The sequence below is a fragment of the Marinobacter sp. genome, assembly GCF_041687235.1.
Taxonomy (GTDB): Bacteria; Pseudomonadota; Gammaproteobacteria; order Pseudomonadales; family Oleiphilaceae; genus Marinobacter.
On sequence record NZ_JAWLCH010000007.1, the window covers coordinates 56,564 to 113,807 of the forward strand.

At 58.0% G+C, this 57,244-nt stretch carries 56 protein-coding genes (2 of these 56 cut by a window edge); 32 read left to right on the forward strand and 24 right to left on the reverse strand.

What is annotated here, in order from left to right; translation table 11 throughout:
- Positions 1-712: the 3' end of a methyl-accepting chemotaxis protein gene (locus ACESMK_RS11430; protein WP_372998452.1), read on the forward strand. It extends 983 nt beyond the left edge of the window; the window shows 712 of its 1,695 coding nt (coding positions 984-1,695); its start codon lies off the left edge, out of view; its stop codon occupies positions 710-712.
- Positions 713-786: 74 nt separating this feature from the next.
- On the opposite strand, the gene ACESMK_RS11435 is transcribed toward ACESMK_RS11430, so the two are convergent.
- From ACESMK_RS11435 to ACESMK_RS11445, 3 genes are all read right to left on the reverse strand, one after another.
- On the reverse strand, positions 787-2,172 hold the full coding sequence (locus ACESMK_RS11435; protein WP_372998454.1) for a PhoH family protein: 1,386 nt from the start codon (positions 2,170-2,172) through the stop codon (positions 787-789).
- 24 nt (positions 2,173-2,196) lie between these two features.
- Positions 2,197-2,688: an HPP family protein gene (locus tag ACESMK_RS11440; RefSeq protein WP_008176308.1), complete on the reverse strand. Its 492-nt coding sequence runs from the start codon at positions 2,686-2,688 to the stop codon at positions 2,197-2,199.
- 66 nt (positions 2,689-2,754) lie between these two features.
- On the reverse strand, positions 2,755-3,501 hold the full coding sequence (locus tag ACESMK_RS11445) for an START domain-containing protein (protein WP_372998456.1): 747 nt from the start codon (positions 3,499-3,501) through the stop codon (positions 2,755-2,757).
- A 137-nt stretch (positions 3,502-3,638) separates the two neighbouring features.
- Between ACESMK_RS11445 and ACESMK_RS11450 the strand changes: the two genes are divergently transcribed.
- Positions 3,639-4,646: a DUF2804 domain-containing protein gene (locus tag ACESMK_RS11450; RefSeq protein ID WP_372998459.1), complete on the forward strand. Its 1,008-nt coding sequence runs from the start codon at positions 3,639-3,641 to the stop codon at positions 4,644-4,646.
- A 36-nt stretch (positions 4,647-4,682) separates the two neighbouring features.
- Here ACESMK_RS11450 and minE read toward each other — a convergent pair whose 3' ends face one another.
- The 5 genes from minE to ACESMK_RS11475 all read right to left on the reverse strand — a co-directional run bounded on the left by minE (position 4,683) and on the right by ACESMK_RS11475 (position 7,253).
- The gene (gene minE / locus ACESMK_RS11455; RefSeq protein ID WP_372998462.1) at positions 4,683-4,934 is read right to left on the reverse strand and encodes a cell division topological specificity factor MinE; all 252 of its coding nucleotides are present in this window, start codon (positions 4,932-4,934) and stop codon (positions 4,683-4,685) included.
- A gap of 3 nt (positions 4,935-4,937) precedes the next feature.
- Complete coding sequence (minD, locus tag ACESMK_RS11460; protein ID WP_372998465.1) at positions 4,938-5,750, reverse strand: septum site-determining protein MinD; 813 nt, start codon at positions 5,748-5,750, stop codon at positions 4,938-4,940.
- A gap of 77 nt (positions 5,751-5,827) precedes the next feature.
- Complete coding sequence (gene minC, locus ACESMK_RS11465; protein ID WP_372998468.1) at positions 5,828-6,589, reverse strand: septum site-determining protein MinC; 762 nt, start codon at positions 6,587-6,589, stop codon at positions 5,828-5,830.
- Positions 6,586-6,975, reverse strand: a complete 390-nt coding sequence (locus ACESMK_RS11470) for a HopJ type III effector protein (protein WP_372998471.1) — start codon at positions 6,973-6,975, stop codon at positions 6,586-6,588. Before ACESMK_RS11470 ends, minC begins: the two co-directional genes overlap by 4 nt.
- Positions 6,975-7,253: a DUF1244 domain-containing protein gene (locus tag ACESMK_RS11475; protein ID WP_372998474.1), complete on the reverse strand. Its 279-nt coding sequence runs from the start codon at positions 7,251-7,253 to the stop codon at positions 6,975-6,977. The genes ACESMK_RS11470 and ACESMK_RS11475 overlap by 1 nt, the downstream gene beginning before the upstream one ends.
- 115 nt (positions 7,254-7,368) lie before the next feature.
- Here ACESMK_RS11475 and dinB point away from each other — a divergent pair, with 115 nt between their 5' ends.
- The gene (gene dinB, locus ACESMK_RS11480; protein WP_372998477.1) at positions 7,369-8,433 is read left to right on the forward strand and encodes a DNA polymerase IV; all 1,065 of its coding nucleotides are present in this window, start codon (positions 7,369-7,371) and stop codon (positions 8,431-8,433) included.
- Positions 8,434-8,436: 3 nt separating this feature from the next.
- Here the strand turns inward: dinB and ACESMK_RS11485 are convergent, their stop codons facing one another.
- Both ACESMK_RS11485 and ACESMK_RS11490 read right to left on the reverse strand, forming a co-directional pair.
- Positions 8,437-9,015 (reverse strand): phosphatase PAP2 family protein, encoded by a 579-nt coding sequence (locus ACESMK_RS11485; RefSeq protein WP_372998480.1) that lies wholly within the window; start codon positions 9,013-9,015, stop codon positions 8,437-8,439.
- Positions 8,981-10,189, reverse strand: coding sequence for a glycosyltransferase family 4 protein (locus ACESMK_RS11490; protein ID WP_372998948.1), 1,209 nt, complete (start codon positions 10,187-10,189; stop codon positions 8,981-8,983). The genes ACESMK_RS11485 and ACESMK_RS11490 overlap by 35 nt, the downstream gene beginning before the upstream one ends.
- 126 nt (positions 10,190-10,315) lie before the next feature.
- On the opposite strand from ACESMK_RS11490, the gene ACESMK_RS11495 reads away from it, so the two are divergent.
- From ACESMK_RS11495 to ACESMK_RS11510, 4 genes are all read left to right on the forward strand, one after another.
- Positions 10,316-11,353 carry an NADP(H)-dependent aldo-keto reductase gene (locus ACESMK_RS11495; protein ID WP_372998483.1) on the forward strand — a complete coding sequence of 346 codons (1,038 nt, stop codon included), beginning with the start codon at positions 10,316-10,318 and terminating at the stop codon, positions 11,351-11,353.
- 226 nt (positions 11,354-11,579) lie between these two features.
- Positions 11,580-11,903 (forward strand): hypothetical protein, encoded by a 324-nt coding sequence (locus ACESMK_RS11500; RefSeq protein ID WP_372998487.1) that lies wholly within the window; start codon positions 11,580-11,582, stop codon positions 11,901-11,903.
- A gap of 130 nt (positions 11,904-12,033) precedes the next feature.
- On the forward strand, positions 12,034-14,244 hold the full coding sequence (locus ACESMK_RS11505) for an acetyl-CoA hydrolase/transferase C-terminal domain-containing protein (RefSeq protein WP_372998490.1): 2,211 nt from the start codon (positions 12,034-12,036) through the stop codon (positions 14,242-14,244).
- On the forward strand, positions 14,244-14,714 hold the full coding sequence (locus ACESMK_RS11510) for a peptidylprolyl isomerase (protein ID WP_372998493.1): 471 nt from the start codon (positions 14,244-14,246) through the stop codon (positions 14,712-14,714). Before ACESMK_RS11505 ends, ACESMK_RS11510 begins: the two co-directional genes overlap by 1 nt.
- Here ACESMK_RS11510 and ACESMK_RS11515 read toward each other — a convergent pair.
- Positions 14,632-15,492 (reverse strand): lysophospholipid acyltransferase family protein, encoded by an 861-nt coding sequence (locus tag ACESMK_RS11515; protein ID WP_372998496.1) that lies wholly within the window; start codon positions 15,490-15,492, stop codon positions 14,632-14,634. The two genes, ACESMK_RS11510 and ACESMK_RS11515, sit on opposite strands and share 83 nt — an antisense overlap.
- Positions 15,493-15,509: 17 nt before the next feature.
- Entirely contained in the window at positions 15,510-16,271 is a 762-nt protein-coding gene (locus tag ACESMK_RS11520) for a GNAT family N-acetyltransferase (RefSeq protein ID WP_372998498.1), read from the reverse strand.
- A gap of 247 nt (positions 16,272-16,518) precedes the next feature.
- Here ACESMK_RS11520 and ACESMK_RS11525 point away from each other — a divergent pair, with 247 nt between their 5' ends.
- The 3 genes from ACESMK_RS11525 to glpK all read left to right on the forward strand — a co-directional run bounded on the left by ACESMK_RS11525 (position 16,519) and on the right by glpK (position 20,637).
- Positions 16,519-17,256, forward strand: coding sequence for a response regulator (locus tag ACESMK_RS11525; RefSeq protein ID WP_372998500.1), 738 nt, complete (start codon positions 16,519-16,521; stop codon positions 17,254-17,256).
- A 67-nt stretch (positions 17,257-17,323) separates the two neighbouring features.
- A complete protein-coding gene (locus ACESMK_RS11530; protein ID WP_372998503.1) occupies positions 17,324-18,898 on the forward strand; it encodes an ATP-binding protein in 1,575 nt (524 codons plus the stop codon).
- A 257-nt stretch (positions 18,899-19,155) separates the two neighbouring features.
- Positions 19,156-20,637, forward strand: coding sequence for a glycerol kinase GlpK (glpK, locus tag ACESMK_RS11535; RefSeq protein ID WP_372998506.1), 1,482 nt, complete (start codon positions 19,156-19,158; stop codon positions 20,635-20,637).
- Positions 20,638-20,646: 9 nt separating this feature from the next.
- On the opposite strand, the gene ACESMK_RS11540 is transcribed toward glpK, so the two are convergent.
- On the reverse strand, positions 20,647-21,720 hold the full coding sequence (locus ACESMK_RS11540) for an ABC transporter ATP-binding protein (protein WP_372998509.1): 1,074 nt from the start codon (positions 21,718-21,720) through the stop codon (positions 20,647-20,649).
- Positions 21,721-21,724: 4 nt separating this feature from the next.
- Complete coding sequence (gene argF, locus ACESMK_RS11545; protein ID WP_372998512.1) at positions 21,725-22,639, reverse strand: ornithine carbamoyltransferase; 915 nt, start codon at positions 22,637-22,639, stop codon at positions 21,725-21,727.
- A 238-nt stretch (positions 22,640-22,877) separates the two neighbouring features.
- On the opposite strand from argF, the gene grxD reads away from it, so the two are divergent.
- A complete protein-coding gene (gene grxD / locus ACESMK_RS11550; protein WP_372998515.1) occupies positions 22,878-23,204 on the forward strand; it encodes a Grx4 family monothiol glutaredoxin in 327 nt (108 codons plus the stop codon).
- 13 nt (positions 23,205-23,217) lie between these two features.
- On the opposite strand, the gene ACESMK_RS11555 is transcribed toward grxD, so the two are convergent.
- The 5 genes from ACESMK_RS11555 to ACESMK_RS11575 form a co-directional block, all read right to left on the reverse strand.
- Positions 23,218-23,964: a TonB family protein gene (locus tag ACESMK_RS11555; RefSeq protein ID WP_372998518.1), complete on the reverse strand. Its 747-nt coding sequence runs from the start codon at positions 23,962-23,964 to the stop codon at positions 23,218-23,220.
- Between the two features lie 5 nt (positions 23,965-23,969).
- A complete protein-coding gene (locus ACESMK_RS11560) occupies positions 23,970-26,198 on the reverse strand; it encodes a DUF1631 domain-containing protein (RefSeq protein WP_372998521.1) in 2,229 nt (742 codons plus the stop codon).
- 194 nt (positions 26,199-26,392) lie between these two features.
- Positions 26,393-26,995 carry a Yip1 family protein gene (locus ACESMK_RS11565; protein WP_372998524.1) on the reverse strand — a complete coding sequence of 201 codons (603 nt, stop codon included), beginning with the start codon at positions 26,993-26,995 and terminating at the stop codon, positions 26,393-26,395.
- A gap of 163 nt (positions 26,996-27,158) precedes the next feature.
- Positions 27,159-28,442, reverse strand: a complete 1,284-nt coding sequence (locus ACESMK_RS11570) for an HlyC/CorC family transporter (RefSeq protein ID WP_372998527.1) — start codon at positions 28,440-28,442, stop codon at positions 27,159-27,161.
- A gap of 85 nt (positions 28,443-28,527) precedes the next feature.
- Positions 28,528-29,334, reverse strand: a complete 807-nt coding sequence (locus tag ACESMK_RS11575; protein WP_008176250.1) for an inner membrane protein YpjD — start codon at positions 29,332-29,334, stop codon at positions 28,528-28,530.
- Positions 29,335-29,516: 182 nt separating this feature from the next.
- Here ACESMK_RS11575 and ffh point away from each other — a divergent pair, with 182 nt between their 5' ends.
- From ffh to ung, 13 genes are all read left to right on the forward strand, one after another.
- Positions 29,517-30,908 carry a signal recognition particle protein gene (gene ffh, locus ACESMK_RS11580; RefSeq protein WP_372998531.1) on the forward strand — a complete coding sequence of 464 codons (1,392 nt, stop codon included), beginning with the start codon at positions 29,517-29,519 and terminating at the stop codon, positions 30,906-30,908.
- A 163-nt stretch (positions 30,909-31,071) separates the two neighbouring features.
- Positions 31,072-31,311, forward strand: coding sequence for a 30S ribosomal protein S16 (gene rpsP / locus ACESMK_RS11585; protein ID WP_148608082.1), 240 nt, complete (start codon positions 31,072-31,074; stop codon positions 31,309-31,311).
- Between the two features lie 27 nt (positions 31,312-31,338).
- Positions 31,339-31,866 (forward strand): ribosome maturation factor RimM, encoded by a 528-nt coding sequence (gene rimM, locus ACESMK_RS11590; protein WP_372998534.1) that lies wholly within the window; start codon positions 31,339-31,341, stop codon positions 31,864-31,866.
- Positions 31,867-31,869: 3 nt separating this feature from the next.
- Positions 31,870-32,616: a tRNA (guanosine(37)-N1)-methyltransferase TrmD gene (trmD, locus tag ACESMK_RS11595; protein WP_372998537.1), complete on the forward strand. Its 747-nt coding sequence runs from the start codon at positions 31,870-31,872 to the stop codon at positions 32,614-32,616.
- 37 nt (positions 32,617-32,653) lie between these two features.
- Positions 32,654-33,010: a 50S ribosomal protein L19 gene (gene rplS / locus ACESMK_RS11600; protein ID WP_048495327.1), complete on the forward strand. Its 357-nt coding sequence runs from the start codon at positions 32,654-32,656 to the stop codon at positions 33,008-33,010.
- A gap of 110 nt (positions 33,011-33,120) precedes the next feature.
- Complete coding sequence (gene xerD / locus ACESMK_RS11605; protein WP_372998540.1) at positions 33,121-34,023, forward strand: site-specific tyrosine recombinase XerD; 903 nt, start codon at positions 33,121-33,123, stop codon at positions 34,021-34,023.
- A 112-nt stretch (positions 34,024-34,135) separates the two neighbouring features.
- Entirely contained in the window at positions 34,136-34,867 is a 732-nt protein-coding gene (locus tag ACESMK_RS11610) for a DsbC family protein (RefSeq protein WP_372998543.1), read from the forward strand.
- 145 nt (positions 34,868-35,012) lie between these two features.
- Positions 35,013-36,314 (forward strand): homoserine dehydrogenase, encoded by a 1,302-nt coding sequence (locus tag ACESMK_RS11615; RefSeq protein WP_372998547.1) that lies wholly within the window; start codon positions 35,013-35,015, stop codon positions 36,312-36,314.
- Between the two features lie 11 nt (positions 36,315-36,325).
- Positions 36,326-37,726, forward strand: coding sequence for a threonine synthase (thrC, locus tag ACESMK_RS11620; protein ID WP_372998550.1), 1,401 nt, complete (start codon positions 36,326-36,328; stop codon positions 37,724-37,726).
- A gap of 6 nt (positions 37,727-37,732) precedes the next feature.
- Entirely contained in the window at positions 37,733-39,469 is a 1,737-nt protein-coding gene (gene recJ, locus ACESMK_RS11625; RefSeq protein ID WP_372998553.1) for a single-stranded-DNA-specific exonuclease RecJ, read from the forward strand.
- Positions 39,470-39,783: 314 nt separating this feature from the next.
- A protein-coding gene (prfB, locus tag ACESMK_RS11630; protein WP_099045589.1) for a peptide chain release factor 2 occupies positions 39,784-40,879 on the forward strand; the annotation gives its coding sequence in 2 pieces (ribosomal slippage) (positions 39,784-39,855 and positions 39,857-40,879; 1,095 coding nt in all).
- A 51-nt stretch (positions 40,880-40,930) separates the two neighbouring features.
- A complete protein-coding gene (gene lysS, locus ACESMK_RS11635) occupies positions 40,931-42,466 on the forward strand; it encodes a lysine--tRNA ligase (RefSeq protein ID WP_372998556.1) in 1,536 nt (511 codons plus the stop codon).
- 3 nt (positions 42,467-42,469) lie between these two features.
- Positions 42,470-43,204: a uracil-DNA glycosylase gene (gene ung, locus ACESMK_RS11640; RefSeq protein WP_372998559.1), complete on the forward strand. Its 735-nt coding sequence runs from the start codon at positions 42,470-42,472 to the stop codon at positions 43,202-43,204.
- 155 nt (positions 43,205-43,359) lie between these two features.
- Here ung and ACESMK_RS11645 read toward each other — a convergent pair whose 3' ends face one another.
- The 5 genes from ACESMK_RS11645 to nadB all read right to left on the reverse strand — a co-directional run bounded on the left by ACESMK_RS11645 (position 43,360) and on the right by nadB (position 47,699).
- Positions 43,360-44,193 carry an HDOD domain-containing protein gene (locus tag ACESMK_RS11645; protein WP_372998562.1) on the reverse strand — a complete coding sequence of 278 codons (834 nt, stop codon included), beginning with the start codon at positions 44,191-44,193 and terminating at the stop codon, positions 43,360-43,362.
- Between the two features lie 124 nt (positions 44,194-44,317).
- Positions 44,318-45,313 (reverse strand): YgfZ/GcvT domain-containing protein, encoded by a 996-nt coding sequence (locus ACESMK_RS11650; RefSeq protein ID WP_372998565.1) that lies wholly within the window; start codon positions 45,311-45,313, stop codon positions 44,318-44,320.
- Between the two features lie 21 nt (positions 45,314-45,334).
- The gene (locus ACESMK_RS11655) at positions 45,335-45,799 is read right to left on the reverse strand and encodes a hypothetical protein (protein WP_372998568.1); all 465 of its coding nucleotides are present in this window, start codon (positions 45,797-45,799) and stop codon (positions 45,335-45,337) included.
- Complete coding sequence (locus ACESMK_RS11660; RefSeq protein ID WP_372998571.1) at positions 45,783-46,055, reverse strand: succinate dehydrogenase assembly factor 2; 273 nt, start codon at positions 46,053-46,055, stop codon at positions 45,783-45,785. Before ACESMK_RS11660 ends, ACESMK_RS11655 begins: the two co-directional genes overlap by 17 nt.
- Before the next feature lie 39 nt (positions 46,056-46,094).
- Complete coding sequence (nadB, locus tag ACESMK_RS11665; protein ID WP_372998574.1) at positions 46,095-47,699, reverse strand: L-aspartate oxidase; 1,605 nt, start codon at positions 47,697-47,699, stop codon at positions 46,095-46,097.
- Between the two features lie 134 nt (positions 47,700-47,833).
- On the opposite strand from nadB, the gene rpoE reads away from it, so the two are divergent.
- From rpoE to lepB, 8 genes are all read left to right on the forward strand, one after another.
- Positions 47,834-48,520, forward strand: coding sequence for an RNA polymerase sigma factor RpoE (gene rpoE, locus ACESMK_RS11670; RefSeq protein WP_372998577.1), 687 nt, complete (start codon positions 47,834-47,836; stop codon positions 48,518-48,520).
- Positions 48,521-48,535: 15 nt separating this feature from the next.
- Positions 48,536-49,096 carry a sigma-E factor negative regulatory protein gene (locus ACESMK_RS11675; protein ID WP_372998580.1) on the forward strand — a complete coding sequence of 187 codons (561 nt, stop codon included), beginning with the start codon at positions 48,536-48,538 and terminating at the stop codon, positions 49,094-49,096.
- Between the two features lie 21 nt (positions 49,097-49,117).
- Complete coding sequence (locus ACESMK_RS11680; protein WP_372998584.1) at positions 49,118-50,134, forward strand: MucB/RseB C-terminal domain-containing protein; 1,017 nt, start codon at positions 49,118-49,120, stop codon at positions 50,132-50,134.
- Positions 50,131-50,580, forward strand: a complete 450-nt coding sequence (locus tag ACESMK_RS11685; RefSeq protein WP_372998587.1) for a SoxR reducing system RseC family protein — start codon at positions 50,131-50,133, stop codon at positions 50,578-50,580. The genes ACESMK_RS11680 and ACESMK_RS11685 overlap by 4 nt, the downstream gene beginning before the upstream one ends.
- 136 nt (positions 50,581-50,716) lie before the next feature.
- Entirely contained in the window at positions 50,717-52,141 is a 1,425-nt protein-coding gene (locus tag ACESMK_RS11690) for a DegQ family serine endoprotease (RefSeq protein ID WP_372998951.1), read from the forward strand.
- A gap of 127 nt (positions 52,142-52,268) precedes the next feature.
- Complete coding sequence (locus ACESMK_RS11695; protein WP_372998590.1) at positions 52,269-54,995, forward strand: EAL domain-containing protein; 2,727 nt, start codon at positions 52,269-52,271, stop codon at positions 54,993-54,995.
- Positions 54,996-55,099: 104 nt separating this feature from the next.
- Complete coding sequence (gene lepA / locus ACESMK_RS11700) at positions 55,100-56,902, forward strand: translation elongation factor 4 (protein WP_372998593.1); 1,803 nt, start codon at positions 55,100-55,102, stop codon at positions 56,900-56,902.
- A gap of 12 nt (positions 56,903-56,914) precedes the next feature.
- Positions 56,915-57,244, forward strand: the start of a protein-coding gene (gene lepB, locus ACESMK_RS11705; RefSeq protein WP_372998596.1) for a signal peptidase I. 477 nt of this gene lie beyond the right edge of the window; 330 of the gene's 807 nt are visible here — the first part of the coding sequence; its start codon is at positions 56,915-56,917; the stop codon falls past the right edge of the window.

Below are 57,244 nucleotides of genomic sequence, written 5' to 3' on the forward strand. Positions count from 1 at the left end.
GAACGAAATGACTGCCGCGGCCCAGGAGGTTGCCAGCAACGCCAGCGAGGCATCCGGAGCGGCCGACCATGCCAACGGGCAGGTCTGTGACGCCCAGGGACTGGTGCATCAGGCCATTGGCGTTATCGGCGGACTCTCCGAGCAGGTGGAAGAAGGTGTCACGGTCATCCAGCAGCTGGGCGCCGATTCGCGCCGGATCGACAGTGTGCTGGAGGTAATTCGCGACATTGCTGACCAGACCAACCTGCTTGCTCTGAACGCCGCCATTGAGGCCGCCCGCGCCGGCGAAGCTGGTCGTGGTTTTGCAGTGGTTGCCGACGAAGTTCGCACCCTGGCTCGACGCACCCAGCAGAGCACCCAGGAAATCCAGGACATGATTGAACGCCTCCAGTCCGGTGCTGGCAATGCCGTTAAACTGATCGGGTCAATCAGCGAGCGAAGTGAAGCGACGGTAGAAGAAACGCGTCAGGTGAACGAGGCGCTTCAGCGTATCGGCCAGGCGGTGGCAACGATTACGGACATGAACACCCAGATTGCCAGTGCTGCAGAAGAGCAAACCAGTGTTTCTGAAACCATTAACCAGAACGTACATGAGATTGTCGCCATCACCGAACAGACCGCGCAGGGAACCCGCCGGGCTGGTGATGCTACTCAACGCCTGCGGGATCTGGCGTCCGAGATGTCTGACCAGGTCAGCCGCTATCGGGTTTAATCAGGCCTGTTTAAAAGAAGGGGGCAGAACGTGGGTTCTGCCCCCTTCTTTTTTGCCTTGTACATCGGATGGCGTCAGAGGTTGGCCTCGGCAAACTCTGCCAGTACCGAGCGGGGAACGCCCTGCAGGTGAATGTGACCACCATGGCGGAAGCCCTTGAATCGCTCTGTCATGTAGGTGAGGCCGGAGCTCAGGGCGCTAAGGTAGGGGGTGTCGATCTGCGCAAGGTTGCCCAGACAGATTACCTTTGAGCCGTTGCCGGCCCGGGTGATGATGGTCTTGATCTGATGGGGCGTCAGGTTCTGGGATTCATCGATGATGATCAGGCTGTGCTGGAAGCTGCGGCCCCGTATGTAGTTCATCGACTTGAAGTGCAGTGGCACCTTGCTGAGGATGTAGTCAACGCTGGCGGTCATGTTCTCATCATCTTCATGGAGAGCTTCCAGGTTGTCGACGATGGCGCCCAGCCAGGGCTCCATTTTCTCGGCTTCGGTGCCCGGCAGAAAGCCGATGTCCTCGTCCAGACCCTGGGTTGAGCGAGTGGCGATGATACGTTTGTAGAGCTTGCTGGCCACGGTCATCTCGATACAGGCAGCCAGGGCAAGAATGGTTTTGCCCGAACCGGCAGAGCCGGTGAGGTTGACCAGGTGGATGTCCGGATCCAGCAGCAGGTTCAGTGCCATGGCCTGATAAATGTCCCGGGGCACCAGGCCCCAGACTTCTTCATTCATCAGGTCGTGCTGGTGCAGGTCCTTGATCACTATCTGGTTGTCGGTAAGATCCGCCACTTTGCCGACGAACCCCATTTCATCCACAACGAATTCGTTGATGTTCAGCTTTGCCAGCTCGCCTTCCCGTTTCAGGATGTGTTCGGTAGAGCCTTCCCGCTGAACAGTCTCCACCTTTTCGATGGTGTCCCAGAAGGAGTTGGGGAACTCCCGGTAGCCCTTTGGTAGCAGGTCGATGTCGTCGAGCAGCTGATCGTTGTGGTAGTCCTGTGCCTCCACCCCAAAGCCGCGGGCCTTGAGGCGCATGTTGATGTCTTTGGACACCAGGATGATGTCCCGGGATTTGTGCCGGTCCTGAAGCGCGGCAAGGGTATTGATGATCTTGTTGTCGTTAAGGTGCTCGGGAAGCGAGTGGTTGCCACTGTCACCGGTGCTCATCAGGATTGAAAGACTGCCCAGGGGTTCTGACTTTTTGCCCCGCACGATAGGGACGCCTTTCTCGATTTCCTTCGGGCTGGCATCGCCCAGCAGTTTGTCGATATTACGGATGGCCTGACGACAGTCAGCGGCCACGGCCTGCTTGCCGGATTTGAGGCTATCGAGCTCTTCGAGGACCGTCATCGGGATGATGACATCGTGTTCTTCAAAATTGAGGAGGGCGTTCGGGTCGTGGATCAGGACGTTGGTGTCGAGGACGTACATCTTTCGGCGAGCTTGCGGTGCTCTGGGCATAGGTGGCGCTACCTCTCTGGTGGCTCAGTCGTTATCGGCGCAACGTTGCGTGAGTTCCTCATCCGAGATCACTTTCAGCATATCGTAAGTGGTTATGATGCCGGTAATTTTTGAATCGTTGGTTACAAAGATCCGGTGCAGGTGCTCGCGCATCATGATATTGGCAATGTCGCGCACCGGCGTCTTCTCGTCAACCGATAAAACAATGGGGGTCATGATGTCGCGAACTTCCACCGGCACCTTGCCCATTTCCTCAAAGATCACCATTCGTAGACGGCGGGCTTCTTCCCGTTCCTCGGGGGTCAGGTGCCTGTCGGCGTCGGAGCGTGTGGCGTTCCACCGAAATTCGGTGATGTCTTTCAGCGTGGCAATGCCAACAATCTCGCCATCGTCATCGGTGACGGGGCTGCCGGTTATTTCGTTGTCGGTGAGGAAACGGGCCAGCCGGTCCATGGTCCAGGATTGGGGAACGGCCTTGATGCTCGGTGTCATGATCTCGTAAGCGAGAACGGTCATTGATCTGGGCTGCCTTCTAAAGTCCTTTTCCAAAGCTTAGCGCGAGATCCCTTGCGCGTCATCCCCTCATGGGTCCGACGGCTGAGTGGGTGGGTTGATACCGGTCAGTTGGCCCTGTTCGTCATAGACCAGCCGATAGCCCTGATAGTTCTCCCGGTTGGCAACGCGTTCCAGTTCTTCCATGGATCGCAAGGGGATATCCACCAACAGGGAATTGACCAGCCAGCCAGGCAGAGAACCGTTGGGGTCGGTGTGCTGAACCCAGACCATCCGGGTCTTGTCACCGTCCGGTGTGAACCGGTAGAGGGTATCCGACCGGTCGACCCGCACCCGGCTGCTGTTCTCCGCCCGCTGGTTCGGCGTGGCATTGAGGTTCATGACCACCTCTCCGGAGGCCTGGTCGCCCCGGGTCCGGATGCGCAGTACGTAATCCCGGTCGGTGACCGGCCAGGGCATGTCGTTCACCGAATAGGCGAATCGATCATGAAAGTCACCTTTGCCGAAGGCATAGGACTCGGTGCAGTTATGCACCCATTCGACACAGGACCCGGGGTTGGCCATGACCGCCATGAGATTTTCGATGGGGGCATCGAGTACACCAACGGCTTTGAAGGCTTTAAAGCTGGAGTCTGGCTGATTGATGGTATACACGCGGATGTGGTCGGCTTCCTTGCGCAGCGTCCACGCCTCGTCTGATTCATCTGGCAGTTCAGCCCGGGCGGTGGTGGCAACAAGCGAAACCAGCAACGCACAGACGAGCCCGCTGATGACCGAGGCCCAGCCCGTAATGCCATGGGCTATGGTCTTTCTCATAGGGTACACTTCCTTGGAGATGGTGGCCCGAGTCTAGCATGAGGCTCTGATAGGCACGGCCACGGAAACAGTGGATTGTGAACCAGGTAGCTACCTGTTGATTCCGTCCCGTGAATTGGCCTGATCTGACGACGATTATGACAATAAAAAAACTGATTAACGGCAAAGGGCAGGTGGTTTCCGGGCTACTGGACGAACCTGTCGAGCACATCAACTACCTGGACTATGACCTGCGCACGGTCATGGACCGCCCCCGCTCGAAACTGGCCAGGCGTTGGCGTTTCAACCAGTTTCAGTTTGTCAGCGTCATGGGCCCGGGATGGGTGTTTGGCCTGGCGTTAGTGGATCTGAAACTGCTGGGGAACGGGTTCTTCTACCTCTACGACTTCGAATCAGGCCAGATGATGGAGCAGTCGTTCCTGCAGCCCCTGGCCAGGCAAACCCGCATCGAGCCGCGACCAGAGGAGGGGGTGGCGACCTTCCGCAAGGGTGAAGCTGCCGTGCGCATTGCACCTTCCGCTGATGGGCGCACCGTCACTGTAGATGCGCCTGGTGGTATCCGTATCGAGCTTGCTCTGAAAGAAGATCGGGACCCGCTCCGGCTGGTTTGCCCAGCGGGCTACAATGGCTGGGTGTTTACCCGGAAGTCGGCAGGCTTGCCGGTGGAAGGCGAGGTGCGTTGGGGGCACCGGATCTGGCGCTGTGATGATCAGACCCGGGGTTCCATTGACTGGAGTTGTGGCTTCATGCGCCGGGAAACCGCGTGGAACTGGGCCTGCCTGGCGGGCCAGCTCCAGGATGGCCGATCTCTCGGGCTGAACCTGGCCGCCGGGGTCAATGAGACGGGGATGACCGAAAATGCGCTCTGGCTGGATGGGGTTTGCCACAAGCTGGGAGCAGCACAGTTCCGTTTTGACCGCTACCAGCCGGGCAGTGACTGGCATGTGACCACGGAGGATGGCCGGATTGATCTGCATTTCGTCCCGGCCGGTGTCCGCAAGGAAAAACTGAATGCCTTGATACTGGCATCCAACTTCCGGCAGTACGTGGGCACGTTTGATGGAACAGTGACGGATGAGGCTGGCGGGAAAATTCCGGTCAAGGGGCTTCGGGGCCTGATGGAAGACCACTTCGCCCGCTGGTAAATCATGGCCTGCCCGTTATCGGGCAGGCCATGGGGTTTATCGCTCTGGCAGCGTAACGTTCAACTCCAGTACCGAACAGCTTTCGTTGCGATCCACCTCAACCTGAACCATGTCGTCACTGATCTGGACATACTTGCGGATGACCTCGAGCAGTTCCTGCTGAAGCTGGGGCAGGTAATCCGGCTGCTCGCGCTGGCCCCGCTCGTGGGCGACGATGATCTGCAGGCGCTCTTTCGCCACGCTTGCGGTGTTGTTCTTCTTGCCTTTGAAATAATCGAGGAAACTCATCCCTTAGCCCCCCTTGAACATCCGTGAGAAGAAACCCTTTTTCTGGGACGTCATGAAACGGTGTTCCCGTTCCTCACCCAGCAGGCGTGCGACTGCGTCTTCATAGGCCTGGCCGGCATCGCTGTCTTCTTCAAGGATGACGGGCAGACCCTGGTTGGACGCATTCAGTACAATCTGGCTTTCGGGAATGACACCCAGCAGCGGAATGGCGAGGATCTCCTCCACATCCGCTACGGACAGCATCTCGCCCTTTTCAACCCGGGAGGGGTTGTAACGAGTCAGCAGCAGATGCTCCCTGACCGGGTCCTGACCCATCTCGGCGCGGCGGGACTTGCTCTGCAGAATGCCCAGAATGCGGTCGGAATCCCGGACGGAGGATACTTCGGGGTTGGTGACCACAATCGCTTCATCGGCGTAATACAGCGCCATCAGCGCGCCATGCTCAATGCCGGCCGGGGAGTCGCAGACGATGTAATCGAAGGTCTCGGAAAGCTCGTTAATGACCTTCTCGACCCCATCTTTGGTCAGTGCTTCCTTTTCCCGGGTCTGGGAGGCCGGAAGGATATAGAGGGTATCGACCCGCTTGTCGCGGATCAGGGCCTGGTTCAGGGAGGCTTCGCCCTGGATCACGTTGACGAAGTCGTACACCACGCGACGCTCGCAGTTCATGATCAGGTCCAGATTGCGCAGGCCCACGTCAAAATCGATAACCACTGTCTTATGGCCTCGCTTGGCAAGGCCGGTGCTGATCGAGGCGCTGGTGGTGGTTTTGCCAACGCCGCCCTTTCCTGAGGTAACGACAATAATTCTAGCCAAGGTTCTGTTCCTGTTTCTCGGTGGATTCGTCGTGTCTGCCGAATTATCCGGTCAAGTTATTGTATTCAGCTCCAATATCAGGCCTTGTCCAGTGGCGTTACCACCAGCAGGTCGTCCCTGAGCTGGATTTGCACAGCGCTTTTCCAGCCATTGTCCTGAAGATCTTCGGAGATTTTATAGTGTCCCGCGATGGACACAAGCTCTGCCTCCAGGGATTGGCAGAATACTCGCGCGGACTCGGCGCCATGAATGCCGGCCAGCGCCCGTCCCCGCAGGGGGCCGTAAACATGGATGTTGCCTGCCGCAAGTACCTCGGCTCCGGCCTGCACTGGCGCCAGAATGACCAGGTCGCCCTCCGGAGCGTGGACCTGCTGGCCGGAACGCACCGGCTGGGAGATGATCTTGGCCGGGGGTGGGTCGCCGGCAGCGCCCGTCGGGGCAGCAACAACTGCGGTTTCTGCTTCCTCCGCAGCTGCCTGTTCGGCTTCATGGGCGCGATCCCGCTGGCCGTTGCCCGGCAGCAAGGCCAGTGCGGCCCCCCGGGCCAGGCGTCGCTGGTCGTCAGTGCCTCCCCGAACGCCGATCACGTGGATGTGGTTGCGCCGACAGGTACCGATGATCTTGAAAAAATCCAGTTCGCTGTCCAGCCCCTGGTATTTCTCCAGACTGATGATCAGCGGAATATCCTTGAAGAACCCGGGGGCCTGGCTGATCTTGTCCCGTAAAACCTCTTCGAACTCGCCGTCGTCAAAGTAGTAGAGCTCCAGGGCGGTCATGGACACGCTGGCGCTTTTTAGCTGAAAACCCTGTTTTACCCCGGAGGTGGCGGTATCGCTCATGAAGGCGTCTCTTCCCTGGTCATGTTGTCGGTTGGGTTCGGGCGTTGGCGAAGTGGCACGCCTTCGAATCGGATGCCTGACCACCCGGTGCTGATAAACTGGCGGATATTGCCATGGCTCTCGCCGGTCGGGTCGTCCAGAACCTGCTGATAGTGTTCGGCAAACAGTTTGAGGGTGTCGACTTCACTCAGGTTGCAGTACTGGCCAAGGCCAAAGATCCGGCAAGACCCGGCATTCTCACCCTCCGCGTTTACCAGCGGCCCGTTCCGGAAGCTGCAGGGCTGGTATTCAAAGTGTTGTTCGATCAGGGTCAGCGAGTCTTTGAAGCTGGCATGGCCAGCGTCCAGGGATGCCAGATGGATCCTTACGGCATCGTTTATGGTCATTATTTGTGTTCCTGCTTGGGGCCTTTCTGATAGAGGGCTTTCCAGTCCTCATAGGGCATGCCGTAGATCTCCTCCCGGGCCTGCGGATCGGAAATCTCGAACCCCCGTTCATCCGCCTCCGCCCGATACCATTTGGACAGACAATTACGGCAGAAGCCTGCCAGGTTCATCATGTCGATGTTCTGCACTTCGGTGTTATCGCGCAGGTGCTTGACCAGTCGGCGAAAGGCCGCGGCTTCAATTTCGGTGCGTTCTGCTTCGGGAATCGGGTTGCTCATGATGGCCTCGCAATGGTTGGTGCGCCGGTTGATAGGGTTCCTGACATTCTCTGCATGTTAGCTTAAGATACAAGGCTGTATAAATGTACAGAAAGTCGACGCGAGCTCCCTGATTATGCCACAACGCAAGATCATCCATGTGGATTGTGACTGCTTCTACGCGGCGGTGGAGATGCGGGACGATCCCAGCCTTCGGGATGTGCCGCTGGCCGTGGGTGGCGATGGCGGACGGGGCGTGGTAACCACCTGCAATTACAAGGCCCGTGCGTACGGCGTGCGTTCGGCGATGCCCGGCAGCGAGGCGCGCCGGCTTTGCCCGGGGCTGGTGACGGTGCCGCCGGATATGGGGCGGTACCGGGCGGTGTCACAGCAGGTGATGGCCATTCTCCGGGAACTGACGGACCTGGTGGAGCCTCTTTCCCTGGACGAGGCCTTTCTTGATGTCTCTGATGTGACCGAGCACAAGGGCAGTGCCACCCTGATGGCTCGCCACCTTCGGGAGCGGGTGCGCCAGGAAGTGGGCATCACCATTTCCGCCGGGGTCGCGCCCAACAAGTTTCTTGCCAAGATTGCCAGTGACTGGGAAAAGCCGGACGGACTGTTTGTGATTCGCCCGGAGGACGTTGAGGACTTTGTGCAGGGATTGCCGGTTGAGAAGCTGTTCGGGGTCGGGCAGGTAACGGCCTCGAAACTGCACGCACTTGGGGTCAAAACCTGCGGCGACATGCAGGTGCTTGGGGCCGATGTTCTGATCGAGCGGTTTGGCAAACAGGGCTATCGCCTCCATGAGATGGCCCACGGTCGGGATGACCGGGCGGTGGTGGTGTCGCGGATCGCCAAGTCGGTCAGCGTCGAACGAACCTTTTCCCAGGATTTGCCGGACATGGCCGCGTGCGAGACCGTCATGGCCTCATTGGTTGCGGATCTCAATCTTCGCCTGTCGCGCAAGGCCCGTCGGAAACCGATCCACAAGCTCTTTATCAAGATCCGCTACAGCGATTTTTCAACCCATACCCTGGAGCGGGTCCGGGAACAGGTTAAAGAGCCCACTCTGGAAGATTATCTGCCGCTGCTTGCCGAACTGGTGACCAACCGGGAGCGACCGGTACGATTGCTGGGGCTGGGTGTGCGTTTTCGTAACGATGACGCCCCTGTTACCCAACTGCGGCTGTTTGACTAGCGTTCAGGCGGCATCCATGAAAAGCGTGATGAAGTCGGCGTACAGCCAGGCCATGGCGACATAACCCATCAGACCACCGATCAGAGCCCCTGCGGCGACGTCGCTGGGGTAGTGCAGCCCGAGAACAACCCGCGATGCGGCAACACTGAGGGTAAATGGGAGCACCAGAAGCGCCAGTGCCGGTTCGGCTACCGTCAGCATCACCTGAAAGCAGACGGCGTGGAGGGTGTGCCCCGAGGGGAAGCTGTAGCGATCCAGTGGTGGCGTGCCACAGTTGATGGCGGGAAAGGAAATAAAGGGGCGTTCCCGGATAAGCCAGCGCTTCAACAGCTTGTAGCTGATCGTGCAGGTGAGTCCGGTCAGCGCCATGAGCAGAGCCAGGCCAGGTCCGGATTCGGTATGGATAAAGGGAACAGACAGAATCAGGGCGTACCAGAACCAGCCGTCTCCCAGGCGGCTGACCAGCCGAAAGTAGCTCAGAGCTGGCCGGAAACGAACGGCGCGGTTGATAGACTGGCAGAAAGCGACTTCCCGCTGGTCTGCCAGTTCAAAGAAGCGAGACGCTTTGCTTGTTGATGGCATGGTATCCGGCCTTTGCGGTTTGGTTGAAAACCAGTTGTTCAAACTGTTCAATCTGCGAGTTCCAGCTCTGTTCCAGGGCGTCCAGTCTGGCCTGGGCCCGGACCCGGTTCAGCAGGGTTGGTTGGTCAGCCAGTCGGAGCGCGCTGTCAACATAGGCTTCGTCCTGATCCAGAGGTACCTTCATGCCATTTTCCTCGTGGCGGATGTGTTCCGCTGCCGCTGCGTCATCAAAGCTGACGACCCCCAGGCCGCTGGCCATGGCTTCCAGGACTACGTTGCCGAAGGTATCGGTCTTGCTTGGAAACAGGAAAAGGTCCCCGGAGGCAAAATGCCGGGCCAGATCGTCGCCGCGCCGGGTGCCGCAGAAAATGTAATCCGGGTGGCGCTCCGCCAGTTGGCGTCGGAGCGGGCCGTCTCCAACCAGGATAAATCTGGCCTGGGGGTGGAGCCCCCGGATTCGCTCGAAGCAGGCAACTGCCATACGGAGGTTTTTCTCCGGCGCCAGTCTGCCCACATAGAGAATGGCGCGGTCGTTGGCCTGCAAGCCCCAGGATGCCCGTAATGCGTTATCCCGCTTGTGGGGTGTGAAGCGGTGGCAGTCCACGCCCCGGCTCCAGAGTCCCGTCGCCGGAATCCCCATGGTATGGACCGTCTGTTCCATTTTCCGGGTTGGCACCAGCGTGATGGCGGTGCGATTGTGGAACCAGCGGCCGTAGAGACACAGTAGCCGTTCCAGCATGCCGACGCCGTAGTATCGGCTGTAACTGTGAAAATTGGTGTGGAAGCCGGAACTCACTGGCACCCCCATGTGCCGGGCGGCAGAAGTGGCAGCAACACCCAGCGGGCCCTGTGTGGCAACATAGACCGCATCCGGGCGGTCGGAGGCCAGGAGTTTTTTCAGATGTCTGGTCCGGGCCATACCGAAGCGAAGGTCGGCGTAGCCCGGCAAAGGTAGCCCGGTTACGACGTGCTCCCGGGTGAACAGTGCCTCGCCAGCGCTGGCGAAATCGCCTTTGCGCTCATGTTGCTGTCGCGGCCGTATAACCGTCACCCGGTGCCCACGTTGCATCAGCCCCTGGCAAAGATGCCGAAGTGTGTTTGCCACCCCATTGATTTCAGGCGGAAAAGTCTCCGAAACAATGGTAATGTGTTGTTGGCGCCGGTTGGCCTGCATGGTCTCGGTCACGGTGTTTCCTGTGCTTCCTTTGACATGCTTCTACTATGGAAAGCTGGCATGACAGTTATGCGACACTCCCGTGACATTCCCTTTACCCGTTAACCGAACCGAATCGGAGAGGATATGCAAACGCGAAAGCTTGGAAAGACGGATCTGGACGTTTCCCTGATTTGCCTGGGTACCATGACCTGGGGCGAGCAGAACACCGAAAGGGACGCCTTTGAGCAACTGGATTACGCGGTAAACGAAGGCATCAACTTTATTGATGCCGCGGAAATGTACCCGGTGCCACCGCGGGCGGAGACCCAGGGGCTGACCGAAACCTACCTGGGGAACTGGCTGGCCAGTCGGGGCAAGCGCGACGACCTGGTGATTGCTTCCAAAGTGGCGGGGCCGGGCAATGGGCTGAAGTACCTGCGCAATGGTCCGCGCCTGACCCGCGATCACATCCTGGAAGCCTGTGACGCCAGTCTGAAACGTCTGCGGACTGATTACATTGATCTGTACCAGGTGCACTGGCCGGATCGCAGCACCAACTTCTTTGGCAAGCTCGGCTATGAGCACAACCCTGATGAGGCCTTCACGCCCATTGAGGAGACATTGGAGGCCCTGGATGAACTGGTACGGTCCGGCAAGGTCCGGCACATCGGGCTGTCCAATGAAACCCCCTGGGGCACCATGGAATACCTTCGTCTGGCCGGCGAAAAGGACTGGCCCAGGGTGGCGAGTATCCAGAATCCCTATAACCTGCTGAACCGTTCGTTCGAAGTGGGCATGGCGGAGATTGCCCACCGGGAGCAGGCCGGTTTGTTGGCCTATTCGCCACTGGCGTTTGGCATGCTGTCTGGCAAATACCTGGGGGGCAAGTGGCCGGAAAAGGCCAGAATGACCCTGTACGAGCGTTTCAGCCGTTACACCAGTGGCCGCGGTATGGATGCCACCCGTGCGTACGTTGAACTGGCCCAGCAAAACGGATTGTCTCCGGTCCAGATGGCGCTGGCTTATGTGAACAGCCGCAGCTTTGTAACCAGCAATATCATCGGTGCGACCTCCATGGAACAATTACGGGAAAACATCGGATCCGCCCAGGTTAACCTGAGCCCCGCAGTGCTGGAGGCCATTGAGGCCATTCATCAGGAATTCACCTATCCCTGCCCCTGAGGCTGCAGGATCCCCGGCTGGCATCTTCGGTCAACTGGCGCTGACCGAAGATGCTGTTACAGTCTGAAATATTGGGGATCATAAATTGACAAAAACAGGCTGATCCTGTGACAAAAAGTCGGCGCCTTTGTGTGCAGATTCACATCTTTCCGGCCCTCAATCATTAGACTTAAGCCTAAGGTATCCGTAGACTCCCGTCCCGGAAAAAAAGGTCTCAGGCAGTGTCATGATTATTCGCATCTTCGTCGCATTACTCGCTCTCAATTTAGTGGCTTTCGTCGTTCGCGCCGAAGCGTCCGGGCGCGTGTTTGAAGAGGTGGAGAGTACGACGACCAGTGAGCAGATCTTCGAGATGCAGGAGCGAGTTTCCGGAGACTATGAAGAAGACAGCTCCGAGGCATTCACCGAAATCGGCTCTCGCCTGCTGAGTCTTTCACTGACCCGGTCGAAGAGCTCCGGCAAGCACTATGCGTCGGATCCGGCCCAGGCGGATCACGGTATTGCCCTCCTCAACGAGGGAGCCTGCCTGAATCTGAAGTGGAACTTCTGAAAGCTCCGCACCTTTTTTACATCCCCGTATTGCTTCAAACCCCAGAATCATGATCTGGCGCATTGTCTGCGTCCGGTGCTCGTGTGATCATCCCCGTTAGCATGCTGATTGGCCAATAAGGAGCTTGGTAATGGCGGGTGAAAGAGGGCAGTTATCGAATGATGTAAACGCCTGTGTTGATGAGGTGATTCGTCGGGTTGGCAAGGACATCACGCTCGGGTTGCCGCTCGGACTGGGGAAGCCGGTCCGGTTTGTGAACGCACTTTACCAGCGGGCCAAGGACGATCCGGAGATTCGCCTGCACATTGTCACGGCACTGTCGCTGTTGGCGCCAAAAGGCGGATCCTCGCTGGAGCAACGATTCATGGAGCCGTTTGTCGAGCGGCTGTACGGGCGAATCCCTGAGTTGGCCTATGCCCGGGATGTATCGGCCAATCGCCTCCCACAGAATGTCCAGGTCTCCGAATTCTTCTTCAAGGCCGGGAGTTACCTGAACAATCGCTCCCAGCAGCGACATTACGTTTGCACCAACTACACCCATGCCGTTCGCGACCTCATGGCTGTGGGCGTCAATGTCGTCGCCCAGATGGTGGCACCGGGCGAGGCCCATGGGCAGCCGGGGCAAGTCAGTCTGAGTTGTAACCCGGATCTGACCCTGGACCTGATTCCGCTGCTTCGGGAGCGGGAAGCGGCGGGAACACCAGTTGCCCTGGTGGCCGAGATGAATCAGAACCTTCCCTGGTTCGGGCACCACGCAGCCATCGAGGCCGACCGGTTCGATGTTGTGCTCGATCACCCCGCCAGTGATTACCCGCTTTTCTCTGCACCTCAGATGTCAGTCAGCCCGGAAGATCACATGATCGGGTTCTACGCCAGCACCCTGCTGAAAGACGGTGGCACGCTTCAGGTTGGAATTGGGTCCCTGGGTGCTGCGCTGGTCCATAGCGCCATACTTCGGCACAGTCACAACGATGCCTGGCGGAAGGTGTTTGATCACCTCAAGGTTGATCAGAATTTTCCTGTGGTTGCCGAGTATGGCGGAACCGGCCCCTTCGAGCAGGGGCTTTATGGTTGCAGTGAGATGATGGTCGATGGCTTCCTGTATCTGATGCAGGAAGGCATCCTCAGCCGCGAGGTCTATGATCATGCCGGTCTGCAGGCACTGATCAACCGGGGAGATATCACCAGTGATGTGTCTGTCGCTACCCTCGATGTCCTGCGTCGGGAAAAGCTGATCGATAGCCCGCTAAGGGCACGGGATGTGAATTGGCTGGTCCGGCATGGAATCTTCAGGCAGTCCGTCGAGTTCAAGGGCGGCCGGCTGAGGGTTGGTGATCAGTCCGTTGATGGCGACCTGGACAGTCCTGAAGCCCGGGAGGCCATTGAAACGCTGATTCTCGGGGACCGTCTCACCGGCGGTATTGCCATGCATGGCGGCTTCTACGTCGGGCCCGAGCGGTTCTACCAGTTCCTCAGGGAGCTGACCGACGAGCAGCGCGCGAAAATCTGCATGACCAGCGTGAACTTCATCAACCACCTGTACGATCACCGGTTTGGCGACCAGAAACTGAAAGCCGCTCAACGGGCCCATGGCCGCTTTATCAATTCGGCAATGATGTACACCCTGAATGGCGCCGGGGTATCGGATGGTCTTGATGATGGCCGGGTGGTCAGTGGCGTGGGCGGACAGTACAACTTCGTTGCCATGGCCCATGAGTTGCCCGGCGCCCGCTCCATTCTGTCGCTGCGCAGTACGCGCTCATCCCATGGCAAGGTGCTCTCCAACATTGTGTTCAACTATGGTCATTGCACTATTCCCCGCCATTTGCGGGATATTGTAATCACGGAATATGGCATTGCCGACCTGCGGGGACAGTCCGACGAGCAGGTCTTCCTGCGGTTGATCCGTATCGCTGATTCCAGATTCCAGCAGGAGCTTCTGAAGAAAGCCCAGAAGGCGGGCAAGGTGGATCCCGCCTTCAAGTTGCCTTCAGAGTGGTGTAACAACACTCCGGCAGCAATCCGACGTGCGGTCGCGGTGAGCGGAGACGCCGGTTTGTTCCCGCCATTCCCGTTTGGCAGGGACTTTACCGATGAGGAACTGACGTTGGGGAAAGCCCTTAAGGGGCTCAAGGCCGCAACCGCTACTCGCCGTGGTAAACTGTCGACGCTGTTACAGGCCCTTCGGGCGCGGGATGACGAAGATCGATACGGAGCCCTGCTTGAGCGCATGGGCCTGTCGAGTCCTTCAGGATTGCGGGCCAAGCTGGACCAGCGCCTGGTTATCCATGGCCTGCAGCAGCTCGAATCACCACCGGATACAGGAAACTCGAAAACCTGATGACAGCTTCACAAACAAGACCCGACGTTTTTACCGTTCACTATGTGCTGAAGAACAAGATCGGCGAGCTGGTTGATACTTCCGAGGGCAGTGAGCCTCTGCATTTTGTCTACGGCAGTCCCGAGATTATTGAAGGGATCCAGCAGGCGGTGAAGGACCGCAATGTGGGCGATTGCCTGGAAGTTACAGTGCCGCCGGCCATGGCATACGGCGAACACAAACCGGAGCTGGTGCGAAAGGTGCCGCGCTCATTGTTCGAAGGCATTGAGAACCTGCAGGTAGGTATGAAGTTCCAGACCAATACGGGCGATGAAGCGCAGGTTGTTCAGGTTGTCGGCATTGACGGTAATCTGGTCAGGGTAGATGCCAATCACCCGCTGGCGGGCTTTACCCTGTACTTTGATCTGGAGATTGTCGGGCGCCGTGAAGCGACGGAAGATGAGGTAGCTCAGGGCCGTCCTCTGTTCTGAGGCGTTCTTTTGTCCGCTGGTCCAGCTCGCCCCGATGAATGCGAGTGAGGCCGTCGAGCACGGTGTCCCTGAGTCTGGCAGCGATCTCGCCGGTCGGGGTTTCAGCGGAGGCAATTACGGGCGTGTGGAAGATAACGTCGACCCGGGCAGAGGGTTGCCTGAGCATTCGCAGCAGGTGGCTGTGGAACTCGTCATCCCCAATGAACGGTGCGAGATGGTCTGGTCGCCCCGCTCTCCGATAACCAATGGTAACTGGCTGAATCGGCGTGTTGCTTTCCGGTGCCGCCTTCAGAAGCAGGCCGTGGAAAGGCAGTACGGTCAGCCCGGCACTGGTTGTGCCTTCCGGGTAAACCAGGACATTTTCTCCCGATTGCAGGTTCTCGATTATCTGGTCGCGGACGCGGCGGGCCTGGCCGCCCCCGCGCCGAATGAACAGCGTGCCTGCCTGACGTGCCAGCCAGCCAATGACCGGCCACCGACCGACTTCTGCCTTTGACAGGAACCGGATCGGCGCCAGGCTTCCCAGAATCGGGATATCTGACCAACTGATGTGGTTACTGACAAACAGAACTGTGCTATCTGCGGGGGCGCCGTGCTGGTGTATATCCAGTCCCAGGCACCGGCAGGCCCACCGGAAGCAGAATCGGGCCCAGGGTGTCCGATCAATGGCTTTGCGGGTAACCACTTCAGTGATCCGCAAACCGGCGGCCAGCATCGTGGTGGCTGCCAGAAAAGCCATAAAGGCGGTGACGCGAACGCCAAGTCTCAGCCAGCTCATCCCCGACCTCCCGGGTTTCAGGACGCAGTGCGCATGAAGTGTCGGCTGTAGCGGCCAGCCAGTTTGCTGACTTCCAGCAGAACCAGCAAATCTGCACAGCGGAAATCCGGGTCCCAGCATGGCTCACCGCAGACCCGTGCGCCGAGGCGCATATACGCGCGGATAAGAGCGGGCACATCGACCGGGCGATCGTTGTCCCGCGTGTGGGTCAGGTGCGGCATTTCCCGGAGCGGCTTGACCAGAAAGGCCGGCTCCGCCAGATACTCGTTCTGGAGGTGGCGGGCAATACGCCAGGCCTTCAGGCCACCGTCAGACATACTTATGCTGGCGCAGCCGATCATGTAGTCCACACCCCGTTCAATCAGGTATTCCGCAACCGCAGACCAGAGCAGGCTGATGGTGGCGCCGTTGCGGTAGTCCGGATGGACGCAGGTGCGTCCCAGTTCGGCGATGGTCCCGGGCAGTTTTTCCAGGGCTTGCAGGTCGAACTCGCCAGCCGAATAGAAGCCGCCAACTGAGTTTGTGTTGGCCTGATGAAGAATGCGGGTCGTTGCAACCAGTTCGCCGGAATCCAGGTCGGTCACAATCAGGTGGTCACACACGGTGTCGAACTCGTCGGCGTCGATACCCGGCGTCTGCGCACCCAGGTCACTTCCATACTCTTCCGAGAATACCCGATAACGCAGTCGCTGCGCGGCTTCTACCCGTTCCGGGCACCGGGTCATGTCGGTTTTCAGGCGGCGGGCACTACGGCGGGCTTTCGCGGTTTGTGTGGTCATGGCGTGGTCTCTTTTGTTTCCATTTCCCGACAAGCCTATGAAGCCGGTGTGACACATCGGTGACCAGAAGGTGACGTGTCCGTGACATTCAGGGGTGAAAAGACTGCCACGGGACCTGTGTCACAGGGTGTAACGAAGCAGCGGTTCCATGTATATTTCTGAATAGCATGTATAATTGCTGTTACAGCAGGTTGCCTGTATTGTCAGGTACACAGAATGACCTGAAACCGGAATAACAAAACCAGAGATGGATGGCGTGGAACAGACAAACGAAAGTTGGCGAATTCTGATTGTCGAAGACGACGAGCGGTTGGCTGAGTTAACCCGTGAGTATCTTGAAACCAACGGGTTGACCGTCTCCCTGGAAACTCACGGTGGTCCTGCGGTAGAGCGGATCCGGAACGAGCAGCCGGATCTGGTGGTGCTGGATCTGATGTTGCCGGGGGAAGACGGTCTATCCATCTGCCGTCGGGTGCGTCCCTTTTATTCCGGCCCGATCATCATGTTGACAGCCCGCACCGATGACCTGGACCAGGTTCTTGGTCTTGAGATGGGGGCAGACGACTACATCGGCAAACCGGTCAAACCCAGGGTGCTGCTTGCCCGGATCCGCGCCATGTTGCGCCGGGTCACCGAGACGAGCCAGGGTTCTGCTGACGAATCCGGTGGCGAGGAGCCGGTGCGTCTTCAGTTCAACGATCTGGTTGTTGACCGTTCCATGCGCGAAGCCTGGTTGAATGATGAGAGCATTGACCTGACCAGTGCCGAGTTTGATCTCCTGTGGCTACTGGCAAGTAACGCAGGCCGCGTTCTCAGTCGTGAAGAAATTTTTACCGCTCTGCGCGGTATTGAGTACGACGGTCAGGACCGGTCTATTGATGTCAGGGTGTCCCGGATTCGCCCCAAGATCGGTGATGACCCCATCCATCCAAGGCGCATTAAGACCGTTCGCAGTAAAGGCTACCTGTTTGTAAAGGAAGCCTGACGATTCAGTCTCTGGAGCCGGTGCGCCACCCGCAGGCACACCGGTATTCCATGCCAGGGTTGGTATCATGCCCCTGAAGTTCTTCCTCAAGCTTTATGTCCGCCTCGCCGGCCTGACCGCGCTGGTTGTCCTGATATGCGTCGTCCTGTTTGCCGGAATCAATGCCGTGCGTTCTCAGTTCTGGCACGAGCGCTTTCCCGAGCCACTGATGCGCTGGCTGGCCGCAGCGCCTGCGCCAGCGGAGCAGTATCACTGGTTGAGCTCAACCGTTGATCTCCGCGTTGGTGCTGCTTCCCAGTTCGACCTTTCTCCGGTTGCCCTGGAACGGCTGGGATACGGCCAGGTGGTTGGAATCGAGAGTGGCGTGGGGTACCGGGTCCTGGTATCAGGACTTTCCGGAGAAATGCTGCAGCTGCGTCTGAGTGAGCCCTACCGGGATGTGTCAGAAACCATCGGGTTGATATTCAGGTGGCACCTTGATTCAGCTTCGACGGAAGATCGCCAGAATGTCGCTTCGCAAATGGCACGGTCCCTCCAGGTTGAGATTCATCCGCTTAATGATGCCGCCCTGCTGCCGGATTCTGATGTTCTGGATCAGGTTGCCGAGCGGGGCCTGGCCTTCTACACCAACGAATCAGACGGTTGTGGCCGCGTAATCGTGCAGCTTTCCGATGGCGAACTGTTCCGGATTGATATGCCGGCTTCTTTCAATGCCTGGGCCTGGCCGGTTGTTCTGCTGCTGGTGCTGGTATTGGGCGGCGTGTTGGCTGTTGCCCTGTTTCTTGCGCTCCGGGAGGTCGACAACAACCTCAGAACGGTTGAGTCGGTAGCGGTCCGTATCGCCCGTGGCGAGATGAGTGCCCGGGTCCAGGCCGGCGAAGGGACGCTGGTTTCCCGTTTGGCCTCATCCTTCAATGGAATGGCTGAACACATCCAGCGATTGGTGCAGGTGCAACGGGAAATGATTCATGCCGTCTCCCATGAATTGCGCACCCCCGTTGCCCGGATCCGGTTTGGTGTCCAGATGATCGAGGACTGCCAGGATGAAGCCGGACTTCAGAAGCAGCTGGACGGCATTGATGGCGATATTCAGGAACTGGACGAACTGATCGACGAGATTCTTACCTACGCCCGGCTGGAGCAGGGTGGCCCGGTGTTTTCCCTGCAGGAAACGTCGGTGACGGACATTGTCCGCCAGGTGGTTTCCGAGCAACAGATGGTTCGGTCTGAACTGAGTATTGAAGGAAATATTGATGAGGTCTCCGAACGTTGGGCGTTGTCGGATGTGGAACCCCGATACCTTCATCGGGCGATTCAGAACCTGGTTGGCAATGCCGGCCGCTACGCGGCCGGCAAAGTGCTGGTGAGTTGTCATTTTGACGAGGATAACTGCCGCATTGACGTTGAGGATGATGGCCCGGGCATTCCAGAAGACGACTGGGAGAAAGTGTTTACCGCGTTTGCCCGTCTCGACGACAGTCGCACCCGAACCTCCGGCGGCTATGGTCTCGGTTTGTCTATCGTCCGCCGGATTCTGTACTGGCATGGTGGCCATGCCTTTGTCAGCAAGAGCGACATGCTTGGAGGCGCAAAATTCAGTCTGGTCTGGCCGAGGAAAAAGCCGGTGGACTCCGTTGTGTGAAACAGGCCTCATCACCTCACCTGATGTAACAAAGGGGCTACACAAGCACTACGGAAGTTTTTTACGGCCCGGTCAATAATGCAAAGCGTAAGGGATGACTTTTGAGGTTGTAGTTCTTACGAACTTTCCTTGTTTCATTCGTCATTTGAGGGCCGGTTTTCCGGCCCTTTTTTTATGCCTGCTTCCAAATTCCGGATCGATCACTCTTTCCCGGCTTCTCTGCTGTTAGAATTTCAGGAAACAACAGGAGGCCGTTCATGACCCGTTATCTGCTCGCCATTGATCAGGGCACAACCAGTTCCCGCGCTATTGTTTTCGACCACACGGGGAACAGCGTCGCCACTGATCAGCAAGAGTTCCACCAGTATTTCCCGAAAGACGGCTGGGTAGAACATGATGCCCGTGAAATCTGGGACAGCACCCTGGCGGTGTGCCGGGGCGCTCTCGACAAGGCCGGAGTGGAGGCAGGAGACCTGGCCGGCATTGGTATCACCAATCAGCGGGAAACGACCGTGATCTGGGATCGGGCGACTGGTGAGCCTGTCTACCATGCCATTGTCTGGCAGGACCGCCGTACCGCGTCCTGGTGTACCAAGCTGAAATCCGACGGGCATGAAGACACAGTTGTTGAGCGCACCGGCCTGCTCATCGATCCTTATTTTTCTGCGACAAAGATCGCCTGGATTCTGGACAACGTAGACGGCGCCCGCAGCCGGGCCGAAGCCGGTGAGCTGGCTTTTGGGACGGTGGACAGCTGGTTGCTGTGGAACCTTACCGGCGGCAAATCTCACTGCACGGACGCCACCAATGCGTCAAGAACGGCGCTTTTCAACATACATGAGCAGGATTGGGATGACGAGCTTCTGACCCTGTTCCGTGTTCCTCGGGCGCTGTTGCCTGAGGTCCTGGACAGTGCCGCAGATTACGGCACCTCCGAAGCCCGGTGGTTGGGCAGTGCCGTCATGATTGCCGGAATTGCCGGCGATCAGCATGCCGCCCTGGTGGGCCAGGCCTGTTTCCGTCCGGGCATGGCAAAGAGTACCTATGGCACGGGCTGTTTTCTTATGCTCAACACTGGCGATCAGGCAGTTCGGTCAGAGAACCGGTTGTTGACGACCATGGCCTATCGCCTCAATGGCAAACCGTGTTACGCAGTGGAGGGCAGTATTTTTGTTGCCGGCGCGGCCATGCAGTGGTTGCGGGACGGGCTTAAGCTGATTGCCCATGCCAACGAGTCCGCGGCCCACGCTGAGGCAGTGGGTGTTGATAATCCGGTGTATCTGGTGCCAGCGTTTACCGGTCTGGGCGCGCCTCACTGGGACCCCCATGCTCGCGGTGCCATTATGGGCCTGACCCGGGACACGGGAATTGGTGAAATCGTGACCGCCGGCCTGCAATCGGTCTGCTATCAGACCAAGGACCTGGTGCGCGCGATACAGAACGACGGTGCCCGGCTTGAGTCCCTGAGAGTGGATGGCGGTATGGTGGTGAACGACTGGGTCATGCAGTTCCTGGCCGACATTCTGAATGTCACCGTGGACCGGCCCCGGGTCACAGAAACGACGGCCCTCGGCGCGGCGTATCTTGCCGGGCTTCAGACAGGTGTTTTCGAGAGTCTTGAGCAGATCTCCGGGCTGTGGGAGTGTGAGCGCCAGTTTCACCCGGAAATGCGTCCGGCTCTGCGGGAGTCTCTCTACGCCGGCTGGCTGGATGCCGTTGAGCGGGTGTGCAACAACTAGCTGTCGGGATCAGGCGGTGCGCTCGAAGGCGATCAGGTGATCCGCCTCTACCCGCACCGGAACGTGTTCGCCGAGGTTAAAGTCCAGGTGACTCCGGAAGAGGGCTTCGAACTCCGTGTCTTCTGAGCACCGAAAGCGGTACAGGGTTGAGGTGCCGGCAAACGTCTTTTCAACGACTTTCGGCCGCAGGTCCGAGTTCGGGTCATGAACAATGTCATCCGGCCGGATCAGGACGTCTACAAGAGTGCCGGGCTCCCACCGGTAGGCCCGGTTGCCATGAATGACGCCCAGTTCGGATTCAATGATATCCGGCCCCAGAGCTGTGCCGGGGACGAAGCCTCCCTGGCCCACAAAGCTGGCGACGAAACGGTTTGCCGGCTCATGGTACAGATTGTAGGGCACGTCCCACTGCTGGATCCTGCCGTCTCGTAACACGGCGACCTGATCACACATGGCAAACGCTTCCTGCTGGTCGTGGGTCACAAGGATAGCGCTGATGCCCAGAGTCTTGAGGATCTCGCGAACGTCCAGGCTCAGGCGGCGGCGCAGGTCGGCGTCCAGGTTGGAAAATGGCTCATCCAGCAGGATCAGTGTGGGTTCCGGCGCCAGGGCGCGAGCCAGGGCAACTCGCTGCTGCTGACCGCCGGAAAGTTCATGGGGATAGGCGTCAGCCAGGTCCTGCAGGTGGACGACATTAAGCAGTTCCATGACTTTCTGACGCTTTTCCGTCTTGTTCAGATTACGCAGGCCAAACCCGACGTTGTCGGCGATGGTCAGGTGCGGAAACAGGGCGTAGTCCTGAAATACCATGCCGATCCGGCGCTTCTCGGGGGGCAGCGTGCGCCCGGGCAGACTAATGGCCTGGGACTGGAGGCGGATCTCACCACCGCTCAGCGGGAGGAACCCTGCCAGGGCGCGCAGAATGGTGCTTTTGCCGCAGCCGCTTGGGCCAAGCAGGCAGCCGATGTCGCCGTGGCTCAACGCAAAATTGACATCCTTGACCACGGAATCCCCGCCGTAGCCGCAGGACAGGTTGTTGACCTCAAGCAGCCAGTCTGCCGGAGATTGCGTGGTTGTGGTCATGAAGTCAGTCCAGACGGTTCAGGATAAGAAACTCAAGCAGGGCTTTCTGTGCGTGCAGGCGGTTCTCTGCCTCGTGCCAGACCACGGAAGCGGGATGCTCCATCATGTCTGCCGAGATTTCCTCGCCCCGGTGTGCAGGCAGGCAGTGCATGAACAGTGCATCCTTGTCGGCGACAGCCAGCAGTTCCGGGTTGATCTGGTAACCACTGAACGCTTTTTCCCGGGCTTTCTGTTCATCTTCCTGGCCCATGGAGGCCCATACATCGGTTACCAGAAGCTGGGCGTTGCGGGCCGCCTCGGCCGGATCCCGGAACACGTTGACCCGGTCTCCGTGGGCCTTGAGCAATGACTCGGCTGGTTCGTAGCCTTCGGGGCAGGCAATGTTCAGGTTAAAATCAAACTGCGCGGCGGCATTGATGTAGGAATGACACATATTGTTGCCGTCGCCGATCCAGGCCACGGTGGCGCCACGAATGCTGCCGCGGTGTTCGCGGTAGGTCTGCATGTCGGCCAGCAGCTGGCAGGGATGAAAGTCATCGGTCAGGGCATTGATCACAGGCACACGGGAGGCGGCGGCGAAGCGCTCCACCGTCTCATGGGCGAAGGTGCGAATCATCACCGCATCGACCATGCTGGAGATCACGATGGCAGAGTCCTCAATGGGCTCGCCCCGGCCTAGTTGGGTATCCCGGGGTGACAGGAACATGGCGGATCCCCCGAGCTGGGCCATGCCGGCTTCAAAGGAAACCCGGGTGCGCGTGGACGACTTCTCGAAGATCATCGCCAGCACACGATTTTTCAGGGAGTCCCGAACCTTGCCTTGCCGCCATTCGTTGCGCAATGCAGTGGCGTGATCAACCAGGCTTTCCAGCTCGGTGGTCGTCATGTCATTCAATGTCAGAAAATGTCTTGCCGCCATGAAATGGCCCTTATCTCAACGAACCCCGCGGCTGGCGGGATTGCCTGAACGTTGGCTGAAAAAATGGGGGATCAAGTCTAGCCCTTCGGGGCAGGTATGACAACGCCGTAACCTGGCTGGAACCGCTGTCGTTGCGCAAGGTCAAATCACGGTGTTTGGTGAGGGGTTCGGCACCCGTGTACAATAGCGGCAAGAAAATTGCCATGTGGCAAGACTGTTCCAACAGAGGTGAATGTTCATGGACATCAATGAAACCATTAAAAGCCAGCTCGACGAGAACCCGATCATTCTGTACATGAAGGGTAGTCCCCAGGCGCCACAGTGTGGCTTCTCCGCCAAGACCGTGCAGGCTCTGATGGCCTGTGGCGAGCGCTTTGCTTTTGTGAACATCCTGGACAACCAGGAGCTTCGCGAGGCCCTGAAGGTTTACTCCAGCTGGCCGACCTATCCGCAGCTCTACATTAATGGTGAGCTTGTGGGCGGTTGTGACATTATTCTGGAAATGTCCGAGAGTGGTGAGCTGGCCAAGCTGGTCAAAGAAGCGGCGAAGCAAGCGGAAGCCTGATACCGTTGTCCGGTCAGAGCCGCTTCGGGGTGAACAGCAGTTCGACCTCGAAGCGGTTCTGGCTAGCATTACTTTCCGGCGGTTGCGGGTAAGGGCTCGCTGCAAGGGCAGCCCGGTAAGCCGCTTCGTCAATCCTCTCAATGCCTGTCGATTTCAGCACTCTCGCACGAGTGAGGGCGCCATTCCCGAGCAGTTGCAGTTCCACTTCCATGGTGACCGTTTCGGTCAGCTCCCTCATGGCCGGTATTTTCAGATCTTCCAGGCGCCTTGCCAGGTGGACCGCCAGCTTGACCACGTAAGGGTCCATTTCGGCTGGCGACTCGGTGATTCGGGTGATGCTCTGTTCCACATCTTCCGGGTCTTGCTCAGGCTTCTTTCCCTGGCGGGCAGGGGTACTTGTTTGCGTTGGCTCAGTGCTCGGCGACGTGTTGGCCGGCGATTGAGAAGGGGGCGGAGTTTCCGGTGCGCGGGTGGTAACGACTTCGGGTTTCGACGGGGTTGCCGGAGTCACCGGGTCCAGTTCAAAGGGCGGAATCGGAGTGGACTCTTGGCCGGGGTTCCCGGTAGCGCTCGCGACGGTTTCCCGGGCGCCTGGTGAAACCAGCTCAAAACGCACACTCTCCCTGTGAGCTTCCGCCTGTTCTTCCAGTGGCGTTGGTACGCCCGAGAGAATGAGAGTGTGAATGAATAGAGCCAGGGATAGTGAAAGCCCTAGCCGGTAGGTGGCCGGCAGGGCATTGATACCGCTTTTGTCGGGCATTGGTGTCAGGCGGTTTTGCTCCGCAGGGTGCCAACCACCGCATCCAGAGCCCTATCGATCAGTGCGCCTTGCTCAAGAAGGGTCAGCCTGCCCCGACGCATTTCATGGGCCAGTTCGATCCGGGTTTTTTCGATGACCTTCAGGCCCATACGGTTCACAAAGACAAAGCAGTCAGCTTCCTCAATGATGGCGGACAGCTTGCAACGGAAGTTGGCGCCGTTGACAAGACGGAACTCGACCCAGTTTCCGATCTCGATGCCGTCAATCTGGGCAACGTACTCGGAGATCGCAGCCTCTTCCAGTTCTTGCTGGCGCTCAACGGCGGTCTGGTGAACGGTGGCAATTTCCTCTTCTTCCGGTTCTTCGGGCGAATCCTGGAGCGCCTCAATTGCAGCGTTGGTTCGGAATGCCTCGGCCAGTTGGTGCTTGAGCTGACCCATCATCTCATCCAGTCGGGACGAGTTATAGGAGACTTCTTCCAGCCCCGAGCGCAGTGCCTTGAGAAGCCCAGGTACCACGCGGACCCACTGATCTCTTTCGTCGTCTTCCTGATGGGGGTGCAGGCACCAGATCAGGTCATCGACAACCTTGACGGTGGCGTTCCAGCGATGCTCTACATCGTCCCTCAGGTAGGCCAGGAACATCACACGGCTCCAGCCATTCATCAGAATGTCGTGGATTGATTCCGGCAGCTTGTAACGGGAGACCTTCTGTTTGAGCAGGTTGTCCACCGTTTGCTGGGCGGTCTGGGATTTGATCCGACCCCGCTCCGATTCCCGGGTTCTCTGCTCCACTAATGAGGCCTTGCGGTTCTCCCGTTCGAGGAATTGTTCAAATTCCTGATTCAGGGTTTCAAACAGGGAAACGTCGCCGTCAAATTCGTTGAGAATTCTCTGCACAATGTTATGAATCTGTCCGTAGAGTTTGTCCTTGGTCTTCTCATCGCTGCTGCTCCAGCCGATGCCTGCCCGTGCCAGGGAGTTCAGAAGACGTCTGGCAGGGTGGGTTGCCTGGCTGAAGAAGCTTTTGTCCCGGATGACCACTTTGAGGATCGGAATCTGCAGACGGCTGATCAGAACCTGGACCGGAGCGGACAGGTTGTAATCGTCAAGAATGAACTCGAACAGCATGGAGACCAGGTTGATCAGGTCTTCATCAACCTCATTCAGCGCCGGCTTTCGGCCGTCCCCGGTATCTGCCTGGGCGAGAACCTGCTGCACCAGTTGTCGGAGATCGACGCTGATGGGTTCCCCATCGCTCAGGTTGTGCTGATCCTGTCGGGCTCCTGACAATGGTAACGAATTCAGAAGGCTGGCCAGTTCCGAGTCGCCCACAACCCGTACGTTGGGATCGGAGGCGCGGGGTGGCATGCCTGCATTTGCGCGCTGGAGCGCCAGCATTTGTCTGATCTGTTCAAAAACCGCACTGCTGGTGCCAGACTCTCCCGCTCTCTCGGCTGCCACGGAATCGGAAGTTTTGGCTTCTCCCTGTTCGGTGCCTGCAGACTGAGCTTTTGAGGTGTCGTGCTGCTGTCCCGCTTTGCCATGATACCTGAAGTTCGGAATGATGCCGGCCTGGATCAGTATGCGGTTGGCTTCGTCCAGGAGCATTCCGAGGTTGGAGACAACGTAGCGGTCGAATTGCTTTAGCAGAATCAGGCGTTCCCGGATCTGGATTTCCAGTGCCTGTATGGCCTCGGTGAAAGCGCTGCATAGATGTTCCGGCGCCATGGGGTTAACCGGCGATTCGTCGGTGGCTTCCGGGTACACCTGGCTGAAGCGGGTCTGGAGCTGGAGCAATGGGCCCTGGAAGTGCGCTTTTGCCTTGGTGATCATGGCGTTGAGGGCAACCTGTTCCTCAAGGTCGTCGTTGCCGACCAGGGCCAGGGTGTCTGCGCTGGCCTGCTTGCTCAGGTTTTCTTCCTGAAGCGGGCCTGTGTGAGGAGGGTTGGCGAAATACTGGGCGACCGTATTCTGGAAGTGCCGCTCTACACCCTTGCGTTTGATGCGTATTTCACGCATCGCTTCGAAATACCGGTTCTGTTCATTGTTGCTGCGGGCGTTATTGGCCAGCTCGAACAGTGAATCATCAACGGCGTCGAAGGCGCCCTGCAGCAAATCACCGAGTCCGGCGACGACGGTGTCCCGGATGCGGGTGACCTCCGCAGGAACCGGTCTGTTACTTCCGGCTTCCCTGTGCTCGCGGAGGTAATGTATGCCGGACTGCTTGTTCATGGCAGACTCCTGTTTACGCCTCAACCGGATACATGACCGAGCTTATGATCCTTTAATTCTCGTTATTGGTTAAATTTACCGCATTTTCGTTTAAGTTAACATGACCAAACGCTAACGTGGGAGCCAATTCAAAAAAACATAGGGTGCCGACAGGCACCCTCATGCAGATTGGTGAGTGACTGCAACTGGCACTTTCAGTTCACATAGACCGGACCTATGCCCATGCTCCAGATGACCACGCTGATGGCAAGCAGGGCCACAAACATCACCAGACCCACCGTCAGAACCGCCGACGCAAACATGAAACCCCGCTCCTCCGGTATTTTCATCAGGATGGGCAGACCTTCATAGAGCAGGTAGACCGCATAGGCAACGGCCACCAGTCCTGCCAGCATATTTACCCAGATGTTCGGGTAGGCGGCGATCACACCGATCAGGAAAATAGGCGTCGCCGTATAGGCGGCCAGGGCAACGCCTCTGGGGGTCCTTTCAACCGCGTCATAGGTGGCGGCAAAGAAATCAATGAATTTTCCCAGTACGAAAATGCCCGCCAGCATGGCCCCATAGAACAGCAGGGATAGCTGCAACGCGCTTGCCGCAGAAAGCTTTGTTATCTGGCCGTCACCAATCTGCCAGCCTACCTGGGTTGTTCCGACGAAACCCGCTACGGCGGGAATCAGTGCCAGCAAAAGGATGTGGCCAGCGTACAGTCTGGTAACAGATTCGGATTCCTTGCGAATTGCCTCCCACTCCTGGTCAGGATGAGCGAGCAGGCCAAACGTATGTGTCAGACTCATGGACGTATTCCTTGTGATTGTTTTTGTATCGCACGCCTCTTCAGTGTTGGTGGGAGATTGGTATGGGTCAAGCTTGAGGCTAAATTTTGATCTTCCAAGAATGGAAGGCGCTATAACGTAAGGGTCTATAGCGCCCGCAGGAGAGAAGTTTCAAGAATGGCTATTATTTGAGAGAAAGTGAGCGCTTCTTGCGTTTTTTGGGGTGTACGATGGCTGCTTTCACAACATTATCCTTGATTTGCAACACCTCTACCCGGTGCCCGTCCACCTTGAGGCAGACGTTGGTGTCCGGAATATTCTCCAGGGTTTCGGTGATCAGGCCGTTGAGTGTTTTGGGGCCGTCCGTCGGTAGCTTCCATCCCAGGGTCTTGTTGATTGTGCGGACTGCGGAGGTGCCATCGATAATAAAAGTGCCGTCATCCTGGGGAATAATGTCTGGGCTGGTGGCGGCGTAATCTGTTGTGAAGTCGCCGACGATTTCCTCAAGTATGTCCTCGAGGGTTGCCAGGCCCAGAACGTCGCCGTATTCATCGACAACCACGCCAAACCGGCGACGGCCCTTCTGGAAGTTGATCAGCTGGGTGTTCAGAGGTGTGCTTTCCGGAACGAAATAGGGCTCCTGGCAAAGCTGCATGATCATGGCTTTGTTGATCTCTTCCTGCTGGAGGAGTTTTGAGGCGCTCCGCAGGTGCAATATGCCCTGTATGTTATTGATGTCCCCTTTATAGACCGGAAGCCGAGTGTGCTGGCTGCTGCGTAGCTGGCGCAGGATGGTGTCGGTCTCGTCCTCCAGATCGATGCCTACCACCTCGTTGCGGGGCACCATGATGTCGTTCACCGTTACTTTTTCAAGGTCCAGGATGCTGACCAGCATGTCCTTGTGCTTGGCCGGAATCAGGGCGCCGGCCTCGTTTACCAGTGTTCGGAGCTCTTCGCGGCTGAGGTGATCGTTGGCCGCATCTGCGGCGGAAACGCCAAGCAGTTTCAGTATGCCGCCGGTGAACAGGTTCACGGCCCAGACAATCGGGTAAAGGATCTTCAGCAAAGGTCCGAGTATGTAACTGGCAGGAAAGGCAATTTTTTCGGGGAACAGCGCTGCCAGGGTTTTCGGGGTCACTTCTGCAAATATCAGGATGACAATGGTCAGCAGGATGGTGGCAATTGCGATGCCGGCATCGCCCCAGACGCGTATTGCAATGACTGTGGCGATGGAGGAGGCGAAAATGTTGACGAAGTTGTTGCCGATCAGGATAACGCCAATCAGCTGGTCGGTGCGTTGCAGCAAACCCTGGGCCCGCTTTGCACCTTTATGGCCAGTTTTGGCCATATGCTTGAGGCGATATCGGTTGAGGGACATCATCCCGGTTTCGGAGCTTGAAAAGAATCCGGAGAGCAGAATCAGTCCGACAAGGAGAATAAACAGCGCAGTAAGCGATGTTTCGTTCAAAAGAGGTGTCCTTATATTGCTGACAAGTAGCGAAAATAGGGTTTTGGTGAGTGTGGTGTCAAGAGATTATCGGCAGTCTTGTGCGTCAGCCGCCACGCTGGAAGATCAGCTCCAGCACAAACTTGCTGCCGTAGAATGCCAGCATCAGCAGTGCGCAGCCAGCCAGGGTCCATCGGCTTGCGGTGATGCCACGCCAGCCTTTTGTGTACCGGCCAATCAGAAGTGCTACGAACACCAGTAGGGAGAGGATCGAGAACAGGGTCTTGTGAGCGAGATTCTGGGCAAAAAGGTCTTCTATAAAGAGGGCACCCGTCACGATTGCCAGAATCAGCATCACGACGCCGGCCCAGACCATTTCGAAAAGCAGAGACTCCATGGTCTGCAGAGGTGGCAGATTCCGTACTAACAGGCTGTTGTAGTTGTGCTTCAGTTGGCGGTTCTGGAAATACAGAAGCACTGCCTGGATAGCCGCAAGGGTGAAGAGGCTGTAGGCTGTCACTGAAAGTGCGATGTGGGAGAGCATACCGTAGCTTTGCTCGGACACCAGTCTGGATGGTCCGTGGGTGACCAGGGCAAGGATAATGGTAAGGCCGGCCAGCGGATAGACGCCGAGAAACAGGCTTTGCACCGGCTTTTTGAGGTTCAGTCCCAGTAACAGGAACACGATCAGCCAGGAGATCAGTACCGAGCTTTTGAAAAAGCTGAAATCGAAACCGCCGTCATGGTGCACCGTCTGGCCGATGAGAAGGCCGTGGCTGGTCAGGGCGAGCACCCCGATAAGGGTGGTGATGGCAATGTTGCTCTGAACCCGGCCCCTGAAATGCAGGGCCTGCAGCGCGGTACCGACGCTGTATAGAAAAAGAGAGGTGACCGCGAGAATCAGCGTTCCCATGACTTCCTTATTAACCACTGTTCTGACTGGGGATCGGCGCTGCTTTCAGCCGATTTGACCGGGCTGGTCGTTTCAGGGCGATAGTCTGGTTATAATGTCGCGATTATGCAACTGGAATCAAGGAGTCCTCGCCGGCTCTGTTGATTCACGCACTCAATTTATCCGGGGTACGGAAGAGCAACATGTTTGAGAACCTCCAAGACCGACTTTCCGGCAGTCTGCGCAAGATTTCCGGCCAGGCGCGCCTCACAGATGACAATATAAAGGACACTCTCCGGGAAGTGCGGATGGCGCTGCTGGAAGCAGACGTCGCGCTTCCTGTCGTCAAGGATTTTGTTGAAGGTGTCCGCAAACGTGCCATCGGCCAGGAAGTTCAGCGCAGCCTGACGCCGGGCCAGGTCTTTGTGAAAGTGGTCCAGCAGGAGCTGGAGAGGGTCATGGGTGAGGGCAATGAGTCCCTCAACCTGAATGTCCAGCCTCCGGCAGTGATCATGATGGCCGGTTTGCAGGGTGCGGGTAAAACCACCACCGTTGCAAAGCTTTCGCGCTTCCTTAAAGAGCGGCAAAAGAAGTCCGTGCTGGTGGTCAGTGCGGACGTCTATCGCCCTGCCGCGATTCGCCAGTTGGAGACGCTTGCTGGTGAGGTGGGTGTCGAGTTCTTCCCGAGCAGTGCCGACCAGGATCCCGTGGATATCGCCGAGGGCGCAATTGCCGCCGCCCGGAAGAAGCACATCGATGTGGTGATTCTTGATACTGCCGGCCGCCTGCATGTTGATGAGCAGATGATGGGCGAGATCGGCAGGCTGCACAAAGCGGTTAATCCGGTTGAAACCCTGTTCGTGGTCGATGCCATGACTGGCCAGGATGCCGCCAACACGGCCAAGGCCTTTAATGATGCGCTGCCGCTGACGGGCGTGGTGCTGACCAAAACCGACGGCGACGCCCGTGGCGGTGCCGCCCTGTCTGTTCGCCACATTACCGGCAAGCCGATCAAGTTTCTGGGTGTGGGTGAAAAGTCCGATGCCCTGGAGCCGTTCCACCCGGACCGGGTGGCGTCCCGGATTCTTGGCATGGGCGATGTGCTCTCCCTGATTGAAGAGGCGGAGCGCAAACTGGACCAGAAAAAGGCCCAGAAGCTCACCAAGAAGATCAAGAAAGGCAAGAGTTTTGATCTGGAGGATTTTCGCGACCAGTTGCAGCAGATGAAGAACATGGGTGGCATCGGTGGCCTGCTCGACAAGCTGCCGGGCATGGGTCAGATGGCCCAGGTGGCCCAGCAGCAGGTTAATGACAAGTCCATGGGGCAGATGGAAGCCATCATCTGCTCGATGACCCCGAAGGAGCGTCGTTACCCGGATGTCATCAACAACTCCCGCAAGCGTCGCATCGCCACCGGGTCTGGAACCCAGATCCAGGATGTGAATCGTCTGCTGAAACAGCACAAGCAGATGCAGAAGATGATGAAAAAGTTTGGCAAGAAAGGCGGTATGGCGAATATGATGCGCGGCATGGGTGGCATGATGCCTCCGGGCGGCGGTGGAGGAGGCGGAATGCCTCCGTTTGGCCGTATGTAAAAAGCCTTACATGGAAAACGGGGAAACAACTGGTTTTGCTGTTTTCTTTGGCGCTTTTTTAGCATAGAATAGCGCCCCTTTCGAGTATGGGTCTTCGCGTCAGCTGGTGTTCAGCAGGCGTGAATCGTACAAAGTTCGTTCAACAGAACAGGATATTGGTTAAATGGTAATTATCCGTTTGGCTCGTGGTGGCTCCAAGAAGCGCCCGTTCTACCATCTGACAGTCACCGACAGCCGCAAATCCCGCGACGGTCGTTTCATTGAGCGTGTAGGTTTCTTCAACCCGGTTGCCCGTGGTCAGGAAGAGAGTCTTCGCGTTGATCGTGATCGTGTCGATTTCTGGCTCGGTCAGGGCGCGCAGACCAGCGAGCGCGTTGCACAGCTGCTGAAGGCTGCTGGGTAAGACAGTACTGACACCGGGGTTTATGGCATGACACAGAATTCGCAGGAAACTGTGATCGGCCGCATTACCTCGGTGTTTGGGGTCAAGGGGTGGCTCAAAGTCTTCTCCTACACCGATCCCAAAGACGGAATACTGAACTATCCCGCTTGGACGCTTGATTTGGATGGCAAACGTATTCCGGCCAAGCTTGAGGAAGGTCGCCGCCAGGGGCAGGGGATCGTCGTCAGGCTGAAAGGTATTAACGACCGTGATCTGGCCCGCACATACTGCGGTGCCGAAGTCAGGGTCTCGACAGCTGAGTTGCCGGAACTCCCTGAAGGGGAGTTTTACTGGTTTCAGCTGGAAGGCCTTGATGTTTATACGGTCGATGATGAGTGCCTTGGTAAAGTGCATCATCTTATAGAAACCGGATCCAACGATGTTCTGGTGGTACAGGCCATGGCAGGTTCCATCGATCAACGTGAGCGTCTGATTCCTTATCTGCCTGGCGAAGTGGTCCAGAATGTTGATCTGGATTCAAAGCGCATGGTGGTGGACTGGGATCCGGAGTTCTGACGGGTGTGGATTGGCGCAGTCAGTCTGTTCCCGGATATGTTCAGTGCGGTAACGGATTACGGGATTACGGGAAGGGCAGTCCGGGATGGTCTTTTGACTTTCCGGAGCTGGAATCCTCGTGAGTTTACCCACGACCGGCATCGCACGGTAGACGACCGGCCATATGGCGGTGGCCCGGGTATGCTGATGAAAATTCAGCCTCTCCGGGACGCAATCCATGCGGCAAGGGAAGCAGCACCCGGAAACCCTTGTGTGGTTTATCTCTCGCCCCAGGGTGAGACTCTGGACCAGTCTGTTGTCGAGTCGCTTGCGGCAGAGCAGCAGCTGATTCTGGTGGCGGGCCGGTACGAGGGTGTTGATGAGCGCCTGATAGCGACGGAAGTCGATCGGGAAGTGTCACTGGGCGATTTCGTGCTTTCCGGTGGCGAATTGGCAGCCATGGCTGTCATTGATGCGGTTACACGCCTCATCCCCGGAGCGCTGGGTCATGCGCAGTCGGCAGAGCAGGATTCTTTCGCCGACGGTTTGCTGGATTGTCCGCACTACACCCGGCCCGAAGTTTACGAAGGTCAGGCGGTGCCGGATGTTTTATTGGGCGGTCACCATGATCAGATCCGGCGTTGGCGGCTGAAGCAGTCGCTGAGGCGAACCCGGGAGCGACGCCCCGACCTGCTGGAAACGCGGGTGTTTACGGACGAAGAGCGTGAGCTGCTGGAAGAGATTTTGAACGAACCGGGTGCCTCTGAATGATCAGGGCATTAACAGATTGGGTATCAGGAGCATTACGATGAGCGGCAAGAACAACATCATCAGTCAACTTGAAGCAGAACAGATGACCAAGGAAATCCCTGCGTTTGCGCCGGGCGACACCGTGGTCGTTCAGGTTCGCGTAACCGAGGGTAACCGTGAGCGTCTTCAGGCGTTCGAGGGTGTCGTCATCGGCAAGCGTAACCGTGGCATGAACTCTTCTTTCACCGTGCGTAAAATCTCCTACGGTGTGGGTGTTGAGCGTACTTTCCAGAGCTTCTCCAAGCTGATCGACAGCATCAGTGTGAAGCGTCGTGGTGACGTTCGCCAGGCCAAGCTTTACTACCTGCGCGACCTGTCTGGCAAGGCAGCTCGTATCAAGGAAAAGCTGGGCTGATCAGCATTGCGCTGAACAGCAGGCAGAAAAAGGCAGCCCCGGGCTGCCTTTTTTGTGTCTGACGTTCCGGTATGCTTGGCGTTGGATGTTTGTAGTCTGAGAGCGTTGGCATGAGAGCAGAAGACGAGTCCGTGATTGACCGGTTTGTGGATGCCATCTGGCTGGAAGACGGGCTTGGTGAAAAGACTCGGCAAGCCTATCGCAGTGATCTGTCAGGGTTGGCCGAATGGCTGGAGCTCCAGCCAGGGCGGCCTGCGCTGACCGATGTTCGCCGAACCGACCTGCTGGCGTGGATGTCTCGGGGGCTGGCGGAGGGGGTCAAGAGCTCCACAGCGGCGCGGCGACTATCCGGGCTGAGGCGGTTCTACCGGTTTCTGTTGCGCGAGGGGCTGATTGCTGAGGATCCGACCTTGCGGATAGACAGTCCCAGGTTGCCCCGGCGTCTTCCTGATTCGCTGACAGAAGAAGAAGTGGATGCGCTCCTGTCGGAGCCGGATCCCGGTATTGCCATTGAACTGCGGGACAAGGCCATGCTCGAGATCCTCTATGGCTGTGGTCTGCGGGTAACCGAGCTGACGGAACTGCGGGTTGATCAGATAAATCTGCGCCAGGGTGTGGTGCGGATTACCGGTAAGGGCGACAAGGAGCGATTGGTGCCACTGGGCGAAGAGGCCGTGGACTGGTTGCTGCAATATATGAAAGAAGGACGTCCGGAGCTTCTGAAAGGTCGATCGTGTGATGCCCTGTTCCCGGGCAATCGGGCAGCGGCCATGACGCGCCAGACGTTCTGGCATCGTATCCGGCACTATGCCGTGCGCGTAGGCATCCGCAAGCACCTGTCTCCCCACACGTTGAGGCATGCGTTTGCCACCCATCTGCTTAACCATGGTGCGGACCTGCGCGTTGTCCAGATGCTGCTGGGTCACTCGGACCTGTCCACGACCCAGATTTACACTCATGTGGCGCGCCAGCGCTTGCAGTCGCTTCACCAGGCGCATCATCCCCGGGGTTGAGTTTGTGGTGAACTTTCTCTGTGTCAGGGTGTCGCATTGCATTGGTTCCCGGCCTGTGGCAATACTGCCCGGGATGTTTAATTGCTCATTACAGTAAGGGTTGTTTGCCAGAATGAATATGAAACGTGTGGTTATGGCGCTTGGTTTGGTTGCGGGTACGTTTGCCATGGCCGGTGCCAACGCCGGTGAGGTCGAAGACCGGATTTCTGAGCGCCTGACCAAGGCGGTTCCGGGTCTTGAGGTGATCTCTGTGCGGGCGTCTGAGGCCAAGGGCCTCTACGAGGTGCAAAGTAACAACGGGGATACCATTTACGCCACTGAAGATGGTCAATACCTGATGACGGGGGATCTGCTGAAGATTACCGATCAGGGTATTGCCAATGTTACTGAGGAGGCTCGTACCGAAAGCCGTCAAAAGACGATGGCAGATTTTGGCGACAAAGGGCTGATCAGTTATCCCGCAGAAAACGAGAAAGCAGTTGTGAACGTGTTCACCGACATTGACTGCCCTTATTGCCGGAAACTGCATGACGAGGTGCCGCAGCTGAACGAATACGGCATCACTGTCAATTATTATGCGTTTCCCCGGTCTGGTCCGAATACAGCGTCTTTCAGAAAGTACGAATCTGTCTGGTGTGCTGATGATCAGCAGGCTGCCATGGATGCTGCCAAGGCTGGCCGACAGGTTGCCGATGCCAGCTGCGAAAACCCGGTGCAGGAGCAGTTTGAGCTTGGTAGTCGCGTTGGCGTAACAGGCACACCGGCCATAGTCCTCGAGGACGGCAACATGGTTCGTGGTTATGTCCCGGCGAAGCGGCTGGCCGAAGGGCTTGGGCTGCTCTGACAGCGTTCTTGTCCAGCCGGTCTGGCTGCGTTATCCAGTATTTGCGATGGATCCGATTCAGGGCTTATTCAGTGAGGCCTGAATCGGTATACTATGCCCGCCTAACATAATTCATCAGCACCCCTTCGGGATCAGAGGTGAGAGTTTGAAAGACGTCAGTGTCGGAATTTGCGGATTGGGAACCGTCGGCGGCGGTACCTTTAATGTCTTGACCCGCAACGCCAGGCTGATTGCCGGCCGGGCCGGGTGCAATATCCGGATTACCCGGATTGCCAGTCGACGGGCCCGCGAGGATATGGACCTCGGGGATGTGCCCTTCAGCACCGACATTTATGACGTGGTGAATGATCCCGGCGTCGATATCGTGGTTGAGCTCATCGGTGGCTATGACGCTGCCCGGGAGCTGGTACTGGCGGCTATTCGTAACGGCAAGCATGTGGTTACCGCTAACAAGGCCCTGATTGCTGTCCACGGTAACGAAATTTTCGAAGCGGCCGAGAAAGCCGGCGTTGTAGTGGCCTACGAGGCGGGTGTTGCCGGTGGTATTCCGGTCATCAAGGCCGTACGTGAAGGCATGGCGGCAAACCGCATTGACTGGATTGCCGGCATTATCAACGGCACCGGGAACTACATCCTGACCGAGATGCGTGCCGGTCGGGAATTTTCCGAAGTTCTCAAGGAAGCCCAGGACCTGGGTTACGCTGAAGCAGATCCGACCTTTGATGTGGAAGGCATTGATGCCGCCCACAAACTGACCATTCTGGCGTCCGCCGGATTTGGTGTGCCCCTGCAATTCGAAAAAGGCTTCACCGAAGGCATCTCCAAGATTACGCCCTACGATATTGCCCACGCCGAGCTATTGGGCTATCGCATCAAGCACCTCGGCATTGCCCGTCGTCGGGATGATGGCATTGAACTCCGCGTCCACCCGACCCTGGTTCCCCAGAGCCATCTGATTGCCCAGGTTGATGGCGTCCTCAATGCGGTCCTGGTGGATGGCGATGCCGTTGGCCAGACCATGTACTACGGCCCCGGCGCAGGGGACGAGGCAACAGCGTCGGCTGTGATCGCGGATATCGTGGATGTGGCCCGTGTCGTGTCCACAGAAAGCAACCTGCGTGTGCCATACCTGGGCTTCTCGCCGGATGCCATGGAAGACCTGGATGTGCTGTCCATGGAAGACATCCAGTCTGCCTACTACCTGCGCATTACCGCACTGGACCGTCCGGGTGTACTGGCCAAGATTGCCTCCATCCTGAGCGAGCACGGCATCAATATCGAGTCGATCATGCAGAAGGAATCCGAGCTGAAAGATGGCCGTATTCCGGTAATCATCCTGACCCACACCGTTCAGGAACGGCAGATCAACCGTGCGATTGAAGAGCTGGAAGCCCTGTCCGATACCGATGGCCAGGTTGTCCGCATCCGCGCTGAAAACTTCAACTGACAGGTACGAACGTGAGATACATCAGTACGCGGGGTGAAGCGCCCGCACTGGGTTTTGAGGATGTTTTGCTGACCGGTCTGGCGACAGACGGCGGCCTCTACGTTCCCGAATCCCTGCCTCATTTCAGTCTGGAAGAAATCCGTAGCTGGCGCGGACTTTCCTACAGCGAGCTGGCTTTCAATGTCATGCACCCGTTCGTGGATGATGCTGTGCCTGCGGATGATTTCCGCAAGATGCTGGACGAGACCTACTCGGTCTTCGCCCACAAGGCGGTGGCTCCGCTGGTTCAACTGGATACCAACGAATGGGTGATGGAACTGTTCCGTGGCCCGACCCTGGCGTTCAAGGACTTCGCCCTGCAGCTGTTGGGCCGCCTTCTGGACTATGTCCTGGAAAAGCGCAAGCAGCACGTGGTTATCATGGGGGCAACCTCCGGTGATACCGGCTCGGCTGCCATCGAAGGCTGTCGCAAGTGCGAGCATGTGGATATTTTCATTCTGCATCCTTACCAGCGGGTGTCAGAGGTACAGCGCCGCCAGATGACCACCGTCCAGGGTGACAACATCCACAACATTGCGGTGCGTGGAAACTTCGACGATTGTCAGCGCATGGTGAAGGAGAGCTTCGGCAACCAGTCATTCCTGGGTGGCAAAACCCAGCTGGCAGCCGTGAACTCCATCAACTGGGCCCGGATCATGGCCCAGATTGTTTACTACTTCCACGCTTCCCTGGCGTTGGGCGGCCCGGACCGCAGCATGGCGTTTTCCGTGCCTACCGGGAACTTTGGCGATATCTTTGCCGGCTACCTGGCCAAGAAGATGGGGCTACCGATCTCACAGCTGGTCATTGCCACCAACCGCAACGATATCCTGCATCGGTTCATGAGTGGCAACAAGTATGAACAGCATCAGCTGGAGCACACCCTGTCCCCGAGCATGGATATCATGGTGTCCAGCAATTTCGAGCGTCTGCTGTTTGACCTTCACGGCCGTGACGGACTGGCGGTGAAAACCCTGCTGGAGAATGCCGCCAAGGGGCCGGTCAGCATCGAGGATTACCGCTGGAAGCACGCACGCAAGCTGTTTGACAGTGACGCCGTTGATGACAAGACTACCTGCGATACTATCCGTGAGATCTACGAGCAGAATGAGTATCTGCTGGATCCTCACACCGCGATCGGGGTTCGCGCCGCACGCAACTGTCGCCGCGATCAGGCAGTGCCGATGATTACCCTGGGTACCGCACACCCGGCCAAGTTCCCGGATGCTGTGGCCGAATCCGGTGTAAGTGTGAAGCCGCCTCTGCCGGCCCATATGGCCGACCTGTTCGAGCGGGAAGAGCGCTACACGGTGCTGGATAACAATATCGCCGGTGTGCAGGAGTTTATTGCCAAGCACTGGAAAAACGCCTGATCGGGTATGACACCAAAAAAGATCCTGCGTCGCCCCCAGCCTGAGACCGCTTCGGACTGGGGGCAAAATCTGCCCCCCTTGCTTCGCCGTCTGTATGCCACCCGTGGCGTTACTTCCGATGAACAGCTCAGCTACACGCTGAAACACCTGGCCTCGCCCATGTCACTTCGGGGCATCGACCGGGCCGTTGAACTTCTTGCGGAAGCCATCGAGCAGCAACAGCGGGTTCTTGTGCTCGGGGATTTTGACGCCGATGGCGCCACCAGCACGGCCGTCGCCATGCTTGGCCTTTCAATGCTGGGTCTGCAGAGCATCGATTTTCGCGTCCCGAGCCGGTTTGCCGATGGCTATGGCCTGACGCCGGGTATTATTGAGCGCTTGCGCGATGAAGGTCAGCTTCCCGACCTGATGGTTACCGTCGATAACGGCATATCCGCCATTGAGGGGGTTCGAGCGGCCAAAGAGCTTGGCGTGAAGGTGGTAGTGACGGATCACCACCTGGCCGGTGAAGAGCTCCCGGACGCCGATGCCATCGTCAATCCAAACCAGCCGGGCTGCCCCTTCCTGAGCAAGAACGCTGCCGGTGTTGGCGTGATGTTTTACGTCCTTACGGCGTTGCGCAAGCAGCTCAGGGAAACCCATCGCCTGCCCGATCCCGAACCGAACCTGGGAAGCCTGCTTGACCTGGTGGCCCTCGGCACGGTGGCCGATGTCGTGCCCCTGGACCATAACAACCGGATCTTCGTGGAGCAGGGCCTGCGCCGTATACGTCAGGGCGAGGCCCGGCCTGGCATCCTAGCGCTGCTGGAAATTGCGGGCCGCGACCACACTGCGATCAGCTCAACGGACCTTGGATTTGTGGTTGGCCCCCGCCTGAATGCGGCGGGCAGGCTTGACGACATGAGTATCGGTATTGCCTGCCTGCTGGCAGACAGTCCGGATGAGGCTCGTCGACTGGCCCGGGAACTGGATACTTTCAACCGGGAGCGCCGGACCATTGAAAAGGACATGAAGGCCCAGGCACAGGATCTGCTGGCTTCCATGTCTCTTGATCTTGAGGGACTGCCCTGGGGCCTCGCCCTGTTTGATCACGACTGGCACCAGGGGGTCATCGGCATCCTAGCGGCCCGAATTCGAGAGCAGACCCACAGACCAACCATTGCCTTTGCCCCGGATGACAATGGCGTAGACATCAAGGGCTCCGCCCGCTCGATCCCGGGGTTGCATATCCGGGATGTGCTCGCGGTGGTTGATTCCCGCCACCCCGGCATGATGAAAAAGTTTGGTGGTCACGCCATGGCCGCCGGCATGACCCTCGCCAAAGCCGACCTGGATGCCTTCTCCGAAGCCTTCGATCACGCCGTTCGCGACACGCTGTCGGCGGAAGATCTGGAAGCCGCGATCACCACCGACGGGCCGCTTGGGCCAAACGAGTTGTCGCTGGACACCGCGGCACTGCTCAAGCGGGCCGGCCCCTGGGGACAACATTTCCCGGAGCCGTTGTTCGACGGCGAATTCCGTGTAGTCAGCCAGCGTATTGTCGGGGAAAACCACCTGAAACTGGTGTTGCAACCCGTCGAAGGCGGTGGAATTATCGACGGCATTGCCTTCAACACCGGCCCGGAAGTGCCCGACTACACTCGCACCGGGGCCCGAGTGGTTTACAAACCGGATGCCAATACTTTCCGTGGGCGGACCAATCTGCAGTTGCTGGTGGATTATCTGGAGCCGCTTGGTTCCTGATTTTGGTCTGGTTGTCGGATTACGCTGCGCTAATCCGACCTACAAACTGAAGAATGAAACCAAAATCATGGGCAGGAGGCAGGCAAGGCTTTCCGGGAGTGTCGAAAACAGGGATGTTTTCGTCAAGCGTACAGGGACGTATTCATAGCGTCTCCCGGAAAGCCTTGCCTGCCTCCTGCTTGCACCGGTCTCTGGAATCCACATCTGCTGTTTGCTCCTCAAGGCCGGAAAACCACGGCTGATTTAGAAAGCAATTTCGGGTAGAATCCGGCCTCTGTTTTTACTCTCCATTTTCTAGAGCGAGTAAGGGTTTCATGGAAATTAATCCCATTGTGACGAAGATTAAAGAACTTCGTGAGCGCACCGAAGCGCTCAGGGGGTATCTTTGACTACGATCAGCGCAGTGAACGACTGATCGAAGTTGAGCGCGAACTGGAACAGCCTAGTGTCTGGGACGACCCTGAGCGGGCTCAGGCTCTGGGCAAAGAGCGTGCGGATCTTGAACTGATCGTCAAGACCATCGATAACCTCACCTCCGGCCTGGAAGACGCCGAGGGCCTGCTGGACATTGCCGCAGAAGAAGAGGATGAGGGCACCGTTGCCGAGATCGAATCAGATCTTGAGGGCCTGGATAAAGAGCTCGAGAAGCTTGAATTCCGCCGCATGTTCTCCGGCGAGATGGACGCCAACAACGCCTACCTCGACATCCAGGCCGGCTCCGGTGGCACCGAGGCGCAGGACTGGGCCAACATGCTCCTGCGTATGTACCTGCGCTGGGCCGAGCGTCGGGGCTTCAAGGCCGAGATTGTCGAGCTGATGGAAGGTGAAGTGGCGGGCATCAAGAGCGCCACCATTCACATCCAGGGCGATTACGCCTATGGCTGGCTGCGTACTGAAACCGGTGTGCACCGGCTGGTGCGTAAATCGCCGTTCGATTCCGGCAACCGTCGGCATACTTCGTTCTCTTCCGTGTTTGTGTCACCGGAAGTGGATGACAGCTTCGAAATTGAAATCAATCCGGCGGATCTGCGAGTGGACGTCTACCGTGCCTCCGGCGCCGGTGGTCAGCACGTTAACCGGACCGAGTCGGCGGTACGTCTGACTCACAACCCCACCGGTATTGTTGTGGCCTGTCAGGCTGGCCGAAGCCAGCACCAGAACAAGGACCAGGCCATGAAACAGCTGAAGGCGAAGCTGTTTGAGCGTGAGATGCAGGAGCGTAACGCCGAGAAGCAGAAGGCCGAGGACGCCAAGGCCGATATCGGCTGGGGCAGCCAGATCCGCTCCTACGTTCTGGACGACAGCCGTATCAAGGACCTGCGCACCAAGGTTGAAACCAGTAATACCCAGTCGGTGCTGGACGGTGACATTGACAAGTTCATCGAAGCCAGCCTGAAGATGGCGCTGTAATCAGCGCCTTTGCCACGCTAACCCGGACAACCCGATTCCTAGTGAGCCAAAATGACTGATCAAACTCAGAATGCCGCACAGCATGAGGACAACAAGCTGATTGCCGAGCGCCGCGCCAAACTGTCAGAAATGCGCGACCAGGGCAACGCCTTCCCGAACGACTTCCGTCGTGACGCCACCGCCGCCGAACTGCAGGCGAAATATGGTGATAAAACCAAGGAAGAGCTGGAGTCCCTCGGTATCAAGGTGGCCATTGCCGGCCGCATGATGCTCGATCGCAAGGCGTTCAAGGTGGTTCAGGACATGACCGGCCGGATCCAGATCTATGCCTCCAAGGATGTCCAGAAAGACACCAAGCACTGGGATCTGGGGGACATCGTGGGTGTGCGTGGCACTCTGTCCAAGTCGGGCAAGGGCGACCTGTACGTGACCATGGATGAGTATGTGCTGCTCACCAAGTCCCTGCGCCCGCTCCCTGAAAAACACAAGGGCCTGACCGACACGGAAGCCCGTTACCGGCACCGTTACGTGGACCTGATGGTCAACGAGGACAGCCGTCGGGTGTTCTATGCACGCTCCAAGATCATCAGCGCTATGCGCCAGTACTTCACCGACCTGGACTTCATGGAAGTGGAAACCCCGATGTTGCAGGTGATTCCCGGCGGTGCCACAGCGCGTCCCTTCGTGACCCATCACAACGCCCTGGGTATCGACATGTACCTGCGCATTGCCCCGGAGCTGTTTCTGAAGCGCCTGGTGGTTGGCGGCTTTGAGCGGGTATTCGAGATCAACCGGAACTTCCGCAACGAGGGGCTTTCCACCCGTCATAATCCGGAATTCACCATGGTCGAGTTCTACCAGGCCTACGCGGACTACAACGACCTGATGGATCTGACCGAAGACATGCTGCGCACCATTACGCAGAAAGTGCTGGGTACGACGACCGTCGTGAACACCCGCACCCTTGCGGATGGCAGCGAAGAAACCATCGAGTACGATTTCGGCAAAACCTTCGAGCGCCTGACCGTGGTTGACGCCATCCTGCGCTACAACCCGGACATCAAGCCGGAACAGCTGGCGGACGACGCCAGTGCCCGCCAGGTGGCGAAAAACCTTGGTATTCATCTCAAGGATGGTTGGGGCCTGGGCAAAGTCCAGATCGAGATCTTCGAGGCGACCGCCGAGCATCGCCTGATGCAACCGACGTTTATCACCGAGTACCCGAAAGAAGTGTCGCCCCTGGCCCGCTGCAAAGACAGTAACCCGTTTGTGACCGAACGCTTCGAGTTCTTCGTGGGCGGTCGCGAAATCGCCAACGGCTTCTCAGAGCTGAACGACGCCGAAGACCAGGCCGAGCGCTTCCAGGCCCAGGTGGCCGAGAAAGACGCCGGTGACGATGAAGCCATGTTCTACGATGAAGACTACGTAATGGCCCTGGAGTACGGCCTGCCGCCCACCGCCGGTGAAGGTATTGGCATTGACCGGCTGGCCATGCTGCTGACCAACTCGGCGTCAATCCGCGACGTTATCCTGTTCCCGGCCATGCGCCCCGAGCACAAGGTCGACAGCCGTAAAGACGAGGAGTGATCCATGAGCCCGGTTGAGGTACTGGCCAGCCAGCTCAGGCCCGACCGGGGCTGGAACGAACATCTCGCGGAAGAATTTCGCCAGCCCTACATGCAGGGCCTGGCAGAATTCCTGGCCGCCGAGGAACAGGCCGGCAAAGTCCTGTTCCCAGCCAGCCATCACTGCTTCAACGCCCTCAACAGCACCCCGCTGGATAACGTGAGAGTGGTCATTCTCGGCCAAGACCCCTACCACGGCCCTGGCCAGGCCCACGGCCTGTGCTTCTCCGTGCGCCCGAACGTGGCCATCCCGCCCTCGCTGGTGAATATCTTCAAGGAAATCCAGGACGACCTGGGCATCGCTCCCCCGGATCACGGCTGCCTGCAACCCTGGGCAGAGCAGGGCGTGTTGCTGCTCAACAGCGTTCTGACCGTCGTTCAGGGCCAGGCCGGCGCCCACCAGGGCAAAGGTTGGGAAACCTTTACCGACAAGGTCATCGAAATCATCAACCGTGAACGGGAAGGCGTGGTATTTCTTCTCTGGGGCAGCTACGCCAAAAAGAAAGGCCAGCACATCGACCGTACCAAACACCTGGTCCTCGATGGCCCCCATCCCTCACCACTGAGCGCTTACCGGGGCTTCTTCGGTTGCAAGCACTTCTCAAAGGCGAACGACTGGCTGGAGCAGCAGGGCAAGCCCGCGGTTAATTGGGCGCTGCCAAGCAAGGCAGAGTTAATTCAGAGATACAAGAAAAGCTGAGGGAATTCCCGCAAGTAGTCTTCGGGATGGGGTCAGGCTCCCAAAACCGTGCGGAGCCATGGATGGCGGAGCCGAGCGTACAGGGAAGTATTCACAGCGTGTTTTGGGAGCCTGACCCCATCCTGAAGACGGGCGGTCAAACTCCCAGCAACAAATTACTGAAGCAGCGCCATAGCCGCTTCCATCTGAGCGTTCAGATCCTCCTCCTCGCTCATGTCGACATTCGGATCCAACCCAAGACGATCAAAGGCCGAAATCTTCGTCCAGTCCATCTCATTCCAGGGGTGCTCAGAACCCGCAACCAGCTGCAGATTGGCAACCATCACCAGATCCGCATAATCAGCCGCCGGCACCTCACGGTTGAAGTTGGCGTATTCCAGGGGAACATTCTGAAGCTCCTTCGGGAAATCCCACTTCTTGAGGATGGTCGCCCCGATCTTCGGATGCAGTTCATCAACCACATTGTCCAGCATGATGCTGCTGATCTGGATATCCTGGTCTTCCACATAGCGCAGGATCGGTAGCACACCGATCAGATGCACCAGACCTGCAAGGGTGGCCTGGTCCGGCTTGAGTTTGGTGTAGTGTTGCGCCAGTACGTGGCAGACACCGGCCACTTCCGTGCTGGTCTGCCAGGTGGCGCGCATGCGCTTGTCGATCATGTCGGACGTGGCCTGGAACATCTGCTCCATGGCCAGGCCCATGGCCAGGTTGCTGGTGTAGGCCATGCCCAGGCGGCTTACCGCCATGTTCAGGTTCTCGATGGCGCGGCTGCCCCGAAACAGTGGGCTGTTGGTCACGCGGATGATCCGGGCGGACAGCGCCGTATCGTTGCTGATGACTTTTACCAGGTCGGCTATTGAAGAATCCTCGGATTGCGCAATATCTCTGACCTGAAGGGCCACTTCCGGAAGAGTGGGCAGCACCAGTTTGTCATTTTCGATGGCAGCGTTGAGATCGGCTTTAATGGTTTCGACAATGTTCGACATGGTCAGTAAAGGTCCGCGTGTAGGTTTCTGGTAGAGGCCAGATATCTGGGCTGTTACCCGAACAATCAAATATATGAGCTATTACATAGCAAAATAGCAAATTCTGGCGCGTTTGCCTGTCAACTTATGTATCTGATTGTGCGCTTTTTTCCCTCTCGGGCACAGAGTAGGGCAGCGGCATGGGTGTCAGTACAGCCCCGGGTAGTCCATCCGGATGCAGCGCGTTTTCCGCGGCATCGTGGCGCACGACGGCCAGCAGTTCACCGCTGCCGTCACGGAAGCGTACCGTGTTGACGACTTCGCCCACGGAGCGGTCGCCAGCATACAGCGAGCTGCCAGGGGCCGGCATGGCTTCGGTCTGTTCGATCCGGAACCGAAACAGGCTTTTCTTGAGCTGGCCAAGAAAGTGCATCCGGGCAATCACTTCCTGGCCCGTGTAGCAGCCCTTCTTGAAATGAACGCCGTCGACATGTTGCCAATTCAGCATCTGAGGTACGAATGACTCCTGTGTGGCAGGCGCCAGAGAGGCTATACCGGCGGCGATTTCGGAAGCCTGCCAATCGGCCGGGGATACCTGTGGGCCGCCGGGAAGATCCGAATCCTCGCCTTCAACCTGCCAGAATTCGAACCGCGGTATCCCGTCGGCGGTCGGCTGTGTCTTCACCAGGAAGCCGGTGCTGAGCTCGGTCGAGTCGCTGGGTTCTCTCAGGTCTTCCATGGCATCGCCAGCGAGTCTCTCGGCCACCGGGTTGCCCAGAATTCCGATGACCCTGGCGTTCTCGATGACGTCCATGGCTGTTCCGCGGAATAACATCAGGTATTTACGTAAATGGGTAATGATGCCGTCAGCCAGATCGGAAGGGAGATCCATCAGGATGTCCCCTCCGGCCCGGATCATACGGGTCAGGCAGTAGGCGCGGCCCTTGGGAGTTGACGCTGCCGCTCTTGGCGAGCGGGACGGGGTAACCTCCTCCAGGTTCTGGCTGAACTGCCCCTGGAGAAACTTGTCGGTGCCCGGGCCGCTGATGCGCACAACCACCCGGTCGTTCAGGACCGTCCAGCCGTTATCCGGCAGGGGATAGTCTGCTACGGCTGATACAGGTGAGTCTGTGTCGGTCATGGCGCGCTCCAGCGTATTGAATCAGGTGGATGGCCGCCCGGAGCAGCCCAGTCTGAGCCACACCCTGAGGCGACGGAAATCTTCTTTCGGAACATTGCCCGGCCTGCCGGACGACGGTGCCAGAAGTATCGCGTTATACCCCCGCAATCTGGTGTCGGCAGGGCGGAGTTTCAAGAGTGCCAGCCCGGCCCAGATCCGGCTGGCGGCTTCGGGATGCACGGGAATCTTCCCGTTGTCTCCGGTATTTGCGTACAGAGTACCCTGTTCGATCAGCAGGCTTTTTACCGATCGGCTGCCCAGAAGCAACCCGTTGCATCGATACTGCAGAGCCGCGCCTGCCAGGGCAACCGGCGTAGCAGCCAGCAGCCAGCTTTTACCGGCCAGCGCCGCCATCACCAGAAAAGCCAGCAGCACCAGCCAGGGCAGGGCTGCCAGAGTACCGACCAGCAGGGACGGTGAGAGGGTCAGCTCAATCCGGTTGGACACGTTTGAGAATGATGTCGACCATGCGTTGGAGATCCGGATCTGCCGGGCGGCTGCGCTGCATAAACCACTCGAACATGTCGTTGTCCTCGCAGGTGAGCAGTTTCTTGTAACGAGCCTGGTCGTCGGCGTTGAGGTCGCGGTAGGCTTCCTCCATGAACGGAATGAGGAGATTGTCCAGTTCCAGCATGCCGCGACGGCTATGCCACCACAGGCGATTGAATTCTGCTTTTTCGGATGATGCGGCTGTCTCTGACATAGTGGTTACCATGAAATCGTGTGTAAAAGTCGGCGTAGCTCAGGGCGAGAGCGTTCGATAGGTCGTGGGTACCAGCACGGTATCACGAACCTCATTGAGCAGTCCTGGATAATCCAGCGTGTAATGCAGTCCACGGCTTTCCCTGCGCTGAAGTGCTGAACAGATGATCAGATCGGAGACGGTGACCAGGTTTCGGAGTTCGAGCAGGTCGTTGGTGACCCTGTAGTTACTGTAGAACTCTCCGATCTCGGCGGACAGCAGATCCACCCTGTGTTTGGCCCTTTGCAGTCGCTTGGTGGTTCGAACAATGCCTACGTAGTCCCACATGAAATGTCTCAGCTCGTCCCAGTTGTGAGAGATGACGACGTCTTCATCGGAATCCCGCACCTGGCTTTCATCCCAGTCCGGTGCTTCCGGGGGCCGTGGAATGTCCGCTTCCCGGCGCGTAATATCCGCCGCCGCAGCGCGGCCATAAACCAGACATTCCAGCAGGGAATTGCTGGCCATACGGTTGGCGCCGTGGAGCCCGGTGAAGGCCGCTTCGCCCACCACATAGAGCTGATTGACGTCGGTTCTTGCCCGCTCGTCACTTATCACACCGCCGCAGGTATAGTGCGCGGCGGGAACCACGGGAATGGGTTCACGGGTAATGTCGATACCGAAGCCCAGGCACTTCTCGTAGATGGTAGGGAAGTGCTGCTTTATGAAGTCCGCGGGTTTGTGGCTGATGTCCAGATACAGGTGATCAGCACCCAGCCGTTTCATCTCATGGTCAATGGCACGGGCGACGATATCCCGGGGTGCCAGCTCACCACGCTCGTCAAAATGGTCCATGAACCTGGAACCATCGGGCAGTTTCAGCAATCCGCCTTCACCCCGAACCGCCTCGGTGATCAGGAAAGACTTGGCGTGAGGGTGGTAAAGGCATGTGGGATGGAACTGGTTGAATTCCATGTTCGCCACCCGACAGCCGGCCCGCCATGCCATGGCGATACCGTCTCCGGACGCGCCGTCCGGATTGGTTGTATAGCGGTAAGCCTTGGAGGCACCCCCGGTGGCAATGACCGTAAACCTTGCCCGGAACAGCTCCACGTGATTGTCTTCAAGATTCAGTATATACGCGCCAACACATCGGTTTCCCGGCAGGGCCAACTTGCGATTGGTGATGAGATCCACCGCCACCCGGCCCGACATCAGCTCGATATTGGGCCTTGCCTCTGCCTGGGAAGTCAGGGTGGTTGAAACCGCATGGCCGGTGGCATCCGCTGCGTGAATGATGCGTCGGTGGCTGTGACCCCCTTCTCGGGTCAGGTGATAGTGAGCGTCCTGATCCCGGGTAAAATCAACACCGGAATCGATCAGCCAGTCGATGCTTTCCTTGCCATGCTCCACGGTGAAGCGTACGGCGTCTTCGTGGCACAGGCCGGCGCCGGCGTTCAGGGTGTCAGTGATGTGGTTTTCGGTGGAGTCCTGATCATCCAGCACGGCGGCAATCCCGCCCTGTGCCCAGAGCGTGGCGCCACTGCTGATCTGAGCCTTGCTCACCACACAGACTTTCAGATGCTCTGGCAGATTGAGGGCGACGGTGAGACCGGCAGCACCACTGCCGATAATAAGAACATCGTATTCGTAGGACTGTGGCATCGGGTCGTTATCGCAGGCCATAATGTGGACGTGTATTGAACTAAACTTTACGCTTGCTGTCTATTTGGCCTGACAGGGTGAGCCGCCCCAAAGGTGGCCGAGCCCGTTTCATGAACGGACGCCGGATAGCATCAATGACGCAGCGAAACTTGGTACAGGCCGGACAGCTGGCCATCAAATCAGGGAACCCCGGCAACCAGTCCATGACTCCTGATACAGAGAAACTACAGGGCGAGCACACCGACAGCCAGACGGATCTGCAGTTGGTCCGCAAGGTGCGCAATGGCGATCGTGCCGCCTTCGATCTGCTGGTGGTCAAGTACCAGTCCAGGGTCGCTTCTATTATAAGTCGGTACGTGTACGACAGTCAGGAAGTCATGGATCTGACTCAGGAGACCTTCGTCAAGGCGTTCAGGGCAATCGAACGTTTCCGGGGAGACAGCGCCTTTTACACCTGGCTGTACCGGATTGCCGTGAACACCGCGAAGAACTACCTGGAATCCCGGGGACGGCGTCCTCAGGGCAGCGCCGACTCGGCGGAAGCGGAGAATTTCGATGAGGGTTCCCGGCTCCGGGACACCGCATCGCCGGAACGACTCCTGCAGAGGGAACAGCTCCAGAAAGAGTTGAACAGGGCCATTGCCCAGCTTCCTGAGGAGTTGCGGTCTGCGTTCCTGCTCAGGGAATACGATGGCCTCAGCTATGAGGATATCGCAGGCATCCTGGAGTGCCCGATCGGTACCGTCCGTTCACGAATATTCAGAGCCCGGGATGCCGTTGATCGGCATCTCGGTCCCTTGCTCAACCACTCGGTGACGTAATTGAGGTTGCATCCCATGGATGATCGTCTCAGAGAAACATTGTCCGCCATGATGGACGACGAAGCTGACGAACTGTCGGTGCGCCGACTGCTGTCACACGATCGCCAGGACGAGGTGCGGGCCCAATGGCAGCGATGGCAGGATGTGCGGGACCTTATGCATGATGGTCACTCACCGGCCCAGGGCATGGATGTCAGTGTTGCCGTCCGTGAATTGCTGGATGGGCGTGCCGCCAGTACCGCCCGGCCCGAACTCGTCGGTCACGACAGAAAAACCGGCCGTTGGCAATGGCCGGCCGCTGCCATGATTGCCATGGCGCTATTGGTAGGCTTCGGCGCCGGCGCCGGCTGGGATTCGTCAGACACAGGCCCGGTTCAGCCCGTAACGGCTGCCGCTCCGGAAGCACAGACGCAGGATCAGCCGGTCAGGGAAATTGCCCTGCAGGGGCTCGATGATGAGCAGTGGGAATACATGAGCCGCTACCTGCTGGAACATGCGCAGCACAACAGTGTTGGTGCCGGGCGGGGTGCCGTTGGTTATGCACGGCTGGTCAGCGCCAATGGTACCGGTTACTGACACCGTGGAGTGAGTGTAATCATGCATCTAGACCTCATCGCTGTTTTCCGAAGCCGGACGCTGTCCGCACTGGCGTGTTTGGTGCTGGCATTTGCCGGACCGGCTCCGGCGGTGGCCGATGATGAGGCATCCTCCTGGCTCGAGAGGCTTGGGCCGGCGTTGAACATGACCTCCTACCGCGGGGTGTTCGTATACGCACGGGGTGACAGCGTGCACTCCATGCAGATTGCGCACAGGTATAACGACGGTGTGGTTGAGGAGCGTCTGGTGCTTCAGGATGGTGGCAGCGGCGAGATCGTTCGTAAGGGTATGAACGTGGTGTGCGTGCTTCCCGAAAGAGGTCGGGTGAAGCTGGATCAGGTGATTCCCTCGGGGCCGTTTGCCGAAGCATTCACCAGTCAATTGATGCCGGTCAATCGCTGGTACCGGGCCGAAATGAAAGGTGAGGACCGGGTCGCCGGTTACGATGTGGTGTCGGTGGCATTGAGCGCCAGAGATCCTTACCGCTACAGCCATCGGTTGTGGCTCGAGAAATCCACCGGACTTCTGGTCAAGAGCCATGTCCGGAATGCCGATGGCGAAGTTCTGGAGCATTTCCAGTTCACAAGCCTGCACATTGGCGAAGACATTCCTGACAGTGAATTTGAAATTCGAACCGAGGGCCGCGAGATTTCCACCACGCTGGACGAACCCGTTCACCAGGAGTCTGTCGTTCAGCGTATGAACGGGTGGCAGCTTGGCTGGCGTCCGGACGGTTTTGTTCCTGCCGCGGCGCCGCGATCAGGCAAGGGCCAGGCGGTTGCCTTCTCTGATGGCCTGGCAGCGTTTTCCGTGTTTGTTGAGCCCGCCGGCCCGGTGAACATGCCCACAGGGGCTTCCCTTATCGGAGCTACGACGGTTTACATGCATCAGGTAAAGGAAGGCGATAATGCCTTTCTGGTCACCGTTGTGGGTGAGCTGCCCCCGCAGACAGCTCGCCAGGTTGCAGAATCGGTCCGTATTGAGGACGCGCTGGCCCTGGGTACGGGTGAATCGTGATTACCGAAATCGGAAAGGTTGTTGCACTGAAGGGCGATCGTGTCTGGGTCCAGACGATTCGAACCAGCGCCTGTCAGAGTTGTGCCGCCCGTAACGGTTGTGGTCAGAAAGTCCTGGCAGCGGCATCCGGTGGCCGCGCCAACCAGATTCTGGTGGCGAACTCGGTCGATGCCAGGGTTGGTGATGAGGTCACCATCGGCATCGACGAGCAGGCCTTGCTGGGGGCTTCTCTGTTGGTCTACGCCGTACCACTGATCCTGATGGTGGTCGCCAGCATCCTGGGGCATCAGTGGTCCGGCGGGCACGATGGCGCGGCAATGCTGGGTGCCGTCCTGGGTCTTTCGGCAGGGTTCTACGCAGGGCGGAAATTTCAGCGAGCTGGCGGCAAGGATTATGAGCCCCGGCTGGTCCGGGTAAACCGGGTTGCCTCTGAAAACTGTCTGTAAATCCTACGGTTTTTTAAGTTGAAAATCGGTGGGTTGAACCCAAAATTAAGCCCAGGTGTGTTAAAAACAAAGGGGATACATCATGTCGAGTGCAACATTGGTTGCTCAGTCGTCACCGAATTATATGCCCGAAAGGATGTCAGCCGCTTTTTTCCTGCTGCTGTCTGTTGCCGTCCTCCTTGGCTGGAGCCAGGCCAGCTCAGCCAGGGGCTTGCCCGATTTCACCGAACTGGTTGAAGACAACGCCGGCGCGGTAGTGAACATCAGCACCAGCAGTGAACCCAAAGGTGGCAACTCCCGCAACCCAGGAATGCCATTCGATGAGCGTCAGCTGGAACAGTTGCCCGAATTCTTCCAGGACTTCTTCCGCGGTCCCCAGTCTCCGTTTGGCGGTGGTCCTGGTAACTCGCAACCGCGTCGCTCCATGGGTTCCGGGTTCATCGTATCCTCTGATGGCTACGTGCTTACCAACAACCACGTGGTGGAGGGCGCCGACGAAATCATTGTGCGACTGAACGACCGACGCGAATTGCCTGCAACTCTGATTGGAACCGATCCCCGTTCAGACATGGCGGTTCTCAAGATTGAGGACGGTGATAACCTGCCAGTGGTAAAAGTGGGCCAATCCCGAGATCTGAAAGTGGGTGAGTGGGTTTTTGCGATTGGCTCGCCGTTCGGCTTCGACTATACGGTGACTGCCGGAATCGTCAGTGCCCTGGGTCGCTCGCTGCCGTCTGAAAACTACGTGCCTTTTATCCAGACCGACGTTGCTATTAATCCCGGCAACTCGGGTGGCCCCCTGTTCAACCTGGACGGTGAAGTGGTGGGTATCAACTCCCAGATCTATACCCGCTCTGGTGGATTCATGGGCGTCTCGTTTGCTATCCCCATTGATGATGCCATGAACGTTTTCCGTCAGTTGCGCGACGACGGTTCTGTAGCCCGCGGTTGGCTTGGGGTGCTGATTCAGGAAGTAAACCGTGATCTGGCCGAGTCCTTTGGTCTCAAGCGGCCCCGGGGTGCGCTGGTTGCCGAAGTAATGGCGGATTCGCCGGCGCGTGATGCGGGCCTGCAGGCAGGCGATATAGTCCTCAGCTACGACGGTGATGATGTTGAGCTTTCTTCTGACCTGCCGCCCATGGTGGGTCGTACGCCAGTGGGCGAAACCGCTGAACTGAGGGTGCTCCGTGGAGGTGAGGAAATAGAGCTTCAGGTCGAGATCGGCCGGCTCCCCGAGCAGGGAAGCCAGCAGGCATCTGCGCCATCTGGTGGCAGCGGCGGCCCGGGATCGGCACCGCTGGGTATGATGGTAGAGCCTCTGCCGGCAGAGATGGCAGATTCCCTGGGCGTTGAGGGCGGCGTTGTGGTCAGCAGTGTGGCCCGAGGCGCTGCGTCCGAAGCCGGTATCCGCCCGAGGGATGTGATCACGGAGATCAACCGCCAGAAGGTGACATCGGTGCAGGACTTCCGCGAGGTAGTGCGGGCATTGCCCGATGGCAAGGCGGTATCGGTCCGCGTGGTTCGTGAGGGCCGGGCGCTGTACCTGGTGATGAAGCCCTGACGCTGGCTCGCTGAGCCCGATCGTCATATACAAAAGCCCCCGCAGGTGTTGGAAACGACACTTGCGGGGGCTTTTGTTATACTCGGCAAACCAAAAAAACGAGTGGCCATGGAACGGACCAGCCCCCATGATGAACAGACAGGAACTCTCACTCCGCAAGCTACTGGAATTTCGCAACGCCTGGGTGGCGTGGCTGATTTTTGCCGTTGCGATTGCCGTCACCCTGCTGCTCTGGCAGGTGTCCATACGGCTTGTTGAAGACCGCACGGAAGCCCGATTCCGCACCCAGTCACTGCAGCTGAAGTCTGCCATCGAAGAACGCTTGCTCAACTACGAGCAGGTGTTGGCCGGCAGCGCCGGCCTGTTTGCAGTGACCGGGGATGTTTCCCGGGAGCAGTGGCGCGAGTATGTCGACAAAGTTGATATGAACCGGTATTACCCGGGCATTCAGGGGATTGGCTACGTCCGTCGTATCGGCGTCCGCCAGATGGCCGACCATATTGCCTCTGTTCGGGCCGAGGGGGTGCATAATTACCTGGTGAACCCGTTGGGCAGCGGTCCCTACTACTATCCCATGGTTTACCTGGAACCCGGCACCGATCGCAATCGTCGGGCCCTGGGCTATGATGCTTTCAGCGATCCGCTCCATCGCCAGGCCATGGAGCGGGCCCGCGATGATGCCGTCCCTACGGTAACAGCAAAGGTGGTGTTGGTTCAGGAAGAGCTTGGTGAAGACCAGGCAAGCTTCCTGATGTACTACCCGGTCTACCAGGGTGGCGACGTTCCCGAGATACGTGCTGAACGCCGCATGATGCTGGCAGGTTATGTGTTCAGTGCGTTCCGCATGAACAACCTGATAGACGGGATTGTCGGGTTGATATCGCCGTTTCTTGATGTCCGGATCTACGATGCCGGCGTGGCTGAGCGGCAGAATCTGATGTACGGCTCCAATCTGGGGTCCCTTGATAACGAATTCAGCTTCCAGATGAGTCAGACCATCAGCCATGGCGGCCGTGACTGGCTGCTGCAGACCCGTTCCACACCTGCGTTTGATTTTCTGGCCTCGGACCCCCGGCCCCCGATCGTTCTGGGAAGCGGGCTGGTGATCAGTGCATTGCTGTTCCTCTTCGTGCTTGCCCTGACCCGGTCTCGCCTGATGGCTCAGATCAGCGCCGGGCGTTACCGGGCCATTACCGAGGGGGCGGCCAATGTCACTCTGGTGATGGACCGCGCGGGGCGGGCTCTTTACGCCAGCCCTTCGAGTCTCGACATTCTCGGATTTGAACCGGATCAGGTGCAGGCGCTGAATTTCGAGGAGCTTGTTCACGGTGACGACTGGCCCCAGTTGCAGAGGGGCTTTGATGAGTCTGTGCAGGCGCCTGGCAAGCAGATGCCGGTAATCCGGGTTCGTATTCGCGATGCCGAGGGGCAATGGCGCGATATGGAAGGCACGTTCACCGCCATGTTATCGGTGCCCGGTGTCAATGGCGTGGTTCTCAGCCTGCGGGACCTGACGCAGCTCAAGGCTGCCCAGTCGGAACTGCACCGGCTGGCATTTTACGATCCGCTCACGGGGCTGGCGAACCGGCAACTGTTCCGGGACCGGCTCAATCATGTGGTCAGCCGCAGCCGTCGCAGCGGTGAACCGGCGGCGCTGATGTTCCTGGATCTGGACGGGTTCAAACGCATCAATGATACCCTGGGCCATGATTCCGGTGATGAATTGTTGCGTCAGGTGGCCCAGTGGCTGGTAGGCTGTGTTCGCGAAGAAGATTCGGTCGCCCGGCTTGGTGGCGATGAATTTGTGGTCCTGCTGTCCCGGATCAGCGACTCGGATGCCGCCGGTAAGGTTGCAGAGACGATTCTGCGCAGTCTGTGCCAGCGAATCCGGCTGAACGATCACGAGGTCGGTATCACGGTCAGTATCGGGATCACCATGATACCCCACGACAGTGAAGATGCCGGTACCCTGATGAAATACGCGGATCTGGCCATGTACCGTGCCAAGGAGCTGGGCCGGAACACCTTCCAGTTCTTCACGCCGGCCATGAACATCAAGGCCGCCCGCCGTCTCCTGCAGCAGGAGGAACTGGCCACGGCTCTGGATGGTGACCGCTTCGTTCTGCACTACCAGCCGAAGATTGATCTGGCCAGTGAGCGGGTCATCGGGGTTGAGGCCTTCTTGCGCTGGCACCATCCGGAGAAGGGGTTGGTCTCGGCCCAGCAATTTATCGGGCTGGCCGAAGAGACAGGGCTGATTGTCCGTCTGGGTGAATTGGCGCTCAGGCAGGCCTGTATTCAGGTCCAGGCCCTGGAGCGGGCCGGTTTCGAGTCTTTGAACATGGCGGTGAACCTTTCCGTTCGTCAGCTTACGGATTCCGGCTTTCTGGACATGATTCGCCAGGTCATCACCGAAACCGGTGTGTCACCCGAGCGCCTTGAACTGGAAATGCCGGCGGAACTGCTTAACGAAGATCCGCGGATGCTGAGGGAGTTGCTGGTTTCGCTTCATGATCTGGGCGTTTGCCTGATCCTGGATGATTTTGGCACCGGCTCCTGCTCACTGGTTGCGTTGCAACAGCTGCCACTGGATGTGATCAAGATTGATCACCGGTTCATTCGTGACATTCCCTATAATGTCAGTGCCACCGACGTGGCTTCTGCGGTGATAGCGCTGGCCCGGAAGCTCCACCTCACGGTGGTTGCGGAGGGCGTGGAAACCCCGCAGCAACTGAGCTTCCTCAAATCCCACGGCTGTGCCCAGTGCCAGGGTAACCTGTTCAGTTATCCGCTGGACGAGGATGCCCTGATTGGCTTCCTGATCCGGCAGTACGAAAGGCCGCTGATTTCCTGATCATGGCAATGGCGGCCGGTAACCGGTAAAATCACGCCGTTCCCGGATCCCGGTAGCGGCCCCTCCGGGCTCAATCCTTCGTCTTATATGAGTATTCATTGTCTGTGACTGAACTGAGCCGAATCCGTAACTTCTCCATCATCGCCCACATCGACCATGGTAAATCCACGCTAGCGGACCGTTTTATCCAGGTCTGCGGCGGCCTGACCGATCGTGAAATGGCCGAGCAGGTCCTGGACTCCATGGATCTTGAGCGTGAGCGGGGTATTACCATCAAGGCCCAGAGTGTCACGCTCCATTACAAAGCCCGGGATGGTCAGGAATACAAACTGAACTTCATCGACACCCCGGGACACGTCGATTTTTCCTACGAGGTGTCCCGTTCGCTTTATGCCTGTGAAGGTGCCTTGCTGGTGGTTGATGCCGGGCAGGGCGTTGAAGCCCAGTCGGTTGCTAACTGCTACACCGCGATTGAGCAGGGCCTGGAAGTGGTACCGGTTCTGAACAAGATGGATCTGCCCCAGGCCGAGCCGGAACGGGTGGCCGCGGAAATCGAGGATATTATCGGGATCGAAGCCTCTGACGCCGTTCGATGCAGCGCCAAGAGTGGCCTGGGTGTCGAGGATGTGCTCGAGGATCTGATCAAGAAGATCCCACCTCCGAAGGGTGACAGAAGTGCCCCTCTACAGGCACTGATCATCGATTCCTGGTTCGACAACTACCTGGGCGTTGTGTCTCTGGTCAGGGTGACGGAAGGAACACTCAAAAAAGGCGACAAGATTGTCATCAAGTCCACCGGCAAGGCCTGGAACGCCGACAAGGTCGGTATTTTCAATCCCAAGCCAAAGGACACCGATGTATTGGAGGCCGGTGACGTAGGCTTCGTGGTTGCCGGTATCAAGGATATCCATGGTGCGCCGGTAGGCGACACCATCGTGCATCAGAAGTTCGCTGAGCAGACACCAATGCTGCCGGGGTTCAAAAAGGTCAAACCCCAGGTTTACGCCGGGTTATTTCCCGTCAGCGCCGATGACTATAACGATTTCCGGGATGCCCTGGAAAAGCTGACGCTGAACGATGCCTCCCTGTTTTTCGAGCCGGAGAACTCCGACGCCCTTGGCTTCGGTTTCCGCTGTGGTTTCCTGGGCATGCTGCACATGGAAATCATTCAGGAGCGGCTCGAACGGGAATACGATATTGATCTGATCACGACGGCGCCGACGGTTATCTATGAGGTGGTTACCAAACAGGGTGAGACTCTGTCGGTAGACAACCCATCCCGGCTTCCGGATATTGGTTCCATAGAGGAAATGCGTGAGCCGATTGTGGAAGCCAATATTCTGGTACCCCAGGAGCATATCGGGAACGTGATTGCCCTGTGTGAAGAGAAGCGGGGCATCCAGAAGAACATGCACTTCATGTCGACCCAGGTCCAGCTCACCTATGAGCTGCCAATGGCTGAAGTGGTGATGGACTTCTTCGACCGTATCAAGTCGGCCAGCCGCGGCTTTGCTTCTCTGGATTATCACTTTACCCGGTTTCAGACCGCCAACCTGGTGCGACTTGATGTGCTTATCAATGGCGAGCGGGTAGACGCCCTGGCCCTGATCGTTCACAAGGAGCAGGCCCATCACAAAGGTCGCCAGCTGATCGAGAAGATGAAGGAATTGATTCCGCGGCAGATGTTCGATATTGCCATTCAGGCTGCCATCGGTAACCAGGTGGTGTCCAGGGTTACAGTGAAGGCGCTGCGCAAGAATGTCACCGCCAAGTGCTATGGTGGCGACGTCAGCCGGAAGAAGAAACTGCTGCAGAAGCAGAAAGAAGGTAAAAAGCGTATGAAGCAGCTGGGTAATGTCGAGGTGCCTCAGGAAGCGTTTCTTGCCGTACTGAAAGTGGACAAATAAAAGGCCTCCTGGATGGATATCGATTTTCCCCTGGTACTGGTGGTACTGACCTTTGCGACGGGTCTGGTCTGGCTGGCGGACAAGCTGTTTCTTCGGGCGCGTCGGCTCGAAGCCTACCGCGCCAGTGGCGATGCTGCCGCGGCGGGGGATGGTCCATCCGCAGAGTCGGAGGAGCCCAAGGAACCCTATCTGGTTGATCTCAGCCGCTCCTTTTTTCCGGTGCTGGCGATTGTGCTGGTTCTGCGATCTTTTCTGGTAGAGCCGTTCCAGATTCCGTCGGGGTCCATGCTGCCTACCCTGGAAGTGGGCGACTTCATTCTGGTCAACAAATTCGCTTACGGG

Coding starts and splice junctions, on each gene's coding strand:
- ACESMK_RS11435 (WP_372998454.1), bottom strand. CDS start 2,172: ATGCCCAGAGCACCGCAAGCTCGCCGAAAGATGTACGTCCTCGACACC.
- ACESMK_RS11440 (WP_008176308.1), bottom strand. CDS start 2,688: ATGACCGTTCTCGCTTACGAGATCATGACACCGAGCATCAAGGCCGTT.
- ACESMK_RS11445 (WP_372998456.1), bottom strand. CDS start 3,501: ATGAGAAAGACCATAGCCCATGGCATTACGGGCTGGGCCTCGGTCATC.
- ACESMK_RS11450 (WP_372998459.1), top strand. CDS start 3,639: ATGACAATAAAAAAACTGATTAACGGCAAAGGGCAGGTGGTTTCCGGG.
- minE (WP_372998462.1), bottom strand. CDS start 4,934: ATGAGTTTCCTCGATTATTTCAAAGGCAAGAAGAACAACACCGCAAGC.
- minC (WP_372998468.1), bottom strand. CDS start 6,589: ATGAGCGATACCGCCACCTCCGGGGTAAAACAGGGTTTTCAGCTAAAA.
- ACESMK_RS11470 (WP_372998471.1), bottom strand. CDS start 6,975: ATGACCATAAACGATGCCGTAAGGATCCATCTGGCATCCCTGGACGCT.
- ACESMK_RS11475 (WP_372998474.1), bottom strand. CDS start 7,253: ATGAGCAACCCGATTCCCGAAGCAGAACGCACCGAAATTGAAGCCGCG.
- dinB (WP_372998477.1), top strand. CDS start 7,369: ATGCCACAACGCAAGATCATCCATGTGGATTGTGACTGCTTCTACGCG.
- ACESMK_RS11485 (WP_372998480.1), bottom strand. CDS start 9,015: ATGCCATCAACAAGCAAAGCGTCTCGCTTCTTTGAACTGGCAGACCAG.
- ACESMK_RS11490 (WP_372998948.1), bottom strand. CDS start 10,189: ATGCAGGCCAACCGGCGCCAACAACACATTACCATTGTTTCGGAGACT.
- ACESMK_RS11495 (WP_372998483.1), top strand. CDS start 10,316: ATGCAAACGCGAAAGCTTGGAAAGACGGATCTGGACGTTTCCCTGATT.
- ACESMK_RS11500 (WP_372998487.1), top strand. CDS start 11,580: ATGATTATTCGCATCTTCGTCGCATTACTCGCTCTCAATTTAGTGGCT.
- ACESMK_RS11505 (WP_372998490.1), top strand. CDS start 12,034: ATGGCGGGTGAAAGAGGGCAGTTATCGAATGATGTAAACGCCTGTGTT.
- ACESMK_RS11510 (WP_372998493.1), top strand. CDS start 14,244: ATGACAGCTTCACAAACAAGACCCGACGTTTTTACCGTTCACTATGTG.
- ACESMK_RS11515 (WP_372998496.1), bottom strand. CDS start 15,492: ATGAGCTGGCTGAGACTTGGCGTTCGCGTCACCGCCTTTATGGCTTTT.
- ACESMK_RS11520 (WP_372998498.1), bottom strand. CDS start 16,271: ATGACCACACAAACCGCGAAAGCCCGCCGTAGTGCCCGCCGCCTGAAA.
- ACESMK_RS11525 (WP_372998500.1), top strand. CDS start 16,519: ATGGATGGCGTGGAACAGACAAACGAAAGTTGGCGAATTCTGATTGTC.
- ACESMK_RS11530 (WP_372998503.1), top strand. CDS start 17,324: ATGCCCCTGAAGTTCTTCCTCAAGCTTTATGTCCGCCTCGCCGGCCTG.
- glpK (WP_372998506.1), top strand. CDS start 19,156: ATGACCCGTTATCTGCTCGCCATTGATCAGGGCACAACCAGTTCCCGC.
- ACESMK_RS11540 (WP_372998509.1), bottom strand. CDS start 21,720: ATGACCACAACCACGCAATCTCCGGCAGACTGGCTGCTTGAGGTCAAC.
- argF (WP_372998512.1), bottom strand. CDS start 22,639: ATGGCGGCAAGACATTTTCTGACATTGAATGACATGACGACCACCGAG.
- grxD (WP_372998515.1), top strand. CDS start 22,878: ATGGACATCAATGAAACCATTAAAAGCCAGCTCGACGAGAACCCGATC.
- ACESMK_RS11555 (WP_372998518.1), bottom strand. CDS start 23,964: ATGCCCGACAAAAGCGGTATCAATGCCCTGCCGGCCACCTACCGGCTA.
- ACESMK_RS11560 (WP_372998521.1), bottom strand. CDS start 26,198: ATGAACAAGCAGTCCGGCATACATTACCTCCGCGAGCACAGGGAAGCC.
- ACESMK_RS11565 (WP_372998524.1), bottom strand. CDS start 26,995: ATGAGTCTGACACATACGTTTGGCCTGCTCGCTCATCCTGACCAGGAG.
- ACESMK_RS11575 (WP_008176250.1), bottom strand. CDS start 29,334: ATGGGAACGCTGATTCTCGCGGTCACCTCTCTTTTTCTATACAGCGTC.
- ffh (WP_372998531.1), top strand. CDS start 29,517: ATGTTTGAGAACCTCCAAGACCGACTTTCCGGCAGTCTGCGCAAGATT.
- rpsP (WP_148608082.1), top strand. CDS start 31,072: ATGGTAATTATCCGTTTGGCTCGTGGTGGCTCCAAGAAGCGCCCGTTC.
- rimM (WP_372998534.1), top strand. CDS start 31,339: ATGACACAGAATTCGCAGGAAACTGTGATCGGCCGCATTACCTCGGTG.
- rplS (WP_048495327.1), top strand. CDS start 32,654: ATGAGCGGCAAGAACAACATCATCAGTCAACTTGAAGCAGAACAGATG.
- xerD (WP_372998540.1), top strand. CDS start 33,121: ATGAGAGCAGAAGACGAGTCCGTGATTGACCGGTTTGTGGATGCCATC.
- ACESMK_RS11610 (WP_372998543.1), top strand. CDS start 34,136: ATGAATATGAAACGTGTGGTTATGGCGCTTGGTTTGGTTGCGGGTACG.
- recJ (WP_372998553.1), top strand. CDS start 37,733: ATGACACCAAAAAAGATCCTGCGTCGCCCCCAGCCTGAGACCGCTTCG.
- lysS (WP_372998556.1), top strand. CDS start 40,931: ATGACTGATCAAACTCAGAATGCCGCACAGCATGAGGACAACAAGCTG.
- ung (WP_372998559.1), top strand. CDS start 42,470: ATGAGCCCGGTTGAGGTACTGGCCAGCCAGCTCAGGCCCGACCGGGGC.
- ACESMK_RS11645 (WP_372998562.1), bottom strand. CDS start 44,193: ATGTCGAACATTGTCGAAACCATTAAAGCCGATCTCAACGCTGCCATC.
- ACESMK_RS11650 (WP_372998565.1), bottom strand. CDS start 45,313: ATGACCGACACAGACTCACCTGTATCAGCCGTAGCAGACTATCCCCTG.
- ACESMK_RS11660 (WP_372998571.1), bottom strand. CDS start 46,055: ATGTCAGAGACAGCCGCATCATCCGAAAAAGCAGAATTCAATCGCCTG.
- nadB (WP_372998574.1), bottom strand. CDS start 47,699: ATGCCACAGTCCTACGAATACGATGTTCTTATTATCGGCAGTGGTGCT.
- rpoE (WP_372998577.1), top strand. CDS start 47,834: ATGACGCAGCGAAACTTGGTACAGGCCGGACAGCTGGCCATCAAATCA.
- ACESMK_RS11675 (WP_372998580.1), top strand. CDS start 48,536: ATGGATGATCGTCTCAGAGAAACATTGTCCGCCATGATGGACGACGAA.
- ACESMK_RS11680 (WP_372998584.1), top strand. CDS start 49,118: ATGCATCTAGACCTCATCGCTGTTTTCCGAAGCCGGACGCTGTCCGCA.
- ACESMK_RS11690 (WP_372998951.1), top strand. CDS start 50,717: ATGTCAGCCGCTTTTTTCCTGCTGCTGTCTGTTGCCGTCCTCCTTGGC.
- ACESMK_RS11695 (WP_372998590.1), top strand. CDS start 52,269: ATGATGAACAGACAGGAACTCTCACTCCGCAAGCTACTGGAATTTCGC.